49 protein-coding genes (2 of these 49 only partly in view) are annotated in these 57,671 nt (G+C 64.2%); 32 read left to right on the top strand and 17 right to left on the bottom strand.

What is annotated here, in order from left to right; genetic code table 11:
* From ACXAED_RS21800 to ACXAED_RS21790, 3 genes are all read left to right on the top strand, one after another.
* A protein-coding gene (locus tag ACXAED_RS21800) for a molybdopterin-dependent oxidoreductase (RefSeq protein WP_475053547.1) crosses the window boundary here: on the top strand, nt 1–2,303 show its 3' portion. It extends 328 nt beyond the left edge of the window; 2,303 of the gene's 2,631 nt are visible here — the last part of the coding sequence; its start codon lies off the left edge, out of view; it ends in the stop codon at nt 2,301–2,303.
* Between the two features lie 11 nt (nt 2,304–2,314).
* Complete coding sequence (cobA, locus tag ACXAED_RS21795; protein ID WP_475053544.1) at nt 2,315–3,100, top strand: uroporphyrinogen-III C-methyltransferase; 786 nt, start codon at nt 2,315–2,317, stop codon at nt 3,098–3,100.
* A gap of 797 nt (nt 3,101–3,897) precedes the next feature.
* Entirely contained in the window at nt 3,898–4,347 is a 450-nt protein-coding gene (locus ACXAED_RS21790; protein WP_475053541.1) for a hypothetical protein, read from the top strand.
* Here the strand turns inward: ACXAED_RS21790 and ACXAED_RS21785 are convergent.
* Complete coding sequence (locus ACXAED_RS21785) at nt 4,285–4,953, bottom strand: hypothetical protein (RefSeq protein ID WP_475053539.1); 669 nt, start codon at nt 4,951–4,953, stop codon at nt 4,285–4,287. The two genes, ACXAED_RS21790 and ACXAED_RS21785, sit on opposite strands and share 63 nt — an antisense overlap.
* A 440-nt stretch (nt 4,954–5,393) precedes the next feature.
* Nucleotides 5,394–6,950, bottom strand: coding sequence for a trimethylamine methyltransferase family protein (locus ACXAED_RS21780; RefSeq protein WP_475053538.1), 1,557 nt, complete (start codon nt 6,948–6,950; stop codon nt 5,394–5,396).
* Nucleotides 6,951–7,440: 490 nt separating this feature from the next.
* Between ACXAED_RS21780 and repA the strand changes: the two genes are divergently transcribed.
* From repA to hutU, 8 genes are all read left to right on the top strand, one after another.
* Nucleotides 7,441–8,616 (top strand): plasmid partitioning protein RepA, encoded by a 1,176-nt coding sequence (gene repA / locus ACXAED_RS21775; protein WP_475053536.1) that lies wholly within the window; start codon nt 7,441–7,443, stop codon nt 8,614–8,616.
* On the top strand, nt 8,616–9,590 hold the full coding sequence (repB, locus tag ACXAED_RS21770; RefSeq protein ID WP_475053533.1) for a plasmid partitioning protein RepB: 975 nt from the start codon (nt 8,616–8,618) through the stop codon (nt 9,588–9,590). Before repA ends, repB begins: the two co-directional genes overlap by 1 nt.
* A gap of 179 nt (nt 9,591–9,769) precedes the next feature.
* Nucleotides 9,770–10,909, top strand: a complete 1,140-nt coding sequence (repC, locus tag ACXAED_RS21765; protein ID WP_475053531.1) for a plasmid replication protein RepC — start codon at nt 9,770–9,772, stop codon at nt 10,907–10,909.
* A gap of 363 nt (nt 10,910–11,272) precedes the next feature.
* Nucleotides 11,273–12,586, top strand: a complete 1,314-nt coding sequence (locus tag ACXAED_RS21760) for an MFS transporter (protein ID WP_475053528.1) — start codon at nt 11,273–11,275, stop codon at nt 12,584–12,586.
* Between the two features lie 116 nt (nt 12,587–12,702).
* A complete protein-coding gene (hutI, locus tag ACXAED_RS21755; protein ID WP_475053526.1) occupies nt 12,703–13,911 on the top strand; it encodes an imidazolonepropionase in 1,209 nt (402 codons plus the stop codon).
* A complete protein-coding gene (hutH, locus tag ACXAED_RS21750) occupies nt 13,908–15,431 on the top strand; it encodes a histidine ammonia-lyase (protein WP_475053523.1) in 1,524 nt (507 codons plus the stop codon). Before hutI ends, hutH begins: the two co-directional genes overlap by 4 nt.
* On the top strand, nt 15,428–16,210 hold the full coding sequence (gene hutG / locus ACXAED_RS21745; RefSeq protein WP_475053520.1) for an N-formylglutamate deformylase: 783 nt from the start codon (nt 15,428–15,430) through the stop codon (nt 16,208–16,210). Before hutH ends, hutG begins: the two co-directional genes overlap by 4 nt.
* A complete protein-coding gene (gene hutU, locus ACXAED_RS21740; protein WP_475053517.1) occupies nt 16,207–17,889 on the top strand; it encodes a urocanate hydratase in 1,683 nt (560 codons plus the stop codon). The genes hutG and hutU overlap by 4 nt, the downstream gene beginning before the upstream one ends.
* A gap of 92 nt (nt 17,890–17,981) precedes the next feature.
* Here the strand turns inward: hutU and ACXAED_RS21735 are convergent, their stop codons facing one another.
* The 5 genes from ACXAED_RS21735 to ugpB form a co-directional block, all read right to left on the bottom strand.
* Nucleotides 17,982–18,923: a glycerophosphodiester phosphodiesterase family protein gene (locus tag ACXAED_RS21735; RefSeq protein WP_475053515.1), complete on the bottom strand. Its 942-nt coding sequence runs from the start codon at nt 18,921–18,923 to the stop codon at nt 17,982–17,984.
* The gene (locus ACXAED_RS21730) at nt 18,923–19,978 is read right to left on the bottom strand and encodes a sn-glycerol-3-phosphate import ATP-binding protein UgpC (protein ID WP_475053513.1); all 1,056 of its coding nucleotides are present in this window, start codon (nt 19,976–19,978) and stop codon (nt 18,923–18,925) included. Before ACXAED_RS21730 ends, ACXAED_RS21735 begins: the two co-directional genes overlap by 1 nt.
* 11 nt (nt 19,979–19,989) lie before the next feature.
* On the bottom strand, nt 19,990–20,841 hold the full coding sequence (ugpE, locus tag ACXAED_RS21725) for a sn-glycerol-3-phosphate ABC transporter permease UgpE (RefSeq protein ID WP_475053512.1): 852 nt from the start codon (nt 20,839–20,841) through the stop codon (nt 19,990–19,992).
* Nucleotides 20,841–21,722, bottom strand: a complete 882-nt coding sequence (gene ugpA, locus ACXAED_RS21720) for a sn-glycerol-3-phosphate ABC transporter permease UgpA (protein WP_008558267.1) — start codon at nt 21,720–21,722, stop codon at nt 20,841–20,843. Before ugpA ends, ugpE begins: the two co-directional genes overlap by 1 nt.
* Nucleotides 21,723–21,793: 71 nt before the next feature.
* On the bottom strand, nt 21,794–23,095 hold the full coding sequence (gene ugpB, locus ACXAED_RS21715) for a sn-glycerol-3-phosphate ABC transporter substrate-binding protein UgpB (protein WP_475053507.1): 1,302 nt from the start codon (nt 23,093–23,095) through the stop codon (nt 21,794–21,796).
* Between the two features lie 137 nt (nt 23,096–23,232).
* Between ugpB and ACXAED_RS21710 the strand changes: the two genes are divergently transcribed.
* A complete protein-coding gene (locus ACXAED_RS21710; RefSeq protein WP_475053505.1) occupies nt 23,233–24,150 on the top strand; it encodes a LysR substrate-binding domain-containing protein in 918 nt (305 codons plus the stop codon).
* A gap of 101 nt (nt 24,151–24,251) precedes the next feature.
* Here the strand turns inward: ACXAED_RS21710 and ACXAED_RS21705 are convergent, their stop codons facing one another.
* The gene (locus ACXAED_RS21705) at nt 24,252–24,926 is read right to left on the bottom strand and encodes a GntR family transcriptional regulator (protein ID WP_475053502.1); all 675 of its coding nucleotides are present in this window, start codon (nt 24,924–24,926) and stop codon (nt 24,252–24,254) included.
* Nucleotides 24,927–25,033: 107 nt separating this feature from the next.
* Here ACXAED_RS21705 and ACXAED_RS21700 point away from each other — a divergent pair, with 107 nt between their 5' ends.
* The 13 genes from ACXAED_RS21700 to argE all read left to right on the top strand — a co-directional run bounded on the left by ACXAED_RS21700 (nt 25,034) and on the right by argE (nt 38,786).
* Complete coding sequence (locus ACXAED_RS21700; protein ID WP_475053500.1) at nt 25,034–25,636, top strand: amino acid synthesis family protein; 603 nt, start codon at nt 25,034–25,036, stop codon at nt 25,634–25,636.
* Nucleotides 25,608–26,411 carry an alpha/beta fold hydrolase gene (locus ACXAED_RS21695; protein WP_475053499.1) on the top strand — a complete coding sequence of 268 codons (804 nt, stop codon included), beginning with the start codon at nt 25,608–25,610 and terminating at the stop codon, nt 26,409–26,411. The genes ACXAED_RS21700 and ACXAED_RS21695 overlap by 29 nt, the downstream gene beginning before the upstream one ends.
* Entirely contained in the window at nt 26,408–27,334 is a 927-nt protein-coding gene (locus ACXAED_RS21690; RefSeq protein WP_475053497.1) for a flavin reductase, read from the top strand. The genes ACXAED_RS21695 and ACXAED_RS21690 overlap by 4 nt, the downstream gene beginning before the upstream one ends.
* On the top strand, nt 27,331–28,368 hold the full coding sequence (locus ACXAED_RS21685; protein ID WP_475053495.1) for an LLM class flavin-dependent oxidoreductase: 1,038 nt from the start codon (nt 27,331–27,333) through the stop codon (nt 28,366–28,368). Before ACXAED_RS21690 ends, ACXAED_RS21685 begins: the two co-directional genes overlap by 4 nt.
* Before the next feature lie 12 nt (nt 28,369–28,380).
* Complete coding sequence (locus ACXAED_RS21680) at nt 28,381–29,844, top strand: aldehyde dehydrogenase (RefSeq protein ID WP_475053492.1); 1,464 nt, start codon at nt 28,381–28,383, stop codon at nt 29,842–29,844.
* A 296-nt stretch (nt 29,845–30,140) separates the two neighbouring features.
* Nucleotides 30,141–31,415: a flavin-containing monooxygenase gene (locus ACXAED_RS21675; protein WP_475053491.1), complete on the top strand. Its 1,275-nt coding sequence runs from the start codon at nt 30,141–30,143 to the stop codon at nt 31,413–31,415.
* Nucleotides 31,416–31,538: 123 nt separating this feature from the next.
* A complete protein-coding gene (locus ACXAED_RS21670) occupies nt 31,539–31,955 on the top strand; it encodes a RidA family protein (protein WP_475053488.1) in 417 nt (138 codons plus the stop codon).
* A 122-nt stretch (nt 31,956–32,077) separates the two neighbouring features.
* Nucleotides 32,078–32,752, top strand: coding sequence for a DUF1028 domain-containing protein (locus ACXAED_RS21665; protein ID WP_475053487.1), 675 nt, complete (start codon nt 32,078–32,080; stop codon nt 32,750–32,752).
* A 35-nt stretch (nt 32,753–32,787) separates the two neighbouring features.
* Nucleotides 32,788–34,284: an aldehyde dehydrogenase gene (locus ACXAED_RS21660; RefSeq protein ID WP_475053484.1), complete on the top strand. Its 1,497-nt coding sequence runs from the start codon at nt 32,788–32,790 to the stop codon at nt 34,282–34,284.
* A gap of 27 nt (nt 34,285–34,311) precedes the next feature.
* On the top strand, nt 34,312–35,250 hold the full coding sequence (locus tag ACXAED_RS21655; RefSeq protein ID WP_475053482.1) for a LysR substrate-binding domain-containing protein: 939 nt from the start codon (nt 34,312–34,314) through the stop codon (nt 35,248–35,250).
* A gap of 104 nt (nt 35,251–35,354) precedes the next feature.
* Nucleotides 35,355–37,424 (top strand): oxidoreductase, encoded by a 2,070-nt coding sequence (locus ACXAED_RS21650; protein ID WP_475053481.1) that lies wholly within the window; start codon nt 35,355–35,357, stop codon nt 37,422–37,424.
* An 11-nt stretch (nt 37,425–37,435) separates the two neighbouring features.
* Nucleotides 37,436–37,642, top strand: a complete 207-nt coding sequence (locus ACXAED_RS21645) for a dodecin (RefSeq protein ID WP_475053479.1) — start codon at nt 37,436–37,438, stop codon at nt 37,640–37,642.
* Nucleotides 37,635–38,786: an acetylornithine deacetylase gene (argE, locus tag ACXAED_RS21640; protein ID WP_475053478.1), complete on the top strand. Its 1,152-nt coding sequence runs from the start codon at nt 37,635–37,637 to the stop codon at nt 38,784–38,786. The genes ACXAED_RS21645 and argE overlap by 8 nt, the downstream gene beginning before the upstream one ends.
* Nucleotides 38,787–38,795: 9 nt before the next feature.
* Here the strand turns inward: argE and ACXAED_RS21635 are convergent, their stop codons facing one another.
* Nucleotides 38,796–40,196 (bottom strand): aspartate ammonia-lyase, encoded by a 1,401-nt coding sequence (locus tag ACXAED_RS21635; RefSeq protein WP_475053476.1) that lies wholly within the window; start codon nt 40,194–40,196, stop codon nt 38,796–38,798.
* A 250-nt stretch (nt 40,197–40,446) separates the two neighbouring features.
* On the opposite strand from ACXAED_RS21635, the gene ACXAED_RS21630 reads away from it, so the two are divergent.
* The 5 genes from ACXAED_RS21630 to ACXAED_RS21610 all read left to right on the top strand — a co-directional run bounded on the left by ACXAED_RS21630 (nt 40,447) and on the right by ACXAED_RS21610 (nt 45,508).
* Nucleotides 40,447–41,538, top strand: a complete 1,092-nt coding sequence (locus ACXAED_RS21630; RefSeq protein ID WP_475053473.1) for an ABC transporter ATP-binding protein — start codon at nt 40,447–40,449, stop codon at nt 41,536–41,538.
* Complete coding sequence (locus ACXAED_RS21625; RefSeq protein ID WP_475053471.1) at nt 41,538–42,467, top strand: ABC transporter permease; 930 nt, start codon at nt 41,538–41,540, stop codon at nt 42,465–42,467. Before ACXAED_RS21630 ends, ACXAED_RS21625 begins: the two co-directional genes overlap by 1 nt.
* 3 nt (nt 42,468–42,470) lie before the next feature.
* Nucleotides 42,471–43,280: an ABC transporter permease gene (locus tag ACXAED_RS21620; RefSeq protein WP_421054972.1), complete on the top strand. Its 810-nt coding sequence runs from the start codon at nt 42,471–42,473 to the stop codon at nt 43,278–43,280.
* 20 nt (nt 43,281–43,300) lie between these two features.
* Nucleotides 43,301–44,338, top strand: coding sequence for an extracellular solute-binding protein (locus tag ACXAED_RS21615; protein ID WP_475053467.1), 1,038 nt, complete (start codon nt 43,301–43,303; stop codon nt 44,336–44,338).
* A 267-nt stretch (nt 44,339–44,605) separates the two neighbouring features.
* Nucleotides 44,606–45,508, top strand: coding sequence for a complex I NDUFA9 subunit family protein (locus tag ACXAED_RS21610; protein ID WP_475053464.1), 903 nt, complete (start codon nt 44,606–44,608; stop codon nt 45,506–45,508).
* Between the two features lie 76 nt (nt 45,509–45,584).
* Here ACXAED_RS21610 and ACXAED_RS21605 read toward each other — a convergent pair whose 3' ends face one another.
* From ACXAED_RS21605 to ACXAED_RS21595, 3 genes are read right to left on the bottom strand one after another with little or no spacing between them, the layout of a single operon-like run.
* Nucleotides 45,585–47,762 carry a xanthine dehydrogenase family protein molybdopterin-binding subunit gene (locus ACXAED_RS21605; RefSeq protein WP_475053462.1) on the bottom strand — a complete coding sequence of 726 codons (2,178 nt, stop codon included), beginning with the start codon at nt 47,760–47,762 and terminating at the stop codon, nt 45,585–45,587.
* Nucleotide 47,763: 1 nt separating this feature from the next.
* Nucleotides 47,764–48,225, bottom strand: a complete 462-nt coding sequence (locus ACXAED_RS21600) for a (2Fe-2S)-binding protein (protein WP_475053461.1) — start codon at nt 48,223–48,225, stop codon at nt 47,764–47,766.
* 35 nt (nt 48,226–48,260) lie between these two features.
* Nucleotides 48,261–49,100 (bottom strand): SDR family NAD(P)-dependent oxidoreductase, encoded by an 840-nt coding sequence (locus ACXAED_RS21595; protein WP_475053459.1) that lies wholly within the window; start codon nt 49,098–49,100, stop codon nt 48,261–48,263.
* A gap of 201 nt (nt 49,101–49,301) precedes the next feature.
* Between ACXAED_RS21595 and ACXAED_RS21590 the strand changes: the two genes are divergently transcribed.
* Nucleotides 49,302–50,192 (top strand): AraC family transcriptional regulator N-terminal domain-containing protein, encoded by an 891-nt coding sequence (locus tag ACXAED_RS21590; RefSeq protein ID WP_475053456.1) that lies wholly within the window; start codon nt 49,302–49,304, stop codon nt 50,190–50,192.
* 37 nt (nt 50,193–50,229) lie between these two features.
* Here ACXAED_RS21590 and ACXAED_RS21585 read toward each other — a convergent pair whose 3' ends face one another.
* The 5 genes from ACXAED_RS21585 to ACXAED_RS21565 all read right to left on the bottom strand — a co-directional run bounded on the left by ACXAED_RS21585 (nt 50,230) and on the right by ACXAED_RS21565 (nt 56,661).
* On the bottom strand, nt 50,230–51,615 hold the full coding sequence (locus tag ACXAED_RS21585) for an aldehyde dehydrogenase family protein (protein WP_475053454.1): 1,386 nt from the start codon (nt 51,613–51,615) through the stop codon (nt 50,230–50,232).
* Nucleotides 51,612–53,285: an acetolactate synthase large subunit gene (locus ACXAED_RS21580; protein WP_475053452.1), complete on the bottom strand. Its 1,674-nt coding sequence runs from the start codon at nt 53,283–53,285 to the stop codon at nt 51,612–51,614. Before ACXAED_RS21580 ends, ACXAED_RS21585 begins: the two co-directional genes overlap by 4 nt.
* A 35-nt stretch (nt 53,286–53,320) precedes the next feature.
* Entirely contained in the window at nt 53,321–54,829 is a 1,509-nt protein-coding gene (locus ACXAED_RS21575) for an FMN-binding glutamate synthase family protein (protein WP_475053449.1), read from the bottom strand.
* A 312-nt stretch (nt 54,830–55,141) separates the two neighbouring features.
* Complete coding sequence (locus ACXAED_RS21570; protein ID WP_475053448.1) at nt 55,142–55,750, bottom strand: RidA family protein; 609 nt, start codon at nt 55,748–55,750, stop codon at nt 55,142–55,144.
* Nucleotides 55,750–56,661: a LysR family transcriptional regulator gene (locus tag ACXAED_RS21565; RefSeq protein ID WP_475053447.1), complete on the bottom strand. Its 912-nt coding sequence runs from the start codon at nt 56,659–56,661 to the stop codon at nt 55,750–55,752. Before ACXAED_RS21565 ends, ACXAED_RS21570 begins: the two co-directional genes overlap by 1 nt.
* A gap of 128 nt (nt 56,662–56,789) precedes the next feature.
* Here ACXAED_RS21565 and speB point away from each other — a divergent pair, with 128 nt between their 5' ends.
* Nucleotides 56,790–57,671 carry the 5' portion of an agmatinase gene (gene speB, locus ACXAED_RS21560; protein WP_475053444.1) on the top strand. 84 nt of this gene lie beyond the right edge of the window, so the window shows 882 of its 966 coding nt (coding positions 1–882); its start codon is at nt 56,790–56,792; its stop codon lies beyond the right edge, outside the window.

Below are 57,671 nucleotides of genomic sequence, written 5' to 3'. Positions count from 1 at the left end.
AGGACTATTACGTCGCCAACAAGCTGATGAAGGGCTTTCTCGGCTCCGCCAATATCGACACCAACTCGCGCCTGTGCATGGCTTCGACCGTGGCCGGTCACAAGCGCGCCTTTGGCACCGACACGGTGCCCGGCACCTATGAGGATCTGGACGAGGCGGATCTGATCGTGCTGGTGGGCTCCAACCTCGCCTGGTGCCACCCGGTACTGTACCAGCGCATCCTGGCGGCACGCGAAGCCCGCGGCACCCGGCTGGTGGTAATCGACCCCCGCCGCACGGCGAGTTGCGAGCAGGCGGACATGCACCTGAAGCTGCGCGCGGGCAGCGATGTGGCGCTGTTCAACCGCCTGCTGGCGGCGCTCTATGAGGGCGGCGCGCTGGATGCAGACTACCTTCGGCACGTGGAAGGGCTGGGCGCGGCGCTGGAAGCCGCCTTTGCCTCTGATGCCGCGGTGACCGGGCTGGAGGAGGCTGAACTCGCAGCGTTCTGCGATCTGTGGATGCGCACCGAAAAGGTGGTGACCATCTTCAGCCAGGGCGTGAACCAATCCACCTCCGGCACCGGCAAGGTGAACGCCATCCTGAATTGCCACCTGGCAACCGGCCGGATCGGCAAGCCCGGCTGCGGGCCGTTCTCGGTGACCGGCCAGCCCAACGCCATGGGCGGGCGCGAGGTGGGCGGGCTGGCCAATATGCTGGCCTGCCATATGGATCTGGAGAACAGCAGCCACCGGGCTGCGGTGCAGAAATTCTGGGGCGCCCCTGCGATACCCGACCGCGCGGGCCTGAAAGCGGTCGACCTGTTCCGCGCCGCAGGCGACGGGCGGCTCAAGGCGCTGTGGATCATCCACACCAACCCCGCCGTTACCATGCCGGAAGCCGATGCTGTACGCGCCGCGATCCAAGCCTGCGACTTCACCGTGGTGAGCGACATCACCGCCGCGACCGATACGGCGCGGCTGGCGGATGTGCTGCTGCCGGCCGCGGCCTGGGCGGAAAAGGACGGCACCGTCACCAATTCGGACCGCACCATCAGCCGCCAGCGCGCCGTTCTTCCTGCGCCGGGCCAGGCCCGCCCGGACTGGGACATTCTGGCCGATACGGCCAGGCGCATGGGCTGGGCCAAAGCCTTTGACTATCAGACCCCGGCGCAGATCTTCCGGGAGCACGCAGAGCTTTCGGGGATCGCGGGCCGTTTCGGGCTGGATTTCGATATCTCCTGCCTCAGCCGTATGTCCGATGCAGACTACGGCGCGCTCCACCCGGTCCGCTGGCCGGTCAGCAACAGCCGTCAGGGCGGGCGCTTCTTTGCAGAGGGGAAGTTCTATCACCCAAACGGCAAGGCCCGGATGCTGCCGGTCCGCTGCCAGCCGCCGGCGGCTCCCCCTAGCGCTGATTTTCCGTTCCGCCTGAATACGGGGCGCATCCGCGATCAATGGCATACGATGACCCGCACCGCGCAGTCCCCGCGCCTGTCGGGGCACCTTGCCGAGCCTTTCGCCGACATCCACCCGGAAGACGCCCGCAAGCTGGGGGTCCAGTCCGCCGACCTGCTGCGCCTGCGCAGTCCGCATGGGCAGGCGATCCTGCGGGCGCGGATCACGGCGGATGTGCAGCCCGGAGACCTGTTCGTGCCGATGCACTGGACGGGGGAAACAGCACCGTCGGCGCGCGTCTGCTCCTTGGTTGCCGCTGCGACCGACCCGGTGTCCGGCCAGCCCGAAAGCAAGGCTTCGGTGGTGGCCGTGGAGCGCCTGCAAGCTGCCTGGTATGGCTTTGCCGTGTCCTGCCGGCCGATGAAACCCGAGGCAGAATACTGGGCCATGGCGCGGACGGAGACCGGATACCGCGCGGAACTTGCCGGCCTGACGCCGCTCTGCGATCCGGAGGCCGCGGCGCGCAAGATGTTCGCCTTGCCCGATGCCGAAATCCAGATGATGACCGACAGCCGCAGGGGAATTGCCCGGTTAGCCTTGCACCAAGGCGGCAAGCTGATGGCGGCGCTGTTCATAGCGCCGGAGCCGGTTGCCGTCCGCCGCGACTATCTGGCGGGATTGCCTGGCACCGGCATGGCAGAGGTACTGACCGGACAGCCGGCGGAAGACCTGCCGGATCCCGGCCCGGTGGTCTGCTCCTGCTTCAATGTCGGGGCAAACACGATCCTGCGGGCCATCGAGACGGGCAGCCTCGTCAGTGTCGCCGATGTCGGCGCGGCGCTGCAGGCGGGCACCAGCTGCGGCTCCTGCCGCTCAGACATTGCCGGGCTGCTGGCACGCCCCCGCTTCAAACAGGCCGCAGAATAGAGAGCTTGCAAATGACACATCTTTCCGTACCGCCGGTCCCCTCCGGCACACTCGCACTGGTCGGGGCCGGCCCCGGCGCCAGCGACCTCCTGACGCTGCGGGCCGTGCGCAGGCTGCAGCAGGCTGACACGGTGTTCTACGACCGCCTGGTTGACCCCGAAGTCCTTGAACTGACCTCCCCCGCCGCCAGGCGGATTTTCGTCGGCAAACATGTCGGAGCGCATTCCTGGCCGCAGGAGAAGATCAACAGGGTGATGGTTGCGGAGGTGCTGAAGGGCCGCCGCGTTGTCCGCCTCAAATCAGGAGATCCGGGTATTTTCGGGCGTGCAGCGGAGGAACTGGAAGCGGCGCGTGCGGCAGGGATCAACGCGGAAATTGTGCCCGGCATCACTGCCGCCTGCGCCGCCGCCGCCCAAACAGGCATTCCGCTGACTGAACGCGGCGTTTCCGACACGCTGGTGCTGACCACAGCGAAATGCAAGGCCGGCGACCCGCTGCCCGATTGTGCCCGCCATGCCAAGCCGGGAACCACGATTGTCTTTTATATGTCCGTCCAGCAGGCCTCGCGCGTAAGCGGCGCGCTGCTCCGCCTCGGCATCCCCCCGCGCACGCCGGTGGTTATTGCCGTTGATGCGGCCAAACCGGGCGCGCGAACCGTGTTCTGCGACATCGGAACGATCCCGGAAGCAGTGAGACAGCACGCAATAACCGGCTGCGCAACACTCATCATAACCTGGCCGAAGACCTGCGCAGAACAGACGACGCCTGTGACAGGGAATGTCCAGATGGCGCTTTAGGGGCGACATTAACTGCTAACCTTATGAGGCCAGCGAAGGATTTCCACCTGTCTGCCGGTGCCGGGGCTAGTTTAACCGCCCCTTCCGGAGCTCGATGAGACCACGCAGCGCACGCAAAAAGACCCCGCGGTCGCGATGGCCAACTTGCGATAGCATCGAAATCACCTCGCTCTGCTCCCGTGTCAGCGTACCGCAAGACTCCGGCATGTCCGGCGAAACCATGTGGGCCCGTGAGACCAGCAGCGCAAGCGACCTCTGGTCCAGTCCTTCGGTCAGATCAGACCAAAAGCCAAGGCTTCTTCCGGACGCCTCGCAGGCCTTTCTCAGGAGCTCGCGTTCGCCTTGGGACAAGTCCCGGCCGCCCCCGGCGTGAAAAAACTTTTTGTCTGTCTGCTCCAATAGAAACTCGCCTATTCATAAACTGCGCACACGCATTGATTGTTGATGCTTAGACTGATAGGTGTCAACTATTGGTTTAATAATTCACATATGTAAACTTTTGAGGCGAGGATGATAGCTGACCGCATTGATGCTGCCTGCAAGGTCGCTGGTGTGAAATTGAAGACAGCCTGCACGATTTCGGGCGTCAATTACGGCACGCTCCGAAGCCAGATGAGGAATAACCGCGAAATCCCCGCGTCCTCGCTGGCGCTTCTTTCGCCGGCCTGCGCGTTCCCATCCAGTTCTTCTTTGACCTCCCCGGTGAAAACCTGTCGTCTGTAACCCGACTGAACCGCTGGTGGGCGGCAGAGGCCGCCAATACGGAACATGCCGCGTGCTCCAGGGCGGGTTTCAACGTGACAACGGACCACATTCTGGATTGGTACCACCAGGAAGGCGGTCAGCTGAACAACTGGGAGTGGTTTGAGGACCAGATTGACATCTACGAGCCTCTAGAGCCTACGGACCGGATCATGCACCCGATCCAGATCGGCAAGCGCAGCGCCGCCGCAGAGCGGCTGATGCTTGCCGGGAACCGTGACTTTTACCGCATCGTCGGATCCTTCGAAGAGAAGATTATTCAGCGCGCAATGCATTCGCATAGAATGCTCAGCGAGGTTCCGTACATCGTCACTGATGAAGAATTGGACGTGCTCATCAAGGGGTTGCGGGTGCGCGGCGGCTACCGCAAGGTGACAATGCGGGTCACCGGCCCCCAAGGAGAGCCGGTGACTGCTGTTTTCTCAAAGCTGACCTGGCTCGACACTGCTGACAATGTGCGAGAAGTGGACCGCGTTGAGGCCTAGGATCATCTGATCGTTTGCCAGGCCTTCCGGAACCGGATCCGCCCAGGAAATCGCGTTACGGTATTTGCCGTTGAAACCGTAGTCATCCGCCAGGCGGCGGTGCTTGTAGGCAATGATCGTGTACATCCAGTCAAAGTCCCACCGCGAGGCGGCCAGCAGCTTCACATATTGTGCGAAATCGCCAAGCCTGCGGATGCCACCCCGTTCGTCCGGCGCAACTTCGATACCGCCGAAGTAGATAAGCCTGCCCTGGAATTCATCGACCAGCGGCTGCGAGACGCTCGCCACGACCCCGTCGCGGCCGCCATAGCGGGAGGATGCGAGGCCCCGGAAGTAGTTCCCGAAGTCCTTGCTTCCAAGGTCCACACTCTTGGCCGAGATGCAGGTAATGCAACGGTCTTCCCTTTTCAGGAAGAGCCAGAATGCCCTGCCCGAATTCAGGTCGTCTGCACTGACCTCGGACATCGGATGGACGCGCTTCTTTCCCACATCCTCAAGAAGGGCTGGCAGCTGTTCCGGGTTGGTACACACATGGAGGGTCAGGCCATCTGCGTTGAACCTGTCTTCAATAGCCCGCATGTGTGTGAGGATGCTCTTACGTTCCATGTTTTTCTCCTTACAAAAATGGAATGCTGCACTCGCAATGCGGGTGCAGGTGTAAGGTTTCCCTCATTTTTAGTTGTAGAACAGGTCTTTCCCGCAGGTTGCAGAGCGCCGGGCCGGGTAAGCACCAGGAATTCTGCGGGCCGACCGGTTTCCAGCAGCGGAAAGGCCGGTTTAGGTCTTGAAATAGGTGCCGGCGGCGCCGGATCCGGCGCAGATGGGCCAAAACGGGCAGGTTTCGTCCCCGCCCGTCCAGACGTTGCGGGCCGTCAGTTTCACCAGCGTATTGTTCAGCGCTCTGACTTCGGCATTGGCAGTGGTTCAGGGCCATTATTCGCAGGCAAAGCGCGTAAGTGGATGTGGTTTCCCGCAATCTTCCTGTGCTTGCCCTGAAAAAAGAAAGCCCGCCCGGTTTAAGGGGCGGGCCAGTCGGGGAGGAAAGATCAGTAGCTCTGATTCAGCTCATCCGCCGCGGGAATTTCGCGCTCGCGCCGGGCGATGTAGTCGAGCAGTTCCTCGTTCTTCGCCTCATCCAGCTTGGGCTCTTCGTAATCCGCCAGCAGCTTTTTGGCGCGGGTCAGGGCGCGTTCGGTGATCTCGACGCTGCCTTCGGCCTGCCATTGCTCGATCGAGTTGTTGTCGAACAGCTCCGGCATGAAGAAGGCTTCCTGGAAGTTCGCCTGGGTGTGCGGGTGGCCCAGGTAGTGGCCGCCGGGGCCGACATCGGGAACCGCCGCAATGGCCTGGTCGAAGTCGTGCCATTTCGGGCCTTCCGCCATCCGGTAAGCCATCGCGCATTGCTCCGCATCGACGATGAACTTGGCAACCGAGCAATGCATCCCGGCCTCGTTCCAGCCCGCCGAGTGCCAGATGTAGTTGGCGCCGGCGTGGACGACAGCCTGAAGGGTGGTTGCGGATTCGTAACCTGCCTGCGCGTCAAAGGTCTTGGCGCCGCCCAGGGTGTTGGAGGTCCGCCACGGCACATCGTAGTAGCGCGCCATCTGGCCGATCATGAAGTTCATCAGCGAAATCTCGGGCGTGCCCGCCATCGGCGCGCCGGATTTCATCGAGACGGTCGACAGGTAGTGGCCATAGATCGCCGGCGCGCCCTTGCGGATCACCTGGGTGTAGGCCAGTGCGCTCAGCGCCTCGGCGTTCAGCTGCGCCACGGTCGCGGGGACCGAGGCCGGGGTGTTGGCGCCGCCCAGGACAAAGGGCGAGCACAGCACCGGCTGCTTGCGTTTGCAGAAGGCGCGCATCGCGCCCAGCATGGTTTCATCCCAGACCAGCGGCGAGTTGCCGTTGCAGTTGCCGGTGGTGACCGGGTGATCCTCCAGGAAATCCTCGCCGAACAGGATCGCGCACATCTCCATCACGTCTTCGGCGTTCTTGGGGCTGGTGGTCATGCCCATGAACGTCTTGTCGGAGTATTTCATCGACGAATAGGTGATCCGCAGGTGGCGCTGGCTGATCGGATGATCATAAGGCTCCACAATGTGGTGGGCCGAGGAATGCAGGGCCGGCATCATATGCGCCAGCTTGTGGAACATCGCCAGGTCTTCCAGCATCGGATTGCGGCGCACGTCCTCCAGGTCGCGCAGGAACGGCGCGCCGGTCATCGGCACAAAGATCGAGTGCTTGCCGCCCAGGCGCACGTTCTTCTTGGGGTCGCGCGCGTGGTAGGTGAAATCGCTGGGGATGGTTGCAATCAGCTCCCGCACCAGGCCGCGGTCGAGATAGACCAGCTCGCCCTCGACCTTGGCACCGGCTTTCTTCCAGTCCTGCAGCGCAATGGGGTCGCGGAACTGGACGCCGACATTCTCCAGGATGTCCATCGAGGCATTGTCGATCATCTCGACCTGGGCTCCGTCCATCACCTCGCACAGGGGGATGTTGCGGGTCAGGCCCGGCAGCATGTCGAATTTCGGCGCGGTGCGCAGGGCGCGGCGGGCGTTGCGGCCGCCGGAGCGGGTGCGCGGGACAGTGGCTTGCTCATTCATGGCAGGGATCTCCTTTGACCGGCAGTTTCGCCAAAGGATTGGGGTTTCACCTGCAGGATTGCGAAATACGGTTGCAAAAACCGACATTCCATTTGAAGGATCCGCCTTGAGGGCGCGGAAGCCGCTGCCGGTGCGCGGGCGAAGGGGTTGTCACCGCCTGTATAGACCCTGATTAGAGCCTGTTTTGCTTTCTCTGCGGGAGTTTCCGGGCCGGGGCGAGTCGCGCGCGGACTCCGGTTGCGGATCGTGCACAGTGCGGAAGCGATTTTGGCGCCTCCCCTGCCCCGTTCGTCCTGAAAGTCATTTTGCTTATTCATTTCAGTTACTTATTAGCGTTTTCTGCCCAACTCCCGCAAGCCGGCAAAAAACCTAATATCCGGTCTGCAACCTGTAAATGAAGGAATTTATTGCAAAACGCTGTTCGCATTGCGTATAGAAACGATAAATAAAGCGCTGACGCAAAACAGCGTTACTATCGAGAGGGCAGCAGTTGGCAGTAGCACTCCACATCAATCAGCGAATCCGCGAAAACGCGGAGAACCTCAGTGCGGCCCTCGAAAGCCACATGCTGGCCAGTTTTGCGCCGGATGCAAGGAAGGAATTGCGCCTGTTCAGCGCCGGGGAAGCGGCGGAGATGCTGGGCATCTCCCCCAGTTTCCTGCGCAAGCTGCATTTTGAAGGCAAATTCCCCGAGGTGCACACCACACCGGGCGGTCGGCGCCATTATTCCGCGGCCGATCTGCTGGAAATGCGCAAGATCCTGGATGCCTCGGCCAAGACGCCGGGCACCTACCTGCGCGGCCGCCGCGAGGGCGACAAGGTGCAGGTGCTGTCCTTCCTGAACTTCAAGGGCGGATCGGGCAAAACCACCTCGTCCATTCACACCGCGCAGCGGCTGGCGCTCAAGGGCTACCGGGTGCTGGCGGTGGATATCGACCCGCAGGCGTCCTTGACGACGCTTTTCGGCTATAGGCCAGAGGTCGATTTCCTGGAAACAGGGACGATTTATGACGCGATCCGCTATGAAGACCCCCTGCCCCTGCGCCAGATCATCCAACAGACCTATTTCACCGGCCTCGACCTGGCGCCGGGCGGTCTGATCCTGCAGGAGTTCGAGCATGAGACCCCGCAGGCGCTGATCAACAACGTGCAGCCCGCGTTTTTCGCGCGCATGGCCGCAGCGCTGGAGGAAGTCGAGAAAGATTACGACGTGATCATCTTCGACTGCCCGCCGCAGCTGGGCTATCTGACGATGTCTGCGCTCTGCGCCTCCACCGGTGTGATCATCACCGTGGTGCCGAACATGCTCGACATCGCCTCGATGTCGCAGTTCCTGCAGATGTCGGCCGAGTTGCTGGATGTCGTCTCGAATGCCGGGGCAGCTCTGGAGTTCGATTTCCTGCGGTTCCTGATCAACCGCTACGAGCCGAACGACGGACCGCAGCAACAGGTGGTTGCATTCATGCGGCAGCTTTTCGGCGAGGAGGTCATGGTCGCCCCGATGCTGAAATCCACCGCGATTTCCGACGCGGGCCTGACCCAGCAGACGGTTTATGAGGTCGAAAGATCCCAGTTTCACAGGTCAACCTATGACCGTGCGGTGGATTCACTCAATCAAGTGAACGATGAAATAGAGTCGCTCCTTCAACAAGCATGGAGGCGTTGATGGCACGCAAAGGCATTCTCAGCACGGCACTCAACAGCCCGGCAGCATCCGCTGGCGGGCCGAAACCCAAGATGATGCCGCGCGGCGCGGTCGGGGCGCTGCAATCCTCGCTCAGCAAGCTGCAGGAAAGCGCGGTGCAGGAAATCGACACGGCCCTGATCGAAGACGCGGGCTACGAGGACCGTCTGGGCATGGATGGGGCCGCCTTCAACCAGTTGAAGGACAGCTTGCAGACCTACGGCCAGCAGGTGCCGGTGCTGCTGCGCCCGCATCCCAAGACGCAGGGGCGGTTCGAAATCGTCTATGGCCGCCGCCGTCTCAAGGCGCTGCGCGAGCTGGGCCTGCCGGTCAAGGCGATGGTGCGCCAGCTGGACGACCACGCACTGGTGATGGCCCAGGGCCAGGAAAACACCTCGCGCCAGGACCTCAGCTTTATCGAAAAGGCTGCCTTTGCGGCGCAGCTGCAAGCGGATGGCTATGGACGGCAGACAATTGCCGCCGCGCTGTCCATCGACCTGCCGATGGTGTCGCGGATGCTGAAGGTCGGCACTGCCTTTGATCTGCCCTTCCTGCGGGCCATCGGTTCTGCCCCCGGCATTGGCCGCGACCGCTGGATGATGCTGGTCAAGCTGTTCGACGACCCCGCGGCACGGTCCCGGGCCCACACCCGGACAAACCGGCCCGATTTCACGACTTATGACTCCGACGGGCGGTTCGAGGCCGTTCTAAAGCACGCCCAGGGGGTGACCCAGGCGCCGGAACCAGCCCCTGCCCCGCCCAAGACGCGCGCCCTGCCCGGCAGCAACGGCGCTGAGGTCGCAGGCATCAAGACCACCGCCAAGGGCATCACCCTGACGATCTCCGGCAAGGACACGCCCGGTTTTGACACCTGGTTCGACGCCCACGCGGAGGAGATCATGGCAGAGCTTCACGGCCGCTGGCAGCAAGACCAGCCTGAGCAGCCGGAAGAGTAACAAGAGCAGAGAAAACAGGACAGGAGGCACGTAGCAGGCAAAAGAAAAGCCCCCCAGGACATTACATCCCAGAAGGCCGTTCTCAGATTTAGCACCTTTGGAATAGCCTCTCAAACTCGTCAGTGTCAACTCCATGCGCCGCATGGGGGCGGGTATTTTTTGTCTTTCGTGAAAAAATCATGGAACAGGCGTCCCAAATCGCATTTGGGCGGCAGGATCCGTGCGGCCGGCTGGCAGGTACCCACGACAAGTGGGACCTTCTGGCTGCGCTCACGCACGCCGCCGCGGAATTCGAGCTGAGCCACCGCACCCTAGGGGTGCTGAAGGCCTTGCTCACCTTCTTTCCAGACCGGGCGCTGCCTGCGGAGCCGGACAGCGCTGTCGTGTTCCCGTCGAACCGCAAGCTGATGGAGCGGCTCAACGGGATGCCCGAAAGCACCCTGCGCCGCCATCTGGCCGCTCTTACCCGGATCGGCATTGTCAGCCGGAAAAACAGCCCCAACCGCAAGCGCTACGCGCGCCGCAGCGGCGATCAAACGGCGCTGGCCTTCGGGTTCGATCTGTCCCCCCTCGCCCGGCACGCCGGCCAGATCTTTGACGCCGCGCTGGAGGCCAAGGCACGTGCCGAGCATCTGGCGGTCCTGCGCGACCGGGTTGCCGTACTGCGGCAGGAATTGCAGGAACTGGCGTGCGGCGCTGCTGAGTTGCTGGAAGCTGCCCGCAAACTCCTGCGCCGCAAACCCTGTGAAACCGAATTGAACAATATGGCCGAAGCCCTGCGTGGTGAAATTGCCAGCCGTACACCTGCGGAAGCCCCCCAGGTCTCCAAGACTCCTGCACGCGTTTTGAGCGCCAGCGGCAGCCGGAATGAGCGGCACATACAGTATTCAATAAAAAAAGATTCTGACTCTGAAGCGGCGCAAGCCGAAGCGCCCTCCCCTCAGGCCCAGCATTCAGATTCAAACGTTAGAGCAGCTGAGAAAGCCAATGACCTGACCACCGTCCTGCGCGCCTGCCCCGAAGTGCAAAGCTACTATCCGGGCGGGCTGCGCAGCTGGCAGGATGCAGACCGGATTGCAGAGAAGTTGTCGCCGATGATGGGGATCGAAATGCCCGTTCTCAGCGATGCACGCGCCGCTATGGGCCGCAAAGATGCGGCAACTGCCGTAATGTGCATTCTGGAGAAGCTGGGCTCTATCCGAAGCCCCGGCGCCTATCTGCGGCGTCTGGCGCAAAAGGCACGGGCCGGTCAGTTCTCTACCGCTCCGATGCTGAATGCGCTGCTTCAGACTGCCGGGGCGAGGCAAGTTGTCAGCTGACAATTTTTGCCTAAGGCGGTTTTGCGGTTGGGTAGCAGGCTTGGAATTGCCCCCTGGTGTTTGCGCATTCCCTGCCCTGCAAACTGGTTGAAGCCTGCCTGGTCAGGCCGCTGGAGCAGAATTGCCAGCTGACAATTCTTCCACCCGGTTCGGGTTCTCAGCGCAACGAGCGCCCGTCGGCGAAAACAATTCCGGCTGATCGAAGCGCCGCCTTGGTTCGCTTGCGTATTGCGGGAAACTAAAAATTGTCAGCTGACAATTTTCGCCTCTACCGCTTCGTCCGCGTCATTCCAGGGATTGCCTTTGTTGCATCCGGACGGCCAAAGTGACGGCAACGCTCCCAGCCCAAGGACCCCGCCGCCCATGCTTTCCATTCTGCGCAATCGGACCTACCGGCATTTGTTTCTCGCCCAGATCGTCGCGCTGACCGGCACCGGGCTGGCCACTGTGGCGCTGGGGCTTCTGGCCTTTGATCTGGCGGGCGAGCGCGCGGGTTTGGTGCTGGGCACCGCGTTGACGATCAAGATGGTGGCCTATGTCACCGTGGCCCCGGTCGCGGCCGCCTGGGCGGAACAGGCCGACCGGCGGAAGATGCTGATCGGGCTGGATCTGGTGCGGATGTCGGTAGCGGTTTGTTTGCCGTTTGTTTCCGAGGTCTGGCAGGTCTATGTGCTGATCTTCGTGCTGCAGTCGGCCTCTGCCGGGTTCACCCCTGCGTTCCAGGCTTCGATCCCCGACGTGCTGACGGAGGAAAAGGATTATACCCAAGCGCTGTCCCTGTCGCGGCTGGCGTTTGAGCTGGAAAGCCTGGCCAGCCCGATGCTGGCCGCGGCGCTGCTGCTGGTGGTCAGTTCCGGCACGCTGTTCTGGGGCACTGCGGCGGGGTTCGCCGGGTCCGCCTTGCTGCTGCTGACAATCGTGCTGCCGTCGCCAGCGCCCAAGGCGCCGAGGCCGGTCTGGGAGCGCACCACCCGGGGCCTCCGAAACTATCTGAGGACGCCGCGGCTGCGCGGGCTGCTGGCGCTCAATTGGGTGGTGTCTGCCATCGGCGCAATGGTGATCGTCAACACGGTGGTGCTGGTGCGCGCAGGCATGGCGCTGCCGGAAAGCTCCGTGGCGCTGGCGCTGGCGGCGTTCGGCGGCGGGTCGATGCTGTCTGCCATGCTGCTGCCGCGGCTGCTGGAACGGCTGCCGGACCGGACTGTCATGCTGGCCGGGGCAGGGCTGAGCATTGCTTGTATGGCCAGCCTGTCGCTGGCCGCGTTTGCTGAACCGCTGACGTTTGCACGGCTGGCAATTGGCTGGGCGGTGATCGGAGCGGGCTGGTCTGCGGTGCTGACACCCTCGGGGCGGCTCTTGGCGCGGTCGGCCCATGCGGCGGACCGGCCGGCCATCTTTGCTGCGCAGTTCACCCTGTCGCATGCTTGCTGGCTGGTTTTCTATCCGCTGTCGGCCTGGCTGATGGCCGCCTGGGGAGGAGCCACGGCGATGCTGGCGCTGGCGCTTCTGGCCGGGGCAGGGCTGATCGCCGCGCAGCGCCTGTGGCCCAAGGACAGCGCATCCCCCGTAGCCCACAGCCATCCGGACTTGCCAGCGGACCATCCGCATCTGCAGGGCGCTCGCCCGCACGCGCATCCGATCATCATCGACGATCTGCACCCGCGGTATCCGCAATAAGAGGCTGAATACCGCTGCCGGGCAGGGCGCGTCGCTTTCATTTTATGACTAGACATAATATCCTAAATGAGTAGCTTATTGCCAAACCGGCAATCAAGCGAACTCGGGGGGATTCCGTGACAGGGAACTATGTTCTAACAGGCGCCCGGCTGGCCACGATGGCCAGTGCAGACACGCCTTATGGGCTGATTGAGGACGGGGCCGTTGCGGTCTCCGACGGAAGGATCGTCTGGGCTGGGCCGCGGGAAAAATTGTCAGCTGACAATTTTCCGTGGAAGCACGTGGATCTCGGCGGACGGCTGGTGACGCCGGGGCTGATCGACTGCCACACCCATATCGTCTTTGGCGGCAACCGCGCGATGGAGTTCGAGATGCGCCTGAACGGCGCGTCGTATGAGGAGGTCGCAAGGGCAGGGGGCGGCATTGTCTCCACCGTGTCGGCCACCCGCGAGGCGTCGCTGGAGGATCTGGTTCAGGACGCGCTGCCGCGGCTCGATGCGCTGATCGCCGAGGGCGCCACGGTGGTCGAAGTGAAATCCGGCTACGGGCTGGACCTGGCAACCGAACTGAACATGCTGCGCGCCGCCCGCCGCCTGGGGGAGCTGCGCCCGGTCACGGTGAAAACCACCTTCCTCGGCGCCCACGCGACGCCCGGCGAATACAAGGGCCGCGACGATGAATACATCGACGAGGTCTGCATCCCCGCCCTGCGCGCCGCCCATGCCGAGGGGCTGGTGGATGCAGTGGATGGATTCTGCGAAAACATCGCCTTTGCACCGGGGCAGATCGAACGCGTGTTCAAGGTCGCGCTGGAGTTGGGGCTGCCGGTGAAATTGCATGCGGAGCAGCTGAGCCACCAGGGCGGCACCAAGCTGGCGGCGGACTACGGCGCGTTGTCAGTCGATCACGTGGAATACGCAACCGAGGATGACGCCAAGGCGATGGCCGCCGCTGGCTCTGTCGCGGTTATCCTGCCGGGCGCGTTCTACACCATCCGAGAAACCCAGGCGCCGCCAATTGAACATTTCCGCACCCACGGCGTGCCGATGGCGCTCGCGACCGACTGCAACCCCGGCTCTTCGCCGCTGACCTCCTTGCTGCTGACGATGAACATGGGCTGCACCCTGTTCCGCATGACGCCGGAGGAGGCGCTGGCAGGCGTCACCCGCAACGCAGCGCGGGCGCTGGGGCTGGCGGACCGGGGAGAGATTTCTGCCGGTATGCGGGCCGATCTAGCGGTCTGGGACGTGGAAACGCCCGGAGAGCTAGCCTACCGCATCGGCTTCAACCCGCTTTACACCCGTATCTATGAGGGCAAACAATGATCGAGATGATCCCCGGCACGGTGACGCTGGCCACGCTGGAAGATATCTACCGCAACCTGACCCCGGCCAAGCTGGACGCCTCCGCCCGCGAACCGGTGGAAGCTGCAGCCCGGATGGTGGCAGATGCCGCCGCCGGAGAGGAAGCCGTCTATGGCATCAACACCGGCTTCGGCAAGCTCGCCTCGACCAAGATCGCGCCAGCCGACACCGCCACCCTGCAGCGCAACCTGATCCTCAGCCACTGCTGCGGGGTAGGGGAGGCGCTGCCGGAGGACAAGACCCGGCTGATGATGACGCTGAAGCTCCTGTCGATGGGCCGCGGCGCGTCGGGCGTGCGATGGCTGGTGATCGAACAGATCGAGCAAATGCTGGAGCGCGGCGTGGTGCCGGTGATCCCGTCGCAGGGCTCGGTCGGCGCATCGGGCGACCTTGCACCGCTGGCGCATATGGCGGCGGCGATGATCGGGGCAGGGGAGGCCACGTTCGAAGGCACCCGCATGTTCAGCCTTGACGCACTGAAAAAAGCCGGGTTAGAGCCTATTGTGCTTGGCCCCAAGGAAGGTTTGGGGCTGATCAACGGCACCCAGTTCTCCACCGCTTGCGCGCTGGCCGGGCTGTTTGACGCCTGGCGCATGGCAGAAGCCTCGATGGCGATTGCTTCGCTGTCCACCGATGCCATCATGGGCTCCACCGCGCCGCTGATCGCCGACATCCACACCCTGCGCGGCCATGCTGGCCAGATCGACGTCGCCCAGCAGATGCGGGAGATCATGGACGGCTCGGAGATCCGCGAGAGCCACCGCGAAGGCGACACCCGGGTGCAGGACCCCTATTGCATCCGCTGCCAGCCGCAGGTGGTAGGCGCGGCGCTGGACGTGCTGAGGATGGCCGCCAAGACGCTGGAGATCGAGGCCAACGCCGTCACCGACAACCCGCTGGTGCTGGTGGGGGAGGGGCGCATCGTCTCGGGCGGCAACTTCCACGCCGAATACGTGGGCTTTGCCGCCGACCAGATCGCGCTGGCAGTGGCCGAAATCGGCGCCATCGCGCAGCGCCGGGTGGCGCTGATGGTCGACCCGACCCTGAGCCACGACCTGCCGCCGTTCCTGACGCCCGATCCGGGGCTGAACTCCGGCTTCATGATTGCCGAGGTGACCACCGCTGCGCTGATGAGTGAAAACAAGCATTTGGCGAATCCGTGCGTCACGGACTCAACCCCAACGTCGGCAAACCAGGAGGACCACGTGTCGATGGCCGCCCACGGCGCGCTGCGGCTTTCGAAGATGAATGCGAACCTCTCGGTAATCCTGGGTGTTGAAATGCTCTGTGCCGCGCAAGGGGTGGAGGCGCGTGCGCCGCTCAAGACCTCAGCCCGCTTGCAGGACGTGCTGGCGATGCTGCGCGGGGAGGTTCCCTCGCTGGCGGAGGACCGCTACCTGGCGCCCGACATTGAAACCGCCAGTGCCATGGTCCGCGCGGGCCGCGTGGCGGCGGCTGCGGGCGTGGAGGTGGCGGCATGATCGAAGTGACCCAAGGCAACTCGCCGCTGGTGCTGGGGCTGCCCCACACCGGCACCGAAGTGCCGCCAGAAATCTGGGACAGCCTGAACGAGACCGGCCGGGCGCTGGCGGACACCGACTGGCATATCCACGACCTTTACGCGGGTTTGGTAGAGGAGGTGACAACCGTCCGCACCCCCATCCACCGCTATGTTATCGATGTGAACCGCGATCCCGCCGGAATCAGTCTCTATCCCGGGCAAAACACCACCACTTTGGTACCCATGACCGATTTCGACGGGCTGCCGATCTGGCGCGACGGGCAGGAGCCTGACGAGGCCGAAATCACCCGCCGCCGCGACGCTTATCACGCGCCCTACCACGCCGCGCTGACGGCAGAGCTGGAGCGGGTGAAAGGCATCCACGGTTTCGCCATCCTCTATGACTGCCACTCGATTCGCGGCGACATTCCGTTTCTGTTCGAGGGCCGCCTGCCGGACTTCAACGTCGGCACCAACATGGGCGAAACCTGCGATCCGTCTATCGAAGCCCTCACGGTGGCCCATTGCGAGGCGGCTGAGGGCTATACCTCCACCCTGAACGGGCGCTTCAAGGGCGGATGGACCACCCGCCACTATGGTCGCCCCGCAGGCGGCCTGCACGCCATCCAGATGGAACTGGCGCAGGCCACCTACTGCCAGGAAAGCCCGCCCTGGACCTATCTGCCGAAGCGCGCGGAAGCCCTGCGCACCCATCTCACCAAAATTCTCACCGATCTTCAGACCTGGAGGCCCGCATGAGCGATCCCCGCAAGAACACCCGCGACATCTTCCCGCCGACCGGCCCGGAACTGAACGCCAAATCCTGGATGACCGAGGCGCCGCTGCGGATGATGATGAACAACCTGCATCCCGACGTGGCGGAAAACCCGCATGAACTGGTGGTTTACGGCGGCATCGGCCGCGCCGCGCGCACCTGGAAGGATTTCGACCTGATCGTCGAAACCCTGAAAAACCTTGAGGAAGATCAGACCCTTATGGTGCAGTCGGGCAAGCCGGTCGGCGTGTTCCAAACCCACAAGGACGCGCCCCGCGTGCTGATCGCCAACTCCAACCTGGTGCCGCATTGGGCCAACTGGGATCACTTCAACGAGCTCGATAAGAAGGGCCTGATGATGTACGGCCAGATGACCGCTGGCTCGTGGATCTACATCGGCACGCAAGGCATCGTGCAGGGCACCTATGAGACCTTTGCCGAGGCGGGCCGTCAGCATTATGGCGGCGATCTGAAGGGCAAGTGGATCCTGACCGGCGGCCTTGGCGGCATGGGCGGCGCGCAGCCGCTGGCGGCTGTGTTTGCCGGTGCCTGCTGTTTGGCGGTGGAATGCAACCCCGACAGCATCGACTTCCGCCTGCGCACCAAATACCTGGACGAGAAGGCCGAAACCCTGGACGAAGCGCTGGAGATGATCGAGCGCTGGACCGCCAACGGCGAGGCGAAATCCGTGGGCCTGCTGGGCAACGCGGCAGAGATCTTCCCGGAGCTAGTGGAACGCGCCAAGGCGGGCGGCATCCGTCCCGATATCGTGACCGACCAGACCTCCGCGCATGACCCGGTGAACGGCTACCTGCCGCTGGGCTGGACCATGGGCGAATGGAAGGAACGCCGCGTATCAGAGCCTAAAGCGGTGGAAACGGCCGCCCGCGCCAGCATGCGCGTGCAGGTGAAGGCGATGTGCGATTTCCACGCGATGGGCGTGCCCACGGTGGATTACGGCAACAACATCCGCCAGATGGCGCTGGAGGAGGGGCTGGAGAACGCCTTTGACTTCCCTGGCTTTGTGCCCGCCTACATCCGCCCGCTGTTCTGCCGCGGCATCGGCCCGTTCCGCTGGGCGGCGCTGTCGGGCGACCCGGAGGATATCAAGAAGACCGACGCCAAGATGAAGGAGCTGTTCCCGGAAAACGAGCACCTGCACCGCTGGCTGGACATGGCGGAGGAGCGCATCGCGTTCCAGGGCCTGCCCGCGCGGATCTGCTGGATCGGCCTCGGGGACCGCCACAAGGCAGGTCTTGCGTTCAACGAGATGGTCCGCAACGGCGAGCTGAAGGCACCCGTCGTCATTGGCCGCGACCATCTGGACTCCGGTTCCGTGGCCTCGCCCAACCGCGAGACTGAGGCGATGATGGACGGCTCCGACGCGGTCTCCGACTGGCCACTGCTGAATGCGCTGCTGAACACCGCATCGGGCGCGACCTGGGTGTCGCTACACCACGGCGGCGGGGTCGGCATGGGCTTCTCGCAGCATTCCGGCGTGGTGATCTGCTGTGACGGCAGCGAGGACGCAGAGCGCCGGATCGGCCGGGTGCTGTGGAACGACCCGGCCACTGGCGTGATGCGCCACGCGGACGCGGGGTATGACATCGCCAAGGACTGCGCGCGCGAGCATGGGCTGAACCTGCCCGGCATCCTGGGCTGATTGAGAGAAGGCTGAAATCCGACGCGGATTTCAGCCATGAAAAATCCGATTTTTCATGGCCGTTTTCCGTGCCGGAAAACGGCCCCCTTTGTTCAGGCGGTGCGCCAGTGCAGCCCGTGCATCAGCAACTGCCGCTGCACCCGCCCCGGGTAGTCGGTGCAGATCGCATCGACGCCAAGGGCGATCATCCGTTCGATGTCCTCCGGCTCATTCACCGTCCAGACCACCGTTACCAGCCCCAGTTCGCGGGCGCGGGCCAGCGATTCCGGGGTGATGTCCTCGAAATAGGGGCACCAGAACTGGCCCTTGGCGGCGGCCACGCGGTCCGGCAGGTCCAAGGCGCTGCAACCGGCCACTGGGTTCACCGCCTTGGAGGAATCCTCGCCCACTTCATCGGCGTTGTCCGGCAGCTGGGTCAGGAAGGAGGCGGGCATCTCAGGCGCGATCCGCTGGCAATCCGCCAGCAGGTCCCAGTCGAAACTGTGCAGCACCGTGCGCGGCTGCATTGCGGCCTGGCGGACCTCTGACACTACTGCCTCGACCAGGGTCTGGCGCGCGGCGGTGTCCTCCAGCAGCTCCGGGTCGGATTTGATCTCCAGCAGCAGATGCACGTTTTGATGTTCGGGCCGTTGCAGCAGCGCCAGCAGGTCGGCAAGCCGGGGAATGCGCACGCCGCTCAGAAACGCCTGGTCCGGAAACCGCTGGCCGTATGCGCTGCGGCCGTCCAGCCCGCCCGCGTCATAGGCCTGCAGCTCGGCATAGGTCAGCTCCGAAACCTTCGGCTCTTCCCCCTGCAGCCAGCAGCCATCAGCGCCGCGGATCATCGAGCGTGTCAGGCGGTGGTTGTGGGTGATCATTGCCACGCCGTCGCGGGTGGCGGTGACATCCAGCTCCAACAGCTCCACCCCGGCTTTCAGGGTAAACTCAAAGCCTTCCATGGTGTTTTCCGGCAGCACGCCGCGGGCGCCGCGGTGGCCGATCAGGCGGATCACGCCGGGTTCGGCGGCAAAGGCAGGGATCTGGGGGTACTGCATCAGCCCTCCAGCCGTTTGCCGGTGGCGGCATCAAACAGATGGGTCAGCTCCGGCGCCGCCGAGAACCGGCGGATGCTGCCAGTGCCGTCATTGGCGTGGCCCGGGACGCTGGCGGTTATGGTCTGCTCCGTGCCGGGCAGGCGGCCGTGGATCAGGGTGTTGGCGCCCAGCTGCTCCAGCAGCTCCACCTCGATGGCGATGGGGCCAGCGGAGTCTTCCATCAGGTGTTCGGGACGCAGGCCAAGGGTGGCAGTGCCGGAATGGGTGGAGGCCACTGGCAGCACGCCGCCGCCGGGCAGGGCGGCCTGGCCGCCGCTGATTTCCGCCGGGAAGAAGTTCATCGCCGGGCTGCCGATGAAGCCCGCAACAAACACCGAGGCCGGGCGGTCATAAAGCTCAATCGGGGTGCCGAACTGCTCCACATAGCCGCCGTTCAGCACCATCAGCCGGTCGCCCAGCGTCATCGCCTCGACCTGGTCGTGGGTCACGTAGATCGAGGTCACCCCCAGCCGCTGCTGCAGCTTGCGGATTTCCAGCCGCATCTGCACCCGCAGCTTGGCGTCGAGGTTCGACAAAGGCTCGTCGAACAGGAACACCTGCGGATCGCGCACGATGGCGCGGCCCATGGCCACCCGCTGGCGCTGGCCGCCCGACAGCTGGCGCGGCTTGCGGTCGAGGTACTGCTTGATCTCCAGGATCTCCGCCGCCTCCTCGACGCGGCGGTTGATCTCGTCCTTCGGCAGTTTGCGGATCTTCAGGCCATAGGCCATGTTCTGGCGCACCGACATGTGAGGGTAGAGCGCGTAGTTCTGGAACACCATGGCAATGTCGCGCGCCGAGGGTTCCAGTTCGTTCACCCGGCGCCCGCCGATGGCGATCTCGCCGGAGGTGACGCTTTCCAGCCCCGCCACCATCCGCAAGAGCGTGGACTTGCCGCAGCCGGAGGGTCCGACGATGACGATGAACTCGCCGTCGTTGATGTCGCCTTCGACATGGTGGAGCACCTCGGTCGGCCCGTAGGATTTCACCAGGTCTTTGAGTTGAATATCAGCCATTTCGGGGCGCCTTACTTATCGGTTTCCGTCAAGCCCTGCACAAAGAGCTTTTGCATTGCGATGACCACAAACACCGGCGGGATCATCGCCAAGAGGGCCGTGGTCATGATGATGTTCCATTGCGGGCTCTGCTCGGCCGCCTCCAGCATCTGCTTGATCGACATCACGATAGTGGTCATCGAGGTGTCGGTGGTGATCAAAAGCGGCCAGAGGTACTGGTTCCAGCCGAAGATAAACAGGATCACGAACAGCGCCGCGATGTTGGTGCGCGACAAGGGCAGCAGGATGTCAAAGAAGAACCGGAGCGGCCCGGCGCCGTCGATGCGGGCGCTTTCCAAGAGCTCATCCGGCACCGTCAGGAACACCTGGCGGAACATGAACGTCGCGGTGGCCGAGGCGATCAGCGGGATCGACAACCCCCAGTAGCTGTTCAGCATTCCCAGATTGGCGACAACCTCGAACGTCGGCAGGATCCGCACCTCGACCGGCAGCATCAGGGTGATGAAGATCATCCAGAAGAACCCCATGCGGAACGGGAACTTGAAATAGACGATGGCAAAGGCGGAGAGCAGCGAGATAGCGATCTTGCCGGTGGAGATCATCAGCGCCATCGCCAGGGAATTCAGCAGCATCAGCCAGACCGGTGCGGTTTCAGTCCCGCTGAGGCCGGAGCCGAACAGGGTCTGCTTCATGTTCTCCAGAAAGTAGTCGCCGGGCCACAGGGGCAGCGGCGCCTGGTTCATGCGCAGCTGGTCATGTGTGGCGGCGACAAAGGTGATCCAAACCGGCAGCGCGATTGCCAGAACGCCAAGCACCAGCACCAGATGGGTGAGGAAAGCGGTGAGGGGGCGGTTTTCGACCATCAGTATGCCACCTTTCTTTCAACAAAGCGGAACTGGACCACGGTCATGGCGATGACCAGCACCATCAGCACTACCGACTGCGCGGCGGAGCCGCCGAGGTCGAGGCCGACAAAACCGTCGTTGAACACCTTATAGACCAGGATGGTGGTGGAGGTGCCGGGGCCGCCCTGGGTGACGGCGTGGATAATGCCGAAGGTCTCAAAAAAGGCGTAGACCATGTTGATCACCAGCAGGAAAAACGTGGTGGGGGAGATCAGCGGGAAGATGATGGTCCAAAACCGGCGTGCCGGGCCTGCGCCGTCGATGGCGGCGGCCTCGATCACGGAGTTGGGGATCGATTGCATGGCGGCGAGGTAGAACAGGAAATTATAGGCCACCTGCTTCCACGCCGCGGCCAGGATCACCAGTGCCATCGCCTGGGTGCCATTGAGGTAGTGGTTCCAGGTGATGCCCGCGAATTCCAGGAAATAGGGGAAGATGCCCAGGGTCGGGTTGAACATGAACACCCACAGCGCACCCGCCAGCACCGGCGCCACCGCATAGGGCCAGATCAGCATGGTGCGGTAGAACATGGCGCCGCGCACCACCCGCTGGGCAAAGCCCGCGAGGATCAGGGCAAATCCCATCGACAGCGCCGCCACCAGCAGTGAGAAAACTGCGGTGCGCTGGAAACTGGCCAGATAGTGGGGATCGGTGGCGAGAATCTCGAAATTCTCGAACCAGACAAATTCGGTGCCAAGGCCAAAGGCGTCTTCGATCAGGAACGACTGATACATCGCCTGGCTGGCCGGCCAGAGGAAGAACACCAATGTGATGGCGATTTGCGGCGCAACCAGCAGGTAGGGCAGCGCCGAGGTAGGGAAATGCACCCGTTTGAGCATGAAGGACCCCAATCAGGAAAATGACCCTGCCGCCCGGGGGAGGGCGGCAGGGCCGGATGTGTCAGAGTGGTTTACTTCGCGGTGCGCTCGAACTTGCGCAGCAGGTCGTTGCCGCGCTCAACTGCGGCGTCCAGCGCCTCCTGCGCGGTTTTCTCACCGCCCCACAGCGCTTCCAGCTCCTCGTTGATCACGTCGCGGACCTGAACGAAGTTGCCATAGCGCAGACCGCGGCTGTTGGCGGTGGGGGTGTTCAGGCTCAGCTGCTTGATCGCGGTGTCGGTGCCCGGGTTGCTGTCATAGAACCCCTGTTCCTTGGACAGCTCATAGGCGGCCGTGGTGATCGGGACATAGCCGGTCTCCTGGTGCCACCAGGCCTGCACCTCGGGCGAGGAAAGGTAGCTGAGGAATTTGGCGGTGCCTTTGTATTCCTCCTCCTCGTGGCCTGCCAGCACCCACAGGGTGGCGCCGCCGATGATCGAGTTCTGCGGCGCGTCGGCCACCTTGGTGTCCAGCGGCAGCATGGTCTGGCCGAACTCGAACTCCGCCTGCGAGGAGATCGAGCCGTAGTAGGCCGAGGAGTTCATCCACATGCCGCACTCACCGTTGGTGAACATCGGCAGGCTGTCGCCGCGGCGGCCGCCGTAGACAAAAAGGTTGTCCTTGCCCATCGAGGCGACGTCATCCAGGCGCGCGGCCAGCTTGTCATTGTTGAAGGTCAGTTCGGTGTCGAAACCGGCAAAGCCGTTTTCCTGGGTGCCGGTCGGCAGGTCGTGCCAGGCCGAGAAGTTCTCGATCATCACCCAGGACTGCCAGCCGAAGGACATGCCGCACTTCATGCCATTGTCGACCAGCTTCTGCGCGGCGGTTTTCACCTCGTCCCAGGTCTCGGGCACTTCGGCGCCGGCCGCGTCCAGCGCGTCCTTGTTGTACCACAGGACGGGGGTGGAGCTGTTGAAGGGCATCGACAGCAGTTCGCCCTCGGGGGTCTCGTAATAGGACACCACTGCGGGCAGGAAGGCGTCGCCGTCAAACGGTTCGCCTGCGTCGTTCATCAGCTTCTCGACCGGGTAGATCGCGCCCTTGGCGGCCATCATGGTGGCGGTGCCGACCTCGAAGACCTGCACAATCTGCGGGTGTTCCTTGGCGCGGAAGGCGGCAATCGCCGCTGTCATCGTCTCGGTGTAGTTGCCCTTGTAGACGGGCACGACCTTGTAGTCGTCCTGGGTAGCGTTGAAATCTTCGGCAATCTTGTTGACGCGTTCGCCATTGGTGCCGCCCATGGCGTGCCACCACTGAATTTCGGTTTCTGCAAATGCGGTGCTGCCGGCAACGGCCAGAATTGCCGAGGCGCAGAGCAAGGATTTAACGGACATGAGCTTCTCTCCCTAATTTGTTCTGCGATAGCTTTTGTCCGGGCCGGGGGATAATTCAAGCAAAAGTTTTTTGACAAAAATCATAACATCATGTTATGCGGCCGCGTGTTCAACACCAGCCGAAGGCCGCTAACCCCTTGAAATTCAGTCTCAGACAGCTGGAGGCCTTTCAGGCCGTTGCCCGCACCGGGTCCATCACCCGGGCTGCGGAGACGCTGGGAATCTCGCAGCCTGCCGCCAGCCGGCTGCTTTCGGATTTTTCCAAATCAGTGGCGGTGGAGCTGTTCACCCGCCAGGACGGGCTGCTGATTCCCACCAGCGAAGCGCGCTATCTGCTCTCCGAGGTGGGCCGCGTATTCGACAGCCTGAACCACCTGGAGGAGCTCAACCGCGACTTGACCGAGCGCACCGCGGGGCATCTGCGAATTGCTTGCCTGCCGGGGTTCGCCACAGCGCTGCTGCCCAAGCTGCTGGCCCGGTTCCTGGAGCACCGCCCCGGCGTGCGGCTGACGCTGGAGCCGGACCGGCCGGAGCGGATTCTGGAGTGGATCATCGGCGAGCAGTATGACTGCGGCATTACCGACGGTTTTGCCGCCCATCCCGCGGTCGAGAACATCGACATCCCGATCCGCACCGTCTGCGTGCTGCCCGAAGGGGATCCGCTGGCAGAACAGGATGTTATCTCGCCCCGCGATCTGCAGGACCGCAAGATCATCCACACACGGCGCGACAGCCCGTTTTACCGGAGGCTTCACAAGGCGTTTTCCGAAGCCAGGGTGGAGCTGAACAGCTGGATCGAGGTGCGCCAGTTCTCCACCGCCTGCATTATCATCAGCCATGGGCAGGGGGCCTCAGTGGTAAGCGCGTTGGACGCCGAGCAGTTCCGCGGCCAGGGCATTGCCGTCGTGCCGTTTGCGCCGGAGCTGCACCACCGGCTGTCGATCCTGCGGCCGGTGTCGGGCAGCCGTTCGCTGCTGGCGCTGGATTTCCTGGATGCCTTCGTGGACAGCCTGAAACCCTTCCGCGCCGATCCGCCTCAGCCGCCGCGGATCTGAGACTCGGCTGCCGGGGCAAGCGGCCCGCAGGCTGAAATCCGGCGCGGATTTCAGCCATGAAAAATCGATTTTTCATGGCCGATTTCCTCGCAGGAAATCGGTTACCCCTCTTTCAGCAGCCGCTCGGCAGTGTGTTTGGCGTCGCTCAGATGCTGTTCAATGGCTGCCTGCGCGGCCTTGGCATCCCCCGAGACGACGGCCCGGCAGATCTCCTGCATATGGGCGGGACCGGGTTTTTGCCGCTCTGCGGTTGATAGCGTCACAGCCCGCAGCCTGCTGATGCGGCCATTCAGACGCTGGGCGATTTCCCAGGCGACATTGTGGCCGGCGCCTTCAAAGATGATGCGGTAGAACTCGGTCGTCGCCTTCAGCATCGGGCCGGGCACGCCTGCCGCCACGGCCTCTTGCAGTTCGTGCAGCGCGGCCTTCAGCTGCTCCGCCAGCTCTGGCGTCATGTTCTGCGCACAGGCGGTGGCAGCGGCGGTCTCCAGCATCTGGCGGATGTCATAGATCTGCCGCGCGTCCTCCCACCCCAGCTGCGCCACGATCGGCCCCTTGCCAGGCAGGATCTCGACCAGCCCCTCTGCCTCCAGATACCGGATCGTCTCCCGCACCACGGTGCGGCTGACGCCAAGCTGGTCGCACAGGGGCCGCTCCACCAGCCGCTCGCCCGGGGCAAACTGGCCGGAGATGATCGCCTCGCGCATCCGCTCCTGCACGATATCGCGCAGGGTCTGCGGCTGGTGGTCGATTTTGCTCATGATGGGGCTGGTCATGTTTCTTCCGATAGCAAGGGGGGCAGGGTGGAACAAGGCCGCATTGACATACTGTATGATGGTATACCATATTACGGCAACTGGAATCAGACAGGAAAGACCCGCCCATGCCCGCCGAAATCCGCAAGACGCTGCTGCATGTCGAAGAGACCCTGATCGAGGGCGGCAAGGCAGCGGAGCAGCCGCTCAAGATGATTGCTGCGGTGGCGGTGATCAAAAACCCGTGGGCAGGGCAGGGGTTTGTCGAGGATCTGCGCCCGGCAATCCACGACTGCGCACCGGGTCTGGGGGAGAAGCTGACCGCGATGATCCTGGAGGCGGCAGGCGGCGGCGACAAGGTTGAGGGCTACGGCAAGTCCGCCATCGTCGGGGTGAATGGCGAGGTGGAGCATGCCTCCGCCCTCATCCATACGCTGCGCTTCGGCAATCACTTCCGCGAGGCGGTGGGGGCGAAATCCTACCTTGCCTTCACCAACACCCGCGGGCCTGCGAATGCCTCGCTGCAAATCCCGCTGATGGATAAGAACGACGGCGGGCGGCGCAGCCATTACCTGACCATCCAGCTGTCGGTGGCGGATGCGCCGGGTCCGGATGAGATCGTGATCGCGCTTGGTGCCTCCATTGGCGGGCGGCCGCATCACCGCATCGGCGACCGCTATCAGGACCTGAAGGAACTGGGCCATGACGTCGACAACCCTGCCGCTGTCTGAGCCCTATGGCCCGGTGACCTGCCAGCGGGCAGGGCGCGGCGATCCGGTGGTGCTGATCCACGGGGTCGGCATGCAGTCGGCGGCTTGGGGGCCGCAGATTGAGGCGCTGTCCCTGACCCATCAAGTGATCGCGCTGGACATGCCCGGCCACGGCGGCAGCGCACGGCTGACGGAGGGCTCCGAACTGCCGGATTATGTGGCCTGGCTGCATGAGGTGCTGCAGGCGCTGGATCTGGGACCTGTCGCGCTGGCGGGTCATTCCATGGGCGCGCTGATTGCAGGCGGCTATGCGGTCAGCCACCCGCAGAACGTCTCCCGCGTGGCGCTGCTCAACGGGGTGTTCCGCCGCTCGGATGAGGCCCGGCAGGCCGTCGAGGCGCGCGCCGCCGAAATCCGCGCGGGCAGTTTTGATCTGGACACGCCTCTCACCCGCTGGTTCGGCAGCAGCGATGCCGACCGGCAAGCGCGGGCGCAGGTGGGTGAATGGCTGTCGGCTGTGGACCTTGACGGTTACGCCGCCGCCTATTCCGCCTTTGCCCGCGGCGACAGCACCTATGCGGACAGGTTTTCTGGCATCCGCTGCCCGCTGCTGGCGCTGACCGGCGACGGCGATCCGAATTCGACGCCCGACATGGCGCATGCGATGGCCGCTGCCGCACCGCAGGGCCGGGCGGTTGTCATCGAGGGCCACCGCCATATGGTCAACCTGACCGCCCCCGCAGAGGTCAACGCCGCCTTGCGGGACTGGCTGAATACGGAAGGAGCGACGTCATGAGAGATATCGACCCGCGCGCCCTGCGCCACGCCTTTGGCACCTTCATGACCGGGGTCACGGTGGTAACGGCACATGACCCGGACGGAAACCCGATCGGCTTTACCGCCAACTCCTTCACCTCCGTGTCGCTGGACCCGCCGCTGGTGCTGGTGTGCATCGCCAATTCCTCCAGCAACTATACGGCCTTCGAGCAGGCCGGGGGCTTTGCCATCAACGTGCTGGCAGAGGACCAGAAAGATGTCTCCAACACCTTCGCACGGCCCGTCGAGGACCGCTTTGCCGCCGTCAGCTGGCAGAAGGGACCGCAGGGCAGCCCGGTGTTCAGCGGTGTCTCCGCCTGGTTCGACTGCTCCATGCACAAAAGGGTTGAGGCTGGCGACCACCTGATCCTGATCGGCCGGGTGGAGGCGTTTGAGACCTCGCCCGCGCCAGGGCTGGGATATGCCCGCGGCGCTTATGTGACCGCTGCGGCTGAGGCCGAGGCGCTGAGCCAGGGCGCTAAACTGATCGTCTCGGCATTGATCGAGCATGAGGGCAAGGTGCTGCTCCTGGGCAACGACCAGGGCAAGCTGACGCTGCCGGAAATCCGGGTTGGCAAGGAGGGCGCCTCTGCCGCCCTGGCCAAACTGATCGCGGAAACCGGCGTCGAGGCCGAACCCGGTTTTATCTATTCCGTCTATGAAGACAAAGCGCGCGAACATCAGCACATCTCGTTTCTGTGCCAATCGGCCGGCGGCACACCGGCCAAGGGCGTTTTCACACCGCTGACCCAATCCACGCTGATGGACATTGCCGACGCGGCGATGTGCACCATGCTGGAGCGGTTCGCGAGTGAGGCCCGGATGGGCAATTTCGGGGTGTATTATGGCAATCAGACCACCGGGCAGGTCCGCCCAGTGGCGACAGGGAGCAAGGGCGCATGAAATTTTCCCTCTTTGCGCATATGGAGCGGATTTCGGAAGCCGACGATCAGAAGCGGCTCTATGACGAGTTCATCCAGTTGTGCAAAATCGCCGACGACGGCGGCATGCACGCGGTCTGGACCGGCGAACACCACGGGATGAACTTCACCATCTCGCCGAACCCGTTCCTGAACCTGATCGATGTGGCGCGCCATACCAAGAACGTGCGGCTGGGCACCGGCACGGTGATCGCGCCTTTCTGGCATCCGATCCGGCTGGCGGGCGAGGCGGCGATGACCGACATCATCACCGAGGGCCGCCTGGACCTGGGCATCGCGCGCGGGGCCTATTCGTTTGAATACGAACGCATGATGCCCGGCATGGATGCCTGGGAGGCGGGCCAGCGGATGCGGGAGCTGATCCCGGCGGTGCAGGGCCTGTGGCAGGGCGATTACGCGCAGGAGGGGGAGTTCCATTCCTTCCCGAAAACCACCTCCTCGCCCAAACCGCTGCAGCAGGACGGCCCGCCGATCTGGGTCGCCGCGCGCGATCCGAACAGTCATGAATTCGCCGTGGCCAATGGCTGCAACGTGCAGGTGACACCGCTGTGGAAGGGCGACGAGGAGATTGCCGACCTGATGGGCAAGTTCAACGATGCCTGCGCCAAGCACAGCGACGTGCCGCGGCCCAAGATCATGCTGCTTCAGCACACCTATGTCGCAGACAGCGCCGAGGATGTGAAACGCGGGGCGGAGGAGCTGAACCGCTTCTACTGCTATTTCGGGGCCTGGTTCATGAACAAGCGGGACGTCAGCCAGGGCTTGATTGATCCGCTGAGTGACGAGGAGATCGCCGCACACCCGTTCTACAGCCCCGAGGCAATGGAGCGTGATCTGGTGATCGGTGAACCCGCGGCGGTGATCGAGCGGCTGAAAAAATATGAGGCGCTGGGGTATGATGAATACTCGTTCTGGATCGACAGCAGCATGAGCTTCGAGCGCAAGAAAGCCTCGCTTGAGCGGTTCATCACCGAAGTCATGCCCGCGTTTCAGTAAGGGAGCCTGAGAATGCAGACCTTCCAGCAGTACATTGGCGGAGCGTTTGAGGACGCAGGGGAAACCTTCGAGACCCTCGATCCGGCCACCGGCAAACCCTGGGCGCAGATGCCAAGCGCATCGGCGGCGGATGTGGACCGTGCAGTGCGGGCCGCGGAGGCAGCGTTCTTCTCCAGCGAATGGGCCGGCATGACCGCCACCCGGCGCGGCAAGCTCTTGATGCGGCTGGCCGATCTGGTGACGGAAAACGCCCCGCTTCTGGCAGAACTGGAAACCCGCGACACCGGCAAGATCATCCGCGAGACCTCGGCCCAGATTGCTTATGTGGCGGAATATTACCGCTATTACGCAGGGCTGGCCGACAAGATCGAGGGCGCGCATCTGCCGATCGACAAGCCCGACATGGAGGTCTGGCTGCGGCGCGAGCCGGTGGGGGTGGTGGCCGCCATCGTGCCGTGGAATTCGCAGCTGTTCCTGTCCGCTGTCAAAATCGGCCCGGCGCTGGCCGCGGGCTGCACGGTGGTGCTGAAAGGTTCCGAGGAAGGCCCGGCACCGATGCTGGAGTTCGCGCGGATCTTTGATCAGGCAGGCTTCCCGCCCGGTGTGCTGAACGTGATCACTGGCGGGCCGGAGGCAGGCGCGGCGTTGACCAGCCACGCATCCGTGGCCCATGTCGCCTTCACCGGCGGGCCGGAAACCGCGCGGCATATCGTGCGCAACTCGGCGGAGAACCTCGCCTCCACCTCGCTGGAGCTGGGCGGCAAGTCGCCTTTCATCGTGTTTGACGACGCCGATCTGGAAAGCGCGGTGAATGCGCAGGTGTCGGGGATCTTTGCGGCGACCGGGCAAAGCTGCGTCGCGGGATCGCGGCTGGTGATCCAGAAGGGCATCAAGGACGCCTTCCTTGCGCGGCTGAAAGAGAAAGCCGAAGCGGTGGTCATTGGCGCGCCGGATGACATGGTGACAGAGGTCGGGCCGCTGTGCACCCTGAAACAGCGCGACCATGCGGTGCGCCTGATCGAGGCATCGGTGCAGGCAGGGGCCAAGCTGGTCACCGGCGGCACCGTGCCGGAAGGGGAGGGGTTCTATTTCCCGCCCACCGTGCTGGACTGCTCGGACGCACCGGATGCGCCCTGCCTCAGCACCGAATTCTTCGGGCCGGTCTTGTCGGTGGTGGATTTCGAGACCGAGGCAGAGGCGATGGAGCTTGCCAACAATACCGCCTTTGGCTTGGCCTCGGGCGTATTCACCCAGAACCTCACCCGCGCGCACCGGATGATCCGGGGTATCCGCGCGGGCATTGTCTGGGTCAACACCTACCGCGCGGTCAGCCCGATTGCGCCCTTTGGCGGACACGGTCTGTCGGGCCACGGGCGCGAGGGCGGGCTGCAGGCGGCGCTGGATTACACCAAGGTCAAGGCGGTCTGGCTGCGCACCAGCGACGATCCGATCCCGGACCCCTTCGTGATGCGGTAGGGCGGGCCGGACCTTAACATCTCCGGCAGCGCCTCCTGACCTGGCGTCTTGTCTCTTTGCCTGCCGCAGGCACCGGATCCGTTCTTCATCTGGCTGAAAATATCCTCGGGGGAGCGCGAGGGGGCAGACAGCCCCCTCGTTCAAGCCCTTGAACTCAGCCATAATCCGCTGCTTAGCTCCACGCGAACCAGAGGTAAGCCATAGATTTCTTTTTCCTGACCCGGCGGTGTGGAATTCCTGTTGAGGAAGCGCGGCGGGGTGCAGCCCTCGCTGCAGTGTCAGGAGAGGGTCTGGAGATGGCGATAGAAAAGATTGACACGCTGGTTGTTGGTGCGGGCCAGGCGGGCGTCGCCATGAGCGAGCATCTGACCAGCAACGGCGTGCCGCATCTGGTGCTGGAAAAGAACCGCATCGCCGAGGCCTGGCGGACCGGCCGCTGGGACTCGCTGGTGGCCAACGGCCCGGCCTGGCACGACCGCTTTCCCAACCTGGAGTTCACCGGCACCGATCCGGAGGCCTTTGCCGGCAAGGACCGAGTGGCGGATTATTTTGCCGAATATGCCGAGCGCATCGGGGCGCCAATCCGCACCGGGGTCGAGGTCCTGAGCGCCGAGCGCATCGATGGCAGCGGCGGGTTCCGGGTCAAAACCTCGGACGGGGTGATCGAAGCGCAGCGCATCGTGGCCGCAACCGGCGCCTTCCAGCATCCGGTGATCCCGCCGGTGGTGCCGCAAGGGGCCAGCGTCAATCAGCTGCACTCCTTCCATTACCGCAACCCCGATCAGCTGGCTGACGGCGCGGTGCTGGTGGTGGGCGCAGGCTCCTCCGGCGCGCAGATTGCAGATGAGCTGAACCGCGCAGGCCGCAAGGTCTTTCTGTCGGTGGGGCCGCACGACCGCCCGCCGCGGATGTACCGGGGCCGTGATTTTGTCTGGTGGCTGGGTGTTCTGGGCCTGTGGGACCAGGCAGCGCAGGAGCCGGGCAAGGAGCATGTGACAATCTCTGTCAGCGGCGCCTATGGCGGTCAGACCATGGATTTCCGGCGCCTGGCAGGCGAGGGAGTGACCCTGCTGGGGCTGACCGAGTCCTATGAGGGTGGCACCATGAGATTTGCAGACGACCTGCAGGAGAACATCGCCAATGGCGACGCCGATTACCTGAAGATGCTGGATCTGGCTGACGCCTATGCCGCCCGCACCGGTATAGACCTGCCGGAGGAACCAGAGGCGCGCAAGGCCTTCCCGGATCCGGAGAGCCTGACCCATCCGATCCGGGAACTGGATCTGGAGAAAGAAGGCATCACCACCATCCTCTGGGCCACCGGTTTCCGCCAGGACTTCGACTGGATGAAGGTGAATGCGTTTGACGCCCAGGGCCGCCCGCAGCACCAGCGCGGGGTGTCGAGCGAGCCGGGGATCTACTTCCTGGGCCTGCCCTGGCAGTCGCGGCGCGGCTCGACCTTCATCTGGGGGGTCTGGCATGATGCCAAGCATGTGGCCGACCAGATCGCCATCCAGCGCGACTATGAAGCCTACCGCGGCCCCGCCGAACGCCGCGCGGATCAGATCTGAGTGCTGGCTTAGCCGCAGCCGAAGCAAGGGGTAGCCATAAGATGCTTTGGCTGTCCCGCGGCGCGTGAGAGTTTTTCCGGCAAACGCAATATCCGGCCGGCCCCGTCACATCAGGAGGATACCATGGCCCATACCCGCATCCGCAAGTTCAACACTTCAGACACCTACCCGGAACAGAACCTGGACAACGACCTGTGCCAGGCGGTGGTGACCACCGGCGGCAAGACCGTTTACCTGCGCGGCCAGTGCCCGCAGAACCTGGATGACGCAAAGAATATCGAGAGCCACGATCCGGTGGAGCAGACCCATAAGGTGATGCAGAACATCCAGCAGCTGATCGAGGAGTGCGGCGGCTCGATGGAGCATCTGGTCAAGGTGGTGGTCTATATCACCGACGTGCGCCACCGCGAGGCGGTCTACCGCACCATGGGCGAATACATCAAAGGCGTGCATCCCGTCTCCACCGGGCTGGTGGTGCAGGCGCTGGCGCGGCCCGAGTGGCTGGTGGAGATCGACGGCACCGCCGTTATCCCGGACTGATCCGGAAGCGCGGAGGGGGCTGTCTGCCCCCTCTTGAGCCTGCGGCTCAATTCACCCCCGAGGATATTTCCGGCCAGATGAAGAACGGATCCGTCTCCAGTGGCTGGTGAGGAGGAGAGACGATGACATTTTCGCTTGTGGCGCGCTGCGCGGAAACGGGCATGTTCGGGGTGGCGATCTCGTCCTCCTCGCCGGCGGTGGCGGCGCGCTGTTCCTTTGCCCGCGCGGGCGTTGGCGCGGTGGCGAGCCAGAATGTGACCGACCCCAGCCTGGGTCCCTTGGCGCTGGACCTGATGGAGCAGGGCATGACCGCCGCCGCCGCGGTGGCCAAGGTGCGCGAGATCGGGCGGTTCATCGAATACCGGCAGGTGCTGGCGGTGGACAGTATTGGCGGCACCGCCATTCATTCGGGGCCGAACTCCCTGGGGATCTGGACCCAGGCGGAAGGCCGGGATGTCGCCTCGGGCGGCAACTTGCTGGCCAATGACGGGGTCTGTCAGGCAATCGTGGACGGGTTTCAGGCGGCGGAGGGCCATCTTGGCGACCGGCTGATTGCCGCAATGCGCGCCGGGCTGGCCGCGGGCGGCGAGGCCGGGCCGGTGCATTCGGCCGGCATGAAGATCGTCGACAAGGTGAGCTGGCCGGTGGCCGATCTGCGCTGCGATTGGACCGAGGACTGCCCTGTCGAGGCCGTCGCCACCGCCTGGGAGGTCTACAAGCCGCAGCTCGACGCCTATGTCCAGCGCGCGCTCGACCCGCGTGAGGCGCCGTCTTACGGCGTGCCCGGGGACGAATGAACGGCGGATAGGCGCGGCGCATCAGGGAGAAAGACATGCTGGACTACACTTACGACGACTGGAAATCCCGCGCCGCGGCGCTGACCTTCCGCGGCCAGGCTTTCATTGACGGCAAATTCACGGATGCGGCCTCGGGGAAGACTTTTGCCAGCGTGAACCCCGCAACGGGCGAGGTGCTGGCGCAGGTCGCCGAATGCGATGCCGAAGACGTGAACCGCGCAGTGGCCGCCGGGCGCCGGGCCTTTGAGGACGGGCGCTGGTCGCGGATGGCGCCGGGGGACCGCAAGGCGGTGCTGCTGCGGCTCGCCGGTCTGATCCGGGAAAACCTGGAGGAGATGGCGCTGCTGGACTCCCTGGACATGGGCAAGCTGGTGACCGATGCGGTGACAATCGACGCGCCCGGATCTGCGCATTTCTTCCAATGGTATGCCGAGGCCATCGACAAGGTCTATGACGAGGTGGCGCCGACCGGGCCGGGCGATCTGGCGCTGGTGTCCCGCGTGCCCTTGGGCGTCGTTGGGGCGGTGACGCCCTGGAACTTCCCGCTCGACATGGCGACCTGGAAGGCGGCGGCGGCGCTGGCGGCGGGCAACTCCGTGGTGCTGAAACCGGCGGAGCAGTCTCCTTTGTCCGCGCTGCGGCTGGCGGAGCTGGCGGCGGAGGCCGGGGTGCCGGACGGTGTCTTCAACGTGGTGCCGGGCTTTGGCGCCACCGCGGGAAAGGCGCTGGGGCTGCATATGGACGTGGACTGCCTCGCCTTCACCGGCTCCACCGCCATCGGCAAGATGTTCATGCAGTATTCCGGCCAGTCGAACCTCAAACAGGTCTGGCCCGAGACCGGCGGCAAAAGCCCGAACCTGGTGTTTGCCGATTGCGAGGATCTGGATGCGGCTGCGGACATGGCTGCCTTTGGCATCTTCTTCAATCAGGGCGAGGTCTGTTCGGCCAACTCACGGCTTTATGTGGAGCGTTCGATCAAGGACGCCTTTGTCGAGAGGCTGATTGCCCGGGCCGAGGCAACCCAGCCGGGTGATCCGCTGGATCCGGCCTCGGAAATGGGCGCCATCGTGGATGAAAAGCAGACCGAGGGCATCATGCGCTTCGTTGAGGCGGGCAAGGCCTCAGCCAATCTGGTGGCAGGCGGTGAGCGCGTCACCGTGGATGGCAAGGGCTGCTTTGTGCAGCCGACGATCTTTGATGACGTGCGCCACGATAACCCTTTGGCACGGGATGAGATCTTTGGCCCCGTCCTGTCGGTGATCCCGTTTGACAGCGAGGAGGAGGCCGTCGCCATGGCCAATGACTCGATTTACGGGCTGGCAGCCTCGGTGTGGACAGACAACCTCAGCCGCGCCTGCCGGGTGGCGGACAAGCTGCATGTGGGTACAGTCTCGGTCAACACGGTGGACGCGCTGTCGGCGCAGACGCCGTTCGGGGGCATGAAGCAGTCCGGCTTCGGGCGGGATCTGTCTTTGCACTCGCTGGAGAAGTACACTGCCCTGAAAACCACCTGGATCAAGTACAAAGCCTGATCCGCCAAGCCCCGGGAGAGCCTGCCCTTGCCAGTCAGATACACGCTGCGCCAGCTGGAGTATTTTGTGGCCGTGGGGGCGGCGGGCTCGATCGCGCTGGCCTCGGAGAAGGTGAATGTGTCGTCGCCGTCGATTTCGGCGGCGATTGCCCAGCTGGAGCAGGAATTCGGGCTGCCGCTGTTCGTGCGCCAGCACGCCCAGGGGCTGGCGCTGACCCAGGCGGGGCGGGTGATGCTGGAGCAGGCCCGCACCGTGCTGCGGGAGGCCGACCGGCTGATGGACATCGCAGGCGATATCTCCGGCCAGGTGCGGGGGCCGCTGGCAATCGGCTGCCTGGTGACCTTTGCCCAAGTGGTGCTGCCTGCAGTGCGGCGTGGGTTCGAGGACCGGTATCCGGATGTGAACGTGCGCCAGATCGAACTGGACCAGGCGGCGATCTTCAGCGGCATCCGGCGGGCGGAGCTGGACATTGCGCTGACCTACAACCTGGATATTCCGGCGGATCTGCGCTTTGTCACCCTGGCGGAGCTGCCGCCCTATGCGCTGGTGGGCGAGGGCCATCCGCTGGCGGATCTGCCCGAGGTCACGGTGAAGGAGCTGCGCGAGCATCCGATGGTGCTGCTGGACCTGCCGTTCAGCGCGGAATATTTTCTGTCGTTCTTTCATGAGGCCGGGATCAAGCCCAACGTGGCCGAGCGCACCCGCGATATGGCGGTGATGCGCAGCCTTGTGGCCAATGGCTACGGTTATTCGATTGCCAATATCCGCCCGGTCAATGACCAGTCCCCCGATGGCAAGACGCTGAAGTTTATCCCGCTGAAGGGCGATTTGCGGCCGATGCGGATGGGGCTGCTGATGGCGCCGGACTCGGAGAATTCGATCACCATCCGTTCCTTCGTCGAGCATTGCGCGGAGCTGGTGAAGGACGGCGCGCTGCCGGGGCTGAACGCCGCGCCCCAGGGCTAGGCCACCGGCTTAGCGGCAGGCTAATCAATGCTTCCGCAAGCGCAACTTTCGCCTTTGGCCCGGTCCTGTACCCTTTGGGCACTCTTGCACGAAGGAGATGGAAATTGCGCGATCCCCGCTATGATATTCTGTTCGAGCCGATGAAGATCGGCCCGCTCACAGCCAAGAACCGGTTTTACCAGGTGCCGCACTGCAACGGCGGCGGCTATCGCGACCCCTCTGCTGCGGCGGCGATGCGGGGCATCAAGGCCGAGGGCGGCTGGGGGGTGATCTTCACCGAACAGTGCGAGATGCATCACACTTCGGAAATCACCCCGTTCATCGAACTGCGCCTGTGGGAGGACAAGGATATTCCGCAGCTGCGCCGGATGTCGGAAAAGATGAAGACCCACGGCGCGCTGGCCGGGATCCAGCTGGCCTATTCCGGGATCAACGGCCCGAACCTTTATTCCAAGGAGGTGCCGCTGGCGCCCTCCGCCCTGCCAATCCGCACCTTCACCAACGACCCGGTGCAGGCCCGCGCGCTGGACAAGCAGGACATCAAGGACCTGCGCCGCTGGTTCGTGAATGCGGCGAAACGGTCCAAGGCGGCGGGCTTTGACCTGATCTGCCTGTATGGCGCACATGGGTTCGGCATTTTCCAGCACTTCCTGAGCCGCGCGACCAACCAGCGTACGGATGAATACGGCGGCTCCTTGGAGAACCGGGCGCGGTTCAGCCAGGAAGTTATCGCGGACATGCGTGATGCGGTCGGGGACACTATGGCGATCACCCTGCGGGTTTCCTTGGATGAAACCATCGGCGAACTCGGTTTCTCCAACGCTGAGGTGCGCGATTATATCGAGATGAACAAGGACCTGCCGGATCTCTGGGACCTGGCACAGGGGACGTGGGAGGATTGCTCCGGCCCGAGCCGCTTCAAGGAGGAAGCCGCGCAGGAGCAGCTGGTGCGCGGCATTCATGAGCTGACGGACAAGCCAATCGTCGGCGTCGGCCGCTTCACCAGCCCGGACGTGATGGCCAAGATGGTGAAATCCGGAACGCTGGACTTCATCGGCTGCGCACGCCCGTCGATTGCCGACCCCTTCCTGCCCAAGAAGATCGAGGAAGGCCGCATCGAGGACATCCGCGAATGCATCGGCTGCAACATCTGCATCACCGGCGACATGACCATGTCGATCAGCCGCTGCACCCAGAACCCGACTTTCATGGAGGAATGGCGCAAGGGCTGGCATCCGGAGAAGATGAACACCAAGGGCAGCAGCTCCAACGTGCTGGTGGTCGGCTCCGGCCCGGCGGGCCTGGAGGCCGCCTGGGCGCTGTGCCGCCGCGGCTATGACGTGGCGGTGGCCGAGGCCAAGGACGTGATCGGCGGGCGGGTGACCCGCGAGCGCCAGCTGCCGGGTCTCAACGCCTGGGGCCGTGTGGTCGACTACCGCGACTATCAGCTGAGCCAGCGCCCGAATGTGGAGATCTACCGCGAAAGCCCGCTGGATGCGGACAGCATCCTGGAGTTCGGGTTTGAGAACGTCTGCATCGCCACCGGCTCCGCTTGGCGCCGCGACGGGGTCTCCCGACAGCATGTGGTGCCGATGCCGGTTGCCGAGGGCGCCAAGGTCTATACCCCTGACGACCTGATGGACGGCACCATCCCCGAAGGCCGCGTGGTGGTCTATGACGATGATCATTACTACATGGGCGGGGTTCTGGCCGAGCTTTTGGCCTCGAGGGGTGCGCAGGTGACGCTGGTCACACCGTCGGCTTATGTCAGCGACTGGACCAACAACACGCTGGAGCAGGTGGCCATCCACCCGCGCCTGGTCGAGGCCGGGGTGGAAATCGTGCTCAATCAGGGCATTACCGAAATCCACGCCGGTCACGTGGTCAGCAACTGCACCTACACCGACCGCACCTGGAATATCGAGGCGGACGCGGTGGTGATGGTCGCCTCGCGCATTGGCAACGACGCCCTTTATGAAAACCTCCTCACCCGCCAAGCGGAATGGCTGGACGCAGGCATCAAATCGGTCAAACTGATTGGTGATGCGAACGCGCCGGGGCCGATTGCGTGGGCAACTTACGCAGGCCACCGCTATGCGCGGGAGCTGGACGGGCCGGACATCGGCGATGCGCTGCCGTTCCGCCGCGAGATCACCGAGCTGGCCGCAGAGTAAGGAGAAAGGTGATGAGTGACGCAGTTTATAAGACAGTCGACGTGGTGGGCAGCTCCGCCAGCAGCATCGAGGACGCGGTGAGCGGGGCGATTGCCCGGGCGTCCAAGACGATCGACCACATTGGCTGGTTTGAGGTGGGCGAGATCCGCGGCCATGTCGAGGATGGCAAGGTCGCCCACTACCAGGTCGGCCTCAAGATCGGGTTCCGGCTTGACTGACCTTGCCAGGACGCTGGAGATCCTGGAGCGGCTAACCGGCTTTGACACGGTCAGCCGCAACTCCAACCTGGATCTGGCCGCCTATGCGGAGGGCGTCCTGACCAGTCACGGCTTTGCGGTGACGCGCATCCCGTCGCCGGATGGTTCGAAAACGGGGCTTTATGCCGAAAAAGGCCCGGCGGGGCCGGGGGTTCTGTTGTCGGCGCATACCGATGTGGTGCCGGTGGACGGGCAGGACTGGACCCGCGACCCCTTCCGCCTGACCCGCGAAGGCGAGTGCGTCTATGGCCGCGGCACCACCGACATGAAGGGCTATGTGGCCAGTATTCTGGCATTGGCCGGCCGGGCGGCAACGGCGGATTTGAAAGAACCTTTGAAGATTGTCCTGTCTTATGACGAGGAAATCGGCTGCGTTGGCATTCAAGAGATGCTGGAGCGTCTGGCGCCGCTGACCGGCAGCCCGCGCGCCTGTTTCGTGGGGGAGCCGACGGAGATGCAGGTGGCCACCGGCCACAAGGGCAAGGCCGCCCTGCGCGCCGTCTGCCACGGCCAGAGCGGCCATTCGGCCCTTGCGCCGGAATTCACCAACGCATTGCATCTGGCAGCGGACTTCCTGTCCGAACTGCGCGCGCTGCAGGCGGATTTCGCCGCCAACGGCGCGCGGGATGCGGCCTATGATGTGCCCTATACCACTGTGCACGCAGGCAAAATGTCCGGCGGCACCGCGCTTAACATCGTGCCGGACCGGGCTGAGCTGACGTTTGAATACCGCCACCTCGCCGCCGACCGTGCCGAAGACATTCTGGCCCGGATTGAAGCCGCAGCGGAAATGGTCAGCGCCCGCTACCCGGCGCCGGAGGCGCGCATCGAAGTGGAGCAGCACAACGCCTACCCCGGCCTTGACGTGCCGCCGGACAGCCCAGTGGTGGCCTATGCCCGGAAACTCGCCCGCAGCAACCGCTCCACCAAGGTGGCCTTTGGCACCGAGGCGGGGTTCTTTGCCCAGCTCGGCATTCCCACCGTGGTTTGCGGTCCCGGCTCGATGGCGGGGCAGGGGCACAAGCCGGACGAGTATCTGGAGCTGAGCCAGCTGGCCGCCTGCGATGCGATGATGGACCGGATCCTGGAAGACCTGACCGGCTGAGGCCGGAGCTTAACGCTCCGGCTCTTTCAGCATGGCCGCAGCCGTTAAAATTTGCTCGGTTTTGTCAGCTGACAATTTCCCGGATTCCGCCAGCACCTCGCGGAGGCTGCGGCCGCTGGCCAGGGCTTCCTTGGCGATCTTTGCGGCGGCGTCATAGCCCAGGTACGGGGCCAGGGCTGTGGCCAGCACCAGGCTGTTGTCGAGCAGCGCGGCGCAGCGGTCCTCGTTGGCGGTGATCCCCTTCACGCATTTCTCTGTCAGGACTTCGATGGCATTCTTCAGAATGCGGATGGATTCCAGCAAGTTATAGGCCACCACCGGCTCCATCGCGTTCAGCTGCAACTGCCCGGCCTCGGCGGCCATGGTGATGGTCAGGTCATTGCCGATCACCTGGTAGCAGACCTGGTTGACCACCTCCGGGATCACCGGGTTGACCTTGCCCGGCATGATCGAGGACCCCGCCTGCACCGCGGGCAGGGTGATCTCGCCAATTCCCGCGCGCGGGCCGGAGGACAAAAGCCGCAGATCGTTGCAGATCTTCGACAGCTTCACCGCCACCCGCTTCAGGACGCCGGAATAGGTGACAAAGGCGCCGAGGTCGGAGGACGCCTCGATCAGGTGGCCCGCCTGGGTCAGCTCAAACCCGGACAGCTCCGACAGGCAGCGCAGCGCCAGCGGCGCATAACCGGGCTCCGCGTTGACGCAGGTGCCGATGGCGGTGCCGCCCAGGTTCACTTCGGTCAGCAGCCGGCTGACATCGCGCAGCCGGTCGATATCCTCGCCCACGGTGACGGCAAAGGAGGCGAACTCCACCCCCAAGGACATCGGCACCGCGTCCTGCAGCTGGGTGCGGCCCACCTTGGCGATGCCGTCGAAGGCCCGGCCGCGTTCGTCAAAGGCTTGCTGCACCCTGTGCAGCGCCTCGCACAGCGGCGCGGTGCTGGCCAGAACCGCCAGCCGGATGGCGGTCGGGTAGACGTCATTGGTGGACTGGCCGTGGTTCACGTCGTCATTGGGGTGCAGATGCGCGTAATCGCCCGGTCGGTGGCCCATCTGCATCAGGGCCAGGTTGGCGATCACCTCATTGGCATTCATGTTGGTGGAGGTGCCGGCCCCGCCCTGGATCATGTCCACGCTGAAATGCTCATGATGCTGCCCGGAGATGATCTCCGCACAGGCCGCGGTGATCGCGGCGGCCTTGTCCTGTGCCAGCCCGCCGGTTTCCGCATTTGCGCGGGCGGCGGCGGATTTCACCATCGCCAAGGCCCGCACCAGCGCCGGGAAATGCGACAGCGGAACACCGGTGATCGGGAAGTTCTGCCGCGCCCGCTCTGTCTGGATGCCGTGCAGGCTGTCTGCGGGCAGGTCCACCTGCCCGATCGTGTCTCGTTCCGTGCGCGTTCCGTGCATTGACTCACCGTTTCGCTGTTGGGAATGCCGCCCCCAGCTTAGCGGTACCTGCGCGCAGGCCAAAGACACGGTTTCCGCCGCAAGGCTTAGGGGCAGGCAAAGCCGAAGAGGGGTGCTGTAAGATATTGATTTTGAACAAGTAAGAAAGATTAGGCAAAGACTAACATTTGCTGAGGGAGTCAATTCTTAGTGCAGCCCCCGGGCCTTCCTATGCTGGATCAAACGAAACGCGGCAGACGGGGAGGCGCAAGTGCCCGGCAACAAGACAGATGCGATTGATGTGCGCAATGCGGTCAAACGCTATGGGGATTTCACCGCCCTCAAGCGCATTTCGCTGACCATCAAGGACAATGAGTTCTTCACTCTGCTGGGGCCTTCGGGCTGCGGCAAGACCACGCTGCTCAGGATGATCGCGGGTTTCGAGGATGTGACCGAGGGCGAGATCCTGCTGTTCGGCGACGAGATCGAAAGCCTGCCGCCGCATCAGCGGCCGGTGAACACGGTGTTCCAGAACTATGCGCTGTTCCCGCATATGACGATCCTGGACAACGTGGCCTTTGGCCTGGAGATGCGCGGCAAGTCCAAATCCGCCGCCCGCAAACGTGCGGGCGAGATGCTGGAGCTGGTCCAGCTGTCGCAATTCGCTGCCCGCAAGCCGTCCCAGCTCTCAGGCGGCCAGCAGCAGCGTGTGGCGCTGGCGCGTGCGCTGGCGCCACAGCCTAAAGTCCTGCTTCTGGATGAGCCGCTGTCGGCGCTGGACCTGAAGCTGCGTAAAGCCATGCAGCTTGAGCTGAAGCACCTGCAGCGGGAAACCGGGATCACCTTCATCTTCGTGACCCACGACCAGGAGGAAGCGCTGACCATGTCCGACCGCATAGCGGTGATGTCGGCGGGCGAGATGCAGCAGCTGGGCACCCCGACCGAGATCTATGAGCAGCCGCGCAACATGTTCGTGGCGGATTTCATCGGGGAAACCAACCTGTTGGAGGTGTCTGTCGATCAGGTGATGAACGGCCGCGCGGTCTGCCACTTTGGCGGCGGTCATGCGCTGACCTGCAATTCGGTGGACGGCATCGGCGCAGGCGCCAAGGTGCATATGTCGGTGCGGCCTGAACGCCTGTTCATGTCCGACGTGCCGGTGGAGGCCGAGAGCCTCAAGGGCCGGGTTGCCGAGAACATCTTTGTCGGCACCGACATCAGCACGCTGGTCGATCTGGCCGAGGGACCGCAGTTCATCGTGCGCACCTCCAATTCCGACCGCGGCAACAAGCGGATCTTTGAGCCGGGCAGCGAGATTTTCGTCAACATGGAGCTGGGGGCCGGGCGCCTCCTGATGGACTGATGGCAGCAGGCGCAGCAAGCGGCGGCTCAGCCCGCGCAGACACCTACAAGGACGCCCGCGGCTGGCTGCTGCTGCCGTCCTGGGCGGTGCTCGGCATCTTTGTGCTGGGTCCCGTCTGCATGATGCTGATCTATTCCTTCCTGACCAAGGAGTTCCGCGGCGGGGTGATCTGGGAACCTTCACTCGCGGCTTACGATCAGTTCTTCTTTGACCGCGGGCTGTTCGGGGATGAGCCGCCGAAGCTCGAGTGGACCTATATCACCATCTTCTGGCGTTCGATCTGGCAGGCCGGGGCGGCGACGCTGCTCAGCCTTCTGATCGGCTTCCCCACTGCCTATTTCATCGCCACGCGGCCGGAAAACGTGCGGCCCGTCTGGGTGTTCCTGATCACCATTCCCTATTGGGTGAATCTGCTGATCCGCACCGTCAGCATGAAATTCCTGCTGCGCGATCAGGGGCCGCTGAATGACTTCCTGATCGGCACCGGGCTGATCGACTCTCCCATCCATATCGTCAACACCAACTTTGCGGTGCAGCTGGGGCTGTTCTACTCCTACCTGCCGTTCATGGTGCTGCCGATTTATGCCGCGGTGGAGCGCTACAACTTCTCGCTCTCCGAGGCGGCGGCAGACCTTTATGCCAGCAAATGGACCACCCTGCGCCGCATCGTGCTGCCTGCAGTGAAACCGGGCGTGGTGGCGGGCTGCATCCTGGTGTTCGTGCCGTCGATGGGCTCCTTCCTGGCGCCGGATCTCTTGGGCGGGGCCAAGAACTTCATGATCGGCTCGCTGATCGAGGAGCAGTTCAAGGGCAACGCCGGCAACTGGCCCTTTGGCGCAGCGGCTTCGATGATCCTGCTGACCATGGTGCTGATCATCCTGATGTTCTCCGCCCGCCAGCAGGCCAAAGCAGACAAGGCAGGGGAATGAGCCATGGCGCATGTGAATGAAAATATCAAAGCCTACAAAGGCTTCCGCTCGGTCACCCTGTTGTGCCTGGTGGTGCTGTACGCCCCTCTGGTGATCGTCACCATCTACAGCTTCAACGCCTCCGCTTCGATCACCAACTGGGAAGGTCTGTCATTCCGCTGGTACGCGGACGTGTTCACCGGACCGGAAAGCGCCAAGTTCAAGAGTGCGGCCTTCAACAGCTTCACCATCGCCATCATGGCGGCCACCGCCAGCACGATGATTGCCACATTGGCAGCCACCGCCATGGTGCGCGGCGGCCAGTTCAAGATGCGCACAGTGTCCTTTGGCCTGATCTCGCTGCCGCTGATGGTGCCGGAGATCGTGACCGCAGTGGCCACGCTGATCTTCTTCAACGCCATCGGCTTCACCCGCGGCTACCTGACCATCCTGGTCGCCCATATCGCCTTCTGCATCCCCTTTGCCTATCTGCCGATCTCGGCCCGGATGCAGGGGATCGAGGACAGCTTCGAGCAGGCGGCGATGGACCTTTACGCCACCCGGCGGCAGGCCTTCACCAAGATCCTGATGCCGCTGATGGCGCCGGGCATCATCTCCGGCTTTCTCTTGGCCTTCATTGTGTCGCTGGATGACTTCATCATCACCAATTTCGTCAAGGGCGCGGGCGTCGAGACCCTGCCCACCGCGATCTTCGGGTCGGTCAAGCAGGGCATCAAACCCAACATCATGGCGATCTCGACCATGCTGCTGAGCGTCTCGGTGGTGATGGTCACCATCAGCTACTTCGTCAGCAAATCCGACAGCAATAAATGATCCAAAACGGGAGGAACCTCATGAAAACCCTGCTGAAATCCAGCGCCGCCGCGCTTGCGCTGAGCCTCGCTGCCAATGCCGCCGCCGCCGAGGGCAAGCTGGTGCTGTACCACTGGTTCGAATACATGCCGCAGGAGCTTTTGGAGAAGTTCACCGCCGAGACCGGCATCAAAGTGACGATGGACACCTATGACTCCAATGAATCCATGCTGGCGACGCTGAAGGCGGGCGGCATGGGCACCTATGACCTGGCGGTGCCGGGCGATTACATGGTCAAGATCATGGCTGGTGAGGGCCTGCTGGACACCATCGGCGACGGTGAGCTGGCCAACAAGGGCAACATCGCACCGGAATGGGCCGACCCCGGCTTTGACCCGGGCCGGGCGCATTCCATTCCCTACCAGTGGGGCTCGACCGCCTTTGCGGTAAACCGCGACGCCTATGGCGGCGATATCCTGACCACTGGCATCCTGTTCGAGCCGCCGGCAGAGCTGTCGGGCAAGATCAACGTGCTGGACAGCCAGGGTGAGATGATGGCGCTGGGATCGCTGCATCTGGGCATCCCCCAGTGCTCCACCGACCGCGACCAGCTGAAGGCGCTGAATGCGATGCTGCAGGGGGCCAAGCAGCATTGGGCCTCGTTCAACTCCGACACTGCCAAGGAGGTGCTGGTCTCCGGCGATGCCGCTGCGGGGATGATCTACGACGGCTTTTCCGCCAAGGCGCGCGCCGAAGGGGCCAATGTGGAATATGCCTTCCCCAAGGAGGGCTATGTTGTCTGGATGGACAATGTGGTGCTGCTGAAAGACGCGCCGAACCGGGAGAATGCGCTGAAATTCATGGATTTCCTGTTGCAGCCTGAGAATATCGCCGCGGTCACCAACTATGCCCAGTACAATGCAGGCGTGGCCGGGACTGAAGCCTATCTGGACGCGGACCTGGCTGCGCTGCCGGAACGCAACCCACCTGCGGCAGCGGGCCAGGGCGTGTTTATCGAGGTCTGCGACCAGCAGACCCAGGCGGTTTACGACCAGATCTGGACCAACCTCAAAAAATGACCGCCGAAGCGAGGGGGCTGTCTGCCCCCTCGCGCTCCCCCGAGAATATTTCCGGCAAGAGGAAGGGAGGAGTGTCTTTAGACCGCGTCTGAGGCCAGCCGGGTTGCAATTCACGCCGGCGGTGGCCTAGGCGGCTCGCCGCGCTATGTGATGGCGCAGCTATGGGTTGTTCCGCCCGGGCGTGTGTGCCGCCCGGGCTGGCCTGTGGCGGGACGGGGCCGGCAGCGGTCCGCGTCAGTTGCACGGGCTAACGCGGGGCAATTCGCCATGAAGACCAGCGTCCGGAATGTTATTGTGCTTGGCGGCACCGGGTTTCTCGGCCAGCGGGTGGTGCGCCGGCTGCAGGACCGCGGCTGCCCGGTCAGCGCCGGAACCCGGTCGCCGGATGCAGCCGCTTCTTATCGCAGCAGCTGGGATAGCGGGGTCCGGCTGGTGGGCATGGATCTCGAGGACCCGGACTCGCTGGCGCGGGCGCTGGAGGGGGCGTCGGCTGTGGTCAATTGCATCGGGTTTTATGCCGAAACCCGCCAGCAGAGCTTTCAGGATGTGCACACCGATGCCGCCCGGCAGATCGCCCGGCTGGCGCGTGACAGCGGTGTTCAGCAGCTGGTCCACATTTCCGGGATTGGCGCCAGCCTGCAATCGCCCTCCGCCTATGTGCGGGCCCGGGCTGAGGGTGAGGCCGCCGTGCGCAGCGTCTGCCCTGGCGCCATCGTCCTGCGGCCCAGCGTGATGTTCAGCCGCAGCGGCGCCTTTTTCGGCGATCTGCAGAAGATCGTCGATCACCTGCCGGTGATCCCGCTGTTCGGCAGCGGGCGTACGCGGCTGCAGCCAGTATGGGCGGGCGACGTGGCCGAAGCCATCTGCCGGATCCTGGATGGCGCGCGGGCGCCCCGCAAGGTGTTTGAACTGGGCGGGCCGGATGTTTTCACCTACCGGGAAATCCTGCGGCGGCTGGCCGCCCGCTCCGGCCGCCGGCGCCTGCTGCTGCCGGTGCCCTTTGCGCTGTGGCGGGCGGGCGCGGCGCCGCTGTCGCTGCTGCCGCGGCCGCCGGTGACCCAGGCGCAGATCGCCCTTATGGAGCAGGACAATACCGTGGGGGAGACGATGGCGGGATTTGCCGATCTCGGGATCACCCCGCACTCCGCCATTGGCATGGGGCTGGTCTGAGCGGCGGGGCAGTCAAATCCCTTTGCTTCAACCGGAATTTCCCGCACCAGGCCACTTGCCCGGTGCGGGGAGCGGCTCAGGCGAAGCTGACGCCGTTCAGGTTCATCGGCAGCTCTGTCACCCGCGGGCCGTCCGCCGCGATGGCATTGGCCAGCGCCGGGGCCGAGGGCGGGGTGCCGGGCTCGCCCACGCCGGTTGGCATCTCGGCAGAGGGCACGATATGCACCTCGATGGCGCCGATATCGCCGATCCGCAGCGGCTCATAGTCCGGGAAGTTGAACTGATCGACGACGCCTTCGGTCAGGGTGATCTCGTTGCGCATGGCATGGCCCAGGCCGTAACCGATGCCGCCTTCCATCTGCGCCTTGATCACATCCGGGTTGACCGCGATGCCGCAATCCACCGCGCAGGTGACCTTTTCGATCTTCACCCCGTCATCGGTATTGCCGGAGATCTCCACCAGCTCAGCCACGTAACTGCCAAAGCTTTTGTGGACGGCGATGCCTTGGCTGCGGCCCTCCGGCGCGCTGCCCCAGCCGCCCTTGTCGGCGGCCAGTTTCAGGACGCCCGCCAGCCGTTGCTGATCGGCGCCGCCGCCCTCCAGCAGGGCGAGGCGGAACTCCACCGGGTCGCGGCCGGCAGCGCGGGCGGCTTCGTCCATCATCACCTCCATCACATAGGCCGTGTGGGTGTGCCCGACTGAGCGCCACCACAGGACGGAGGTCGCCTTGGCCACGTCGGTGAGCCCGGTGAACTGCCCCGGGATCCTGTAGGGGGTGTCCGCTACGCCCTCGACCGAGCTGTGATCGACACCGCCGTGCACCATCATGCTCTCAAACGCGGTGCCCTTGAGGATAGATTGCGCGGCGATGCGGTGGTCCCAGCCGGTGATGTTGCCCTCCGCGTCCAGGCCCACCCGCACCCGGTGCGCCACGGCGGGGCGGTAATAGCCGCCGGTGATGTCATCCTCGCGCGACCAGACCAGTTTCACCGGGCGCGAGCGGTCGGTCAGGGCAAAGGCCAGCGCCGCCTCCACCTGGTAATCCGCCGTCGGCGTGGCGCGTCGGCCGAAGGAGCCGCCGGCAAACATCGTGTTGATGCGGACCTTCTCCATCGGCAGCTGGAAGATCTGCGCCATCGCCATATGCGGGCCGGAGGGGAACTGGCAGCCGTCGTGCAGGGTGACGCCGCCGTCTTCATCGGCCTCGATGGTGCAGGTGAGCGGCTCCATCGGCGCGTGCGCCAGCAGCGGGAAGTAGAAGGTCTGCTCCACCACCTGCGCCGCCCCTTCTATCTGCTCTGTGGTGGCGGCCTGGTCCGCGCCGGTCACGTTATACTCCGGCTCTGCGTTCACCGCGGCCAGCAGTTCTTCGCGGATCTGGTCCGAGCTGCGGTTTTCGGCGTTGGCGAAATCCCAGTCCACGGTGATTGCATCGCGGGCCTGGAAGGCGCCCCATGTGTCCTCGGCATAAACTGCGACACCTGCCTGGTTGGGCAGCAGGGCCGCGCGGAAATAGCCTTTGACCTCCTTGGTACCAGCATCGTCAAACCCGTTGGCCAGCCCGCCCATCCGCGGGCTGCGGATGATGACGGCAACCATCTGGTCCGGCAGATGCAGGTCCATCGCATACATCGCGGTGCCGTTGGTCTTGGGCAGGGAGTCCTTGCGCTTGACCGAGGCATTGCCGATCAGGCGGAATTCGCTGGGCTCCTTCAGCCGCGGCTCTGCCGGGGCCTCCATCTGCGCGGCGGCGGCGACAAACTCTGCCAGCGGCGCCTCTTGGCCTGCGCCCTTGATGACGCCATCCTCCAGCGTCAGCTCCGCGGCGTCTGCGCCCCAGGCCTCAGCCGCGGCCTTGATCAGCATCTCACGCGCGGCGGCCCCGGCCTGGCGGTATTGCATAAAGGAATTGGCCATCGCGGTGGAGCCGCCGGTGCCCTGCATCTGGCCGAACGCCAGGTTGGCATAGCGCGAAGCGTCGGAGGGCGCGAACTCGTATTGGATGTCTTCCATTGAGACGCCCAGCTCCTCGGCGATCAGGGTGGTGAGGCCGGTGGCCGGGCCCTGGCCCTTCTCGAAGTGCTTGACGATTGCGGTGACGGTGCCGTCTGCGCTGATCTTCACAAAGGGGTTCAGCTGCGCCGGCGCGGCGCCTGCGGCCAGAGCGCCGTTGGGGCGGACGCCGACATATAGGACGGCAGCGGCGGCGGCAGCGGATGCGAGGAAGCCGCGGCGGGAGGTGTTGAGGGTCATATCAGGCCTCCATCATTTCGGATGCGCGCTGGATCGCGGCGCGGATGCGCTGGTAGGTAGCGCAGCGGCAGGCGTTGCCGTTCATGTAGCTGTCGATCTCTTCCGCCGATGGCTTGGGGTTTTCGCTAAGCAGCCCCACGGCAGACATGATCTGGCCCGATTGGCAGTAGCCGCATTGCACCACGTCCAGTTCGACCCAGGCGTCCTGCACGGCCTTGGACACCTTGGAGTTCAAGCCTTCGATGGTGGTGATCTCGGCGCCCTCGGCGTCCTCGACATAGGTCTGGCAGGAGCGCACAGGCTCCCCGTCCAGATGCACGGTGCAGGCGCCGCAGGCGGCCACGCCGCAGCCGAACTTGGTGCCGGTCAGCTTCAATTCATCCCGGATCACCCACAGCAGCGGGGTTCCGGGGTCGGCCTCGACCTGATGCGTCTGGCCGTTGAGTTTCAATGAAATTGCCATGGCTATGGGGCCTCCCCTTGGCTGGAATGACAGGTTCAGGATTTTTCGAAGTCGGCAAAGGCATCGGCGTAATCGGGATGCCAGCGCGACAGGGCCGGTCGGTTTTCCAGGATGTCGCCCAAGGCCCAGGTGACCCGGCGGCGGTCGCGGCCCGGTGTGACGTCATTGTCCGGGCAGAGGATATAGAAATCGCCCGCCGCCATGCGGGTCAGCAGGTGGTCCACCGTCTGTTCTGAGGTCCAGGCGGCGGCGGGTTTTTCCGGCATGAAGCTGGCGATCATGCCGGTATAGGTAAAACCGGGCACGAACAGATGCGCGGTGATGGGCGCATCGGCCTGACGCAGGTCATGGGCCAGCATCTCCGTCAGCACCTTCACGCCAGCCTTGGAGACATTGTAGCCCGGGTTGCCCGGCGGTGTGGTGATGCCCTGTTTAGAGCCGGTGTTGACCACTACCGCAGGGCGCGCGGCGCCGATCATCCGGGGAAGGAAGGCCTGCACACCGTTCAGAACGCCAAAGAGGTTCACCTCGATCATCGCGCGCCAGGCGTCCGGTTCTTCCCAGCTGCCGGAGGGGCGGGCGATGCCTGCGTTGTTCATCAGCACAGCCACCTCGCCCGCGTCAAAGGCCGCATCGGCCAAGGCTGTGAGGTCCTGCGGCTTGCTGACGTCGGTTGGAACCGCCAGCACCGGCGCGCCGGCCTTCACCTGGCTGCGCAGCTTTTCGGCTGCCTGGTCCAGCGCCTCGCCCGGCAGGTCGGCCAGCACCACCCCCAGCCCGGCCTGGGCAAACCGTTCTGCTGCCGCAAATCCAACTCCGCTGGCGCCGCCGGTCACCACCGCCACGCCGCCTGCTGCAATCGCGTCTTTGTACATGAGATGTCCTCCCGGAAGCGTTGTGCCGCCAGGGCTTGCCGCCGCCCCGGCTGTGTTTGTTGCAGCAAAAGGTAGGGCGCGCGGGACGGATTGCCTTGCCTGATCCTCCGGATGATCTGCCTGATCCTCCGGCGGGCCGGGAATTGCGGTTCTTTCGCCGCCGCCGCCCGCCTATATTCAGGGCGAAGAGGAGGACCGCCCATGGTGCCGCAGGATCTGATCGACGACGTTGCCGCCTTTGTCCGCGAAAAAGGCGCGCCGGAAGACGGGTGCGAGACCGGGGTCGACGGGCTGTTTGCCTTTTGCCGCGAGACCCCGACCGCGTTTCAGGCGATGGTCTATGAGCCGGTCATGTGCCTGGTGCTGCAAGGCGCCAAGGAAGCGCATCTGGAGGACCGGGTGATCCGATACGGCGCGGGCATGTCGCTGATCGTCAGCCACGCGCTGCCGGTCACGGCCGGGGTGATCGAAGCTGCACCAGAGAAGCCCTATGTCTCGCTGGCGCTGCGGCTGGATCTGGCCACCGCGCGCAGCCTTTATGATGAGATCGGCGCGGCGGAGGGGCAGCAGCGGGGCACGCATTCGATGAGCGTGGCGGACAGCGACACGGCGCTGACCGATGCGATGGCGCGGCTGTTCCGGCTGTCGCAGGACCCGGTGGAGGTGCAGGCGCTTGCGCCTTTGGTGCTCAAGGAGATCCATTTCCGGCTGTTGCGGGCCCAGCACGGCGGGATGCTTCGGCAGCTGCTGCTGCACGAAAGCCCGGCCAGCCGGATTTCCAAGGCGATTGCGCTGATCCGCACCGGCTACAAGGCGCCGATCGCGGTGGCAGAGCTGGCCGCCGCGGCGGGGATGAGCCAGTCGACCTTCCACGAGCATTTCAAGTCGCTCACCTCCACCACGCCGCTGCAATACCAGAAGGAGCTGCGCCTGCTGGAGGCGCGCCGCCTGCTGATGAGCGGCGGGAAATCGGTGGCCTCGGCGGCGTACGACGTGGGCTATGAAAGCCCGACCCAGTTCAGCCGGGAATATGCCCGCAAATTCGGTATCCCGCCGCGGGACGAGAAGCCGGCACAGGCGGCGGCGTCCTAGGCAGGCTTTTCGACGGCCTGCCCGGTGCACCACCGCGTCAGAGCTTGATCACCGCCATCTTATCCTGGGTCATGTCATGCATCGTGTAGCCGATGCCGCCGGTGTTGTAGCCGGACTGGCGGCGGCCGGCGAAGGGCATCCAGTCAACGCGGAAGGCGGTGTGATCGTTGACCATGACCGCGGTGGCATCGAGCTGGCGTACTGCCTGCATCGCGGTGTCAAGGCTTTGGGTGAAGACCGCGGCCTGGAAGGCATAGGGCAGGCTGTTGGCGGCCTCAATCGCCTGCGGAATGCTGTCGGTGCTGTAGACGCAGATCACCGGGCCAAAGATTTCCTGCTGCGAGACGCGGGCATCCGCGGGCGGGTCCAGCAGCACGGTGGGGGCGTAGGTGGTCTCGCCCAGGCGCTTGCCGCCCGCCAGCAGTCTGGCGCCGCCGTCCAGCGCCTCGTTCACCCAGTCCTCGACCCGGTCGACCTCGCCCGGGCGGATCAGCGGGCCGCAGTCGACGGTTGGGTCGGTGGCGTCGCCCACTTTCAGCGCCTTGGCGGCCTCAGCCAGTTTCTGCGCGATCTCTTCGGCCCTGGCGGCGGGGGCAAAGACGCGCTGGACCGAGACGCAGACCTGGCCGGAGTGGTAGAAGCCGCCCTTGGCCAGCAGCGGGATCATCGCGTCGATCTGCACATCCTCGGCCACGATCACCGGGGCGGCGCCGCCGTGTTCCAGCGCGCAGCGGGTGCCGGGAGCGAGTTTCGAGCGCAGCATCCAGCCGACGCGGGCGGAGCCGATGAAGGAGAAGAAGCCGACGCGCGGGTCGGTGATCATCATCTCTGCCACCGCGTTGGAGCAGACCACATCGCGGCACCAGTCCTGCGGCAACCCGGCCTCATGCAGCATGGCGACGAAGGTTTCGCAGGACAGCGGCGTATCCATTGCCGGTTTGACGATCACCGGGCAGCCGGTGGCGACGGCGGGGGCGACCTGATGCACGATCAGGTTCAGCGGGTGGTTGAAGGCGCTGGCGGCCACCACCACGCCGATCGGCTCGCGCTGGGTAAAGGCGATGCGGCCCGATCCGGCCTCGGTCAAATCCATCGGGATTTCGGTGCCGGTCGTCTGGCCGATCTCATGCACGCAGAGCCCGACTCCGTCGATGGCGCGCTTGACCTCGACCTTGGCGTCCACCAGGGGCTTGCCGCCTTCGCTGGCGATCAAGAGAGCGAGCTCGTCAAAGCGGTCCTCCATCAGCCGGGCGGTTTTCTTGAGGATATCTATCCGCTTGTAGGCCGGCAGCCACCCATCGCGCTGGCGGAACAGGTTGTGCGCGGTGTCCAGCATGGCGTCGATTTGATCCCAATCGCTGGTTTCGACCGTGCCGATACGCTCAAGGCTGAAGGGGTTCACGACGTCTATGGGTTCGCTCATATCAGGCATACCTTTGCGGCCAGTTCCTCGATCAGGACCCGCTGGTTTTCGCTGTAGTCCACCGGCACATCAATCAGATGCACGCCGCCTGCGTCAAAGGCTTTTTCAAAGGTGGGCAGCAGGTCTTCGGTGCGCTCGATCCGGTGGCCGGTGGCGCCGTAGCTGCCTGCGTACTGGACAAAATCGGGGTTGTTGAACTCCAGCCCCCAGTCCCCGAACCCGGCGTGCGCCTGTTTCCAGCGGATCATGCCATAGGCGCTGTCGTTCAGCACGGTGACCACCAGGTTCAGGCCGAGGCGGACAGCGGTTTCCAGCTCCTGGCTGTTCATCATGAAGCCGCCGTCGCCGCAGATCGCCATCACCCGGCGGTCCGGGTGCAGCTTGGCCGCCATCATCGCCGAGGGCAGCCCTGCGCCCATGGTCGCCAGCGCGTTGTCCAGCAAAACGGTGTTGGGCTGGTAGGCCTTGTAGTTGCGGGCGTACCAGAGCTTGTAGATGCCATTGTCCAGCGCGATGATATCGCATTCCCCCATCACCTTGCGGGTGTCGGCCACCAGCCGCTGCGGGATCACCGGGAAGCGCGCGTCATCGGCGCCTTCGGAGATATGGCCGTCGGTCTCCTGCTTGACGCGCTCGAAATAGCTGCGGTCGAAGTCCAGCGGCCCGCCCAGGATCTTGCCCAGCCGGGTGATGGACTGGGCCAGGTCGCCGACCACCTCCAGCTGCGGAAAATAGACCTGGTCGACCTGCGCCGCCTTGTAGTTCACATGGATCACCTTGGTGCCGCCTTCCTCCATGAAGAAGGGCGGTTTTTCGACCACGTCGTGGCCGACGTTGATGATCAGGTCGGCGCGTTCGATGGCGCAGTGCAGATAGTCGCCATCCGACAGCGCGGCGGTGCCCAGGAACAGGTCCGAGCGTTCGTCGACCACGCCCTTGCCCATCTGGGTGTTGAAGAAGGGGATCTGGATCAGGTCGGTGAAATCGCAGAGCGCGGAGCGGGCCTTGCGGCGGTTGGCGCCGGCCCCGACCAGCAGCAGCGGCATCTTGGCGGCCCGGATCATCTCCGCCGCCTCGTTCAGCACCTCGTCCCCTGCCACTGCGTAATGGCGCGGGTGCGGTTGCAGGACGGAAGTATCGGTTTCCTCTGCCGCGATATCCTCCGGCAGTTCCAGCAGCACCGCGCCGGGGCGTTCCTCCTCGGCGGTGCGGAAGGCCTCGCGGATCAGCGCCGGGATGGTGTTGCCGTGCACGATCTGCTTGGACATTTTGCAGATCGGGTCGAACAGGCCCACCACGTCGATGATCTGGAAGCGGCCCTGTTTCGATTTCTTGATCGGTTTCTGGCCGGTGATCATGATCAGCGGCATGGCCCCCAGATGGGCATAGGCGGCGGGGGTGGCGAAATTGGTGGCGCCGGGGCCAAGCGTGGCCATGCAGACGCCCGCCTTGCCGGTCAGGCGGCCATAGGTGGCGGCCATGAAGGCCGCGCCCTGCTCGTGGCGGGTCAGCACCAGTTCGATCTTGGAGGTGCGCATGGATTCCAGCAGGTCGAGATTTTCCTCGCCCGGGACGGCAAAGACGTATTCGACGCCTTCGGTCTCCAGTGCGGCAACAAGCAGGTCGGAGGCTTTGGATGGAGCTGGGGTCGAGGATTGGGTGTCTGGCATGGGGGCTCCTGTTGGTTGAATGGCTTGGGGGCGGGTTACTGCGCGGCGTGCTGCTGCTCCGGCGTGGGATACAGCTCATCCATCGAGACGGAGCGGCCGTTATCCAGCACGATGCGCGCGTGGTAGCGTTTCAGCAGCCGCGGCTCGGCCACGCCGCAGCTGTGGGCGATGATGCCGACCTCTTTCTTCATGTTCTTCGCGTAATAGGCGACGCGTTCGGATTTGCTGGCCGGGTCGAGGCCGAACTGTAGCTTGCGGTTGTGGGTGGTGATGCCGGTGGGGCAGGTGTTCTTGTTGCACTGCAGGGCCTGGATGCAGCCGAGCGCAAACATGAAGCCGCGGGCGGAGTTGACGAAATCGGCCCCGGCGCAGAAGGCCCAGGCGGCCTCTGACGGGTTGATCAGCTTGCCGCTGGCGCAGACCTTGATGCGGTCGCGCAGGCCATAGCGGGTGAGCACGTCGACGGTCAGCGGCAGGCTTTCGCGCAGCGGCATCCCCATGTTGTCGATCAGGCTCATCGGGGCGGCGCCGGTGCCGCCGTCGGCGCTGTCGATGGTGATGAAGTCCGGCGCGCTTTCGATGCCGCGGGAGAGGACCTCCTGGCACAGCCCCTCGATAAAGCCATAGGCGCCGAGCACCGCCTTGAAGCCCACCGGCTTGCCGGTCACCTCGCGGACATAGGCGATCATGTCCAGCAGGTCGCCGACGCAGTCGATTTCCGGGTGGCGGTTGGGGCTGATCGCGTCCTCGCCGGGGGTGAGGCCGCGGATTTCGGCGATTTCCTTGGTGACCTTGGCGCCGGGCAGGATGCCGCCCTTGCCGGGCTTGGCGCCCTGGCTGAGCTTCAGTTCGAACATGCGGACGGTTTCATGGGCCGCCACCGCGCGCAGCTTGTACTCGTCAAAGCCGCCCTCGGGCTTGCGGACGCCGAACTTGCCGGTGCCGATCTGGAACACGATGTCGCAGCCGCCTTCCAAATGGTAGGGCGACAGGCCGCCCTCGCCGGTGTTGAGCCAGATGCCGGCCTTTTTGGCGCTGGCCGAGAGCGCCCGCACCGCGGGAACCGAAATGGCGCCATAGCTCATGCCGGAGATATTGAAGATCGAGTCCGTGGTGTAGGGGTGGCGCGCATAAGGGCCGAGGGTGAGGGCGGCAGGCGGCGAGGCGTCCTGCGCCAGCGACGGGAAGGGGCAATTGGCGAAATAGACGGTGCCGGGCCGCCGCAGGTCACGGGTGGAGCCGAAGGCGATGGTGGAGTTGACATTCTTGGCGGCGCGGTAAACCCAGGAGCGTTCGGCGCGGTTGAACGGCATCTCCTCGCGGTCGAGGGCAAAGAAGTATTGCCGGAAAAACTCTCCCAGGTGCTCGAACAGATACCGGAAGCGGGCAATCACCGGATAGTTGCGGCGCAGGGTGCTGTCGGTCTGTGTCTTGTCGCGGACATACAGAACGATCAACCACAACAGGCCTGCTCCGATGGCAAATACAAAAAGGTAAGACAGCAATTCGAGCAGCGCCAGGACGGTGCTGGATATCTGGGACATGTTCTCCATCGCTCCTTCAGGGGCTCGGCGGCGGTTGGCTCCGCACGCCCGGCTTATGCCGTTACAGAATGTGCATCGGCCGCAGGTAATGCATTCACGGGCCGATCACTTCCTCAGGAGCCGCGCCGGAGGCGGTATGAAAGCCGCAGGCCCGCAGGGCAGGTGCGCCCTGGGTATAACGGGTGGCAGGCCGGTTTGGTTCCACCCTGCGGCGCGGGCGCCGCTCCTGTTCGCGATACTGCGCCAGCGGGGCGAAAGTTGTCCAGACCGAGGGACGGGCCGACTGCCTAACTCAGGCGGCCGGGTCCGGCGTCAGGCTTCCGGCCTGATACGGAATACCGCCTCAATCTCAACAGCCGCGTTTGCGGGCAGGCTTGCGCTGCCGACAGCAAAACGCACATGGTTTGCTTTCTCCGGCCCCAACGCCTGCACCATGAAGTCCGACGCACCGTTCACGGCTTTGGGATGGTCGGAGAAATCCGGGTGGGCATTCACGAAACCGCCCAGCTTGATGAGCCGTTCGATCCTGCCGAGATCGCCGATGGCGGCTTTGGCGCGGGCCAGGATGCCGATCCCGCAGCAGCGCGCGGCTTCGATCCCTTGTTCAATATCGATGTCCTGGCCGAGCTTTCCTTGGATTACCCGGCCATCTGGCGCTATGGATATCTGCCCCGAGATATACAGAAACTCCCCATCCACCAGATAAGGGGCGAAATTGCCCAGGGGCCGGGGGGCTTGGGGCAGTATTACTCCAAGGCTTGCCAGGTTCTTTTCAATCGAATTCATGAAATAGCTCCGAAGATTGATCTGTGTTTGGTAAAAATGCGCCGGATCAGGGTTAACGCGATTGGCAACCCATGCCCAGACTTGAACCAGGGTATGGCTGCCCAGGACCAATGGCTTTCCAGTCTGCAGGATCATCAGGTTTGTGCGGCGGGTGCGGGCCGGTGCCGGCAGGCGGCGCGGACATCCTGGACAAACAGCTCCACCGCGCGCCGGTGGACCTGGTTGCGCCGGGTGGCGAGGCAAAACGCGGAGTGCCAGCGCAGCTGCGGGTGGGTGAGCTCGCGGAACCGGCCTGCGCGCACCCAGGCATCGGCATAATGCACCGGCAGCGGGCCGAGGTACTGGCCGGTTTCGATCAGCATCGCCATCGCCTCCATGTTGGCGACCACCGCCTGGGGGTCGGGGCTGCCGAGATCGGGGGAGACCAGCATGTCATAGGAGCGCTGGCAGAGCGGGTGCTGGGCGACTTCCTGCGGGCTGACCTGCTGCTGCGGCAGGGTGAACAGCGGGTGGTCCTGGCCGCAGTAAAGGCGATGTTCCTCGCTGCACAGCTCCTCATAGGCCAGGTCGGCGATCTGGTTGCGGAACGGTGCGATGGCCGCATGCAGGGCGCCGGTGATCAGCTGCTGGGTCAGGTCGGCGGGGGAGGCAACGACGATTTCCAGCCGCACTTCGTTGGGGCGGGCGAGGAATTTCCGCAAGGCGCGGGTCAGGTTGAGGCCGGGCAGGCTGCTGACCGCGTCCACCACGCCGATGCGCAGGTCGCCGGTGACGGCGTCGCGCAGCTCCAGCAGTTCGGCGTCGAAGTCGCGCGCGCTGCGCAGGATATCGCGGGCCTTTTCATAGGCGATCTCGCCGCGCTCGGTCAGGCGGAAGCCGCCGCGGCCGCGCTCGCACACCCGGTAGCCGAGCGAGGTTTCCAGATCGCGGATGCGGATGCTGATCGCTGACTGGGTGACTCCCAGCGCATATTGCGCGTCAGAAAACCCGCCGCAGTCGACGACGGCGACAAAGGTCTCCAGCAGCGTATTGCGCAGAAGCTTCATGGTGCGGATCCTCCCTGCGGTGCGGCAGCTATTACATGAGACTTTTTCATGTGAGCATAAGCAATGTGAAATAGTTTTATGCTGTGCACTGTGCTGAACTGCCGCCAGACAGATAAAGGAAGATGCTTATGTCTGGACACGGGTACGACTCCGGCCGCCTGAACCTGCCCTTTGTCGGCATCGCCAGTTTTGGCAAGAAGCCTTACGTGGAGGAGTGGGACAGCATCGACGCCGACGTTGCGGTTCTGGGTGCGCCGTTTGACTTCGGCTGCCAGTTCCGCTCCGGCGCGCGGTTCGGGCCGCGGGCGGTGCGCGAGGCCTCGACGCTGTTCAGCTTCGGCCATGCCGGCGCTTATGATCACGAGGATGACGCCACCTATCTGGGCGCGGACGTGCGGATCGTCGATCTGGGCGATGCCGACATCATCCACACCAAGACCGAAGAGAGCCACGCCAATATCGAATACGGCGTGAAGAAGATCCTGGACGCGGGCGCGCTGCCCGTCACCATCGGCGGCGACCATTCGATCAACATCCCCTGCATCAACGCCTATGCCGAGGACTGCGCCAAGAACGGGCCGATCCACGTGATCCAGATCGACGCGCATCTGGACTTCGTCGACGAGCGCAAGGGCGTCACCGACGGCCACGGCAACCCGATGCGCCGCGCGATCGAGAAGGATTACGTCTCCGGCATGACCCAGCTGGGCATCCGCAACGTGTCCTCGACCGCCAGGGAAGGCTACATCGACGCCCGCGAGCGCGGCTCCGACATCCTGTCGGTACGCCAGGTGCGCAAGCTGGGGACGGACGCCGTGCTGGAGCGCATCCCCCAAGGCGCGCGCTATTACGTGACCATCGACATTGACGCTTTCTGCCCGTCGATCGCGCCCGGCACCGGCACCCCCAGCCACGGCGGCTTTCAGTATTATGACGTGCTGGAAATCCTGCAGGGGCTCAGCAAACGCGGCGATGTGGTGGGGATCGACCTGGTGGAGGTTGCCCCGGCC

It is taken from the genome of Leisingera sp. ABM4_103, from assembly GCF_056158685.1.
The sequence above is the reverse complement of the archived record's forward strand: the minus strand, read 5'-3'. Positions and strand labels throughout refer to the sequence as shown.

Coding starts and splice junctions, on each gene's coding strand:
- ACXAED_RS21600 (WP_475053461.1), bottom strand. CDS start 48,225: ATGGCAATTTCATTGAAACTCAACGGCCAGACGCATCAGGTCGAGGCC.
- ugpA (WP_008558267.1), bottom strand. CDS start 21,722: ATGCTCAAACGGGTGCATTTCCCTACCTCGGCGCTGCCCTACCTGCTG.
- ACXAED_RS21620 (WP_421054972.1), top strand. CDS start 42,471: ATGGCGCATGTGAATGAAAATATCAAAGCCTACAAAGGCTTCCGCTCG.
- ACXAED_RS21570 (WP_475053448.1), bottom strand. CDS start 55,750: ATGATCCTGCAGACTGGAAAGCCATTGGTCCTGGGCAGCCATACCCTG.
- ACXAED_RS21615 (WP_475053467.1), top strand. CDS start 43,301: ATGAAAACCCTGCTGAAATCCAGCGCCGCCGCGCTTGCGCTGAGCCTC.
- ACXAED_RS21685 (WP_475053495.1), top strand. CDS start 27,331: ATGAAATTTTCCCTCTTTGCGCATATGGAGCGGATTTCGGAAGCCGAC.
- ACXAED_RS21700 (WP_475053500.1), top strand. CDS start 25,034: ATGCCCGCCGAAATCCGCAAGACGCTGCTGCATGTCGAAGAGACCCTG.
- ACXAED_RS21735 (WP_475053515.1), bottom strand. CDS start 18,923: ATGCAGTACCCCCAGATCCCTGCCTTTGCCGCCGAACCCGGCGTGATC.
- cobA (WP_475053544.1), top strand. CDS start 2,315: ATGACACATCTTTCCGTACCGCCGGTCCCCTCCGGCACACTCGCACTG.
- ACXAED_RS21760 (WP_475053528.1), top strand. CDS start 11,273: ATGCTTTCCATTCTGCGCAATCGGACCTACCGGCATTTGTTTCTCGCC.
- hutH (WP_475053523.1), top strand. CDS start 13,908: ATGATCGAGATGATCCCCGGCACGGTGACGCTGGCCACGCTGGAAGAT.
- ugpE (WP_475053512.1), bottom strand. CDS start 20,841: ATGGTCGAAAACCGCCCCCTCACCGCTTTCCTCACCCATCTGGTGCTG.
- ACXAED_RS21565 (WP_475053447.1), bottom strand. CDS start 56,661: ATGAAGCTTCTGCGCAATACGCTGCTGGAGACCTTTGTCGCCGTCGTC.
- ACXAED_RS21780 (WP_475053538.1), bottom strand. CDS start 6,950: ATGAATGAGCAAGCCACTGTCCCGCGCACCCGCTCCGGCGGCCGCAAC.
- ACXAED_RS21595 (WP_475053459.1), bottom strand. CDS start 49,100: ATGTACAAAGACGCGATTGCAGCAGGCGGCGTGGCGGTGGTGACCGGC.
- ACXAED_RS21660 (WP_475053484.1), top strand. CDS start 32,788: ATGCTGGACTACACTTACGACGACTGGAAATCCCGCGCCGCGGCGCTG.
- ACXAED_RS21590 (WP_475053456.1), top strand. CDS start 49,302: ATGGTGCCGCAGGATCTGATCGACGACGTTGCCGCCTTTGTCCGCGAA.
- hutG (WP_475053520.1), top strand. CDS start 15,428: ATGATCGAAGTGACCCAAGGCAACTCGCCGCTGGTGCTGGGGCTGCCC.
- hutU (WP_475053517.1), top strand. CDS start 16,207: ATGAGCGATCCCCGCAAGAACACCCGCGACATCTTCCCGCCGACCGGC.
- ugpB (WP_475053507.1), bottom strand. CDS start 23,095: ATGTCCGTTAAATCCTTGCTCTGCGCCTCGGCAATTCTGGCCGTTGCC.
- ACXAED_RS21625 (WP_475053471.1), top strand. CDS start 41,538: ATGGCAGCAGGCGCAGCAAGCGGCGGCTCAGCCCGCGCAGACACCTAC.
- ACXAED_RS21730 (WP_475053513.1), bottom strand. CDS start 19,978: ATGGCTGATATTCAACTCAAAGACCTGGTGAAATCCTACGGGCCGACC.
- repC (WP_475053531.1), top strand. CDS start 9,770: ATGGAACAGGCGTCCCAAATCGCATTTGGGCGGCAGGATCCGTGCGGC.
- ACXAED_RS21645 (WP_475053479.1), top strand. CDS start 37,436: ATGAGTGACGCAGTTTATAAGACAGTCGACGTGGTGGGCAGCTCCGCC.
- ACXAED_RS21585 (WP_475053454.1), bottom strand. CDS start 51,615: ATGAGCGAACCCATAGACGTCGTGAACCCCTTCAGCCTTGAGCGTATC.
- ACXAED_RS21675 (WP_475053491.1), top strand. CDS start 30,141: ATGGCGATAGAAAAGATTGACACGCTGGTTGTTGGTGCGGGCCAGGCG.
- ACXAED_RS21665 (WP_475053487.1), top strand. CDS start 32,078: ATGACATTTTCGCTTGTGGCGCGCTGCGCGGAAACGGGCATGTTCGGG.
- ACXAED_RS21785 (WP_475053539.1), bottom strand. CDS start 4,953: ATGGAACGTAAGAGCATCCTCACACACATGCGGGCTATTGAAGACAGG.
- ACXAED_RS21580 (WP_475053452.1), bottom strand. CDS start 53,285: ATGCCAGACACCCAATCCTCGACCCCAGCTCCATCCAAAGCCTCCGAC.
- repB (WP_475053533.1), top strand. CDS start 8,616: ATGGCACGCAAAGGCATTCTCAGCACGGCACTCAACAGCCCGGCAGCA.
- ACXAED_RS21575 (WP_475053449.1), bottom strand. CDS start 54,829: ATGTCCCAGATATCCAGCACCGTCCTGGCGCTGCTCGAATTGCTGTCT.
- ACXAED_RS21690 (WP_475053497.1), top strand. CDS start 26,408: ATGAGAGATATCGACCCGCGCGCCCTGCGCCACGCCTTTGGCACCTTC.
- ACXAED_RS21695 (WP_475053499.1), top strand. CDS start 25,608: ATGACGTCGACAACCCTGCCGCTGTCTGAGCCCTATGGCCCGGTGACC.
- ACXAED_RS21670 (WP_475053488.1), top strand. CDS start 31,539: ATGGCCCATACCCGCATCCGCAAGTTCAACACTTCAGACACCTACCCG.
- ACXAED_RS21635 (WP_475053476.1), bottom strand. CDS start 40,196: ATGCACGGAACGCGCACGGAACGAGACACGATCGGGCAGGTGGACCTG.
- ACXAED_RS21610 (WP_475053464.1), top strand. CDS start 44,606: ATGAAGACCAGCGTCCGGAATGTTATTGTGCTTGGCGGCACCGGGTTT.
- ACXAED_RS21605 (WP_475053462.1), bottom strand. CDS start 47,762: ATGACCCTCAACACCTCCCGCCGCGGCTTCCTCGCATCCGCTGCCGCC.
- ACXAED_RS21705 (WP_475053502.1), bottom strand. CDS start 24,926: ATGACCAGCCCCATCATGAGCAAAATCGACCACCAGCCGCAGACCCTG.
- ACXAED_RS21680 (WP_475053492.1), top strand. CDS start 28,381: ATGCAGACCTTCCAGCAGTACATTGGCGGAGCGTTTGAGGACGCAGGG.